This window comes from Aeromonas salmonicida subsp. salmonicida, assembly GCF_001643305.1.
In the GTDB taxonomy this organism is placed as follows: domain Bacteria; phylum Pseudomonadota; class Gammaproteobacteria; order Enterobacterales; family Aeromonadaceae; genus Aeromonas; species Aeromonas salmonicida.
Window position 1 is genome coordinate 1 of the sequence record NZ_LSGW01000110.1, and the last position, 57671, is coordinate 57671.

General features: G+C 58.2%; 48 protein-coding genes and 3 pseudogenes (1 of these 51 running past the window's edge). 38 read left to right on the forward strand and 13 right to left on the reverse strand.

Annotated features, from left to right (window positions below):
• The 9 genes and pseudogenes from AXW79_RS22570 to lafU all read left to right on the forward strand — a co-directional run.
• The coding region (locus AXW79_RS22570) for a flagellin (protein ID WP_269199278.1) at positions 1–152 on the forward strand (152 nt) is incomplete at its 5' end.
• Positions 153–272: 120 nt separating this feature from the next.
• Positions 273–1556: a lateral flagellar capping protein LafB gene (gene lafB / locus AXW79_RS20095; RefSeq protein WP_005314227.1), complete on the forward strand. Its 1284-nt coding sequence runs from the start codon at positions 273–275 to the stop codon at positions 1554–1556.
• A gap of 54 nt (positions 1557–1610) precedes the next feature.
• Entirely contained in the window at positions 1611–2003 is a 393-nt protein-coding gene (gene lafC / locus AXW79_RS20100; RefSeq protein ID WP_005314225.1) for a lateral flagellar export chaperone LafC, read from the forward strand.
• A 122-nt stretch (positions 2004–2125) separates the two neighbouring features.
• Complete coding sequence (locus AXW79_RS20105; protein WP_005314224.1) at positions 2126–2464, forward strand: hypothetical protein; 339 nt, start codon at positions 2126–2128, stop codon at positions 2462–2464.
• Entirely contained in the window at positions 2455–3543 is a 1089-nt protein-coding gene (lafE, locus tag AXW79_RS20110) for a lateral flagellar hook-length control protein LafE (protein WP_005314222.1), read from the forward strand. Before AXW79_RS20105 ends, lafE begins: the two co-directional genes overlap by 10 nt.
• Before the next feature lie 37 nt (positions 3544–3580).
• Positions 3581–4039: a lateral flagellar basal body-associated protein LafF gene (lafF, locus tag AXW79_RS20115; RefSeq protein ID WP_005314220.1), complete on the forward strand. Its 459-nt coding sequence runs from the start codon at positions 3581–3583 to the stop codon at positions 4037–4039.
• Between the two features lie 7 nt (positions 4040–4046).
• A pseudogene (lafS, locus tag AXW79_RS20120) lies at positions 4047–4761 on the forward strand (lateral flagellar system RNA polymerase sigma factor LafS).
• A gap of 47 nt (positions 4762–4808) precedes the next feature.
• Positions 4809–5666 carry a lateral flagellar motor stator protein LafT gene (gene lafT / locus AXW79_RS20125; RefSeq protein ID WP_005314215.1) on the forward strand — a complete coding sequence of 286 codons (858 nt, stop codon included), beginning with the start codon at positions 4809–4811 and terminating at the stop codon, positions 5664–5666.
• Positions 5666–6613, forward strand: a complete 948-nt coding sequence (lafU, locus tag AXW79_RS20130; RefSeq protein ID WP_005314213.1) for a lateral flagellar motor protein LafU — start codon at positions 5666–5668, stop codon at positions 6611–6613. The genes lafT and lafU overlap by 1 nt, the downstream gene beginning before the upstream one ends.
• A 380-nt stretch (positions 6614–6993) precedes the next feature.
• Here lafU and AXW79_RS20140 read toward each other — a convergent pair whose 3' ends face one another.
• Positions 6994–7848, reverse strand: a complete 855-nt coding sequence (locus tag AXW79_RS20140; protein ID WP_043144643.1) for a lytic transglycosylase domain-containing protein — start codon at positions 7846–7848, stop codon at positions 6994–6996.
• Between the two features lie 257 nt (positions 7849–8105).
• Between AXW79_RS20140 and AXW79_RS20145 the strand changes: the two genes are divergently transcribed.
• The 20 genes from AXW79_RS20145 to mutT all read left to right on the forward strand — a co-directional run bounded on the left by AXW79_RS20145 (position 8106) and on the right by mutT (position 30925).
• Entirely contained in the window at positions 8106–8402 is a 297-nt protein-coding gene (locus tag AXW79_RS20145) for a hypothetical protein (protein ID WP_011898289.1), read from the forward strand.
• Positions 8403–8641: 239 nt separating this feature from the next.
• Complete coding sequence (mraZ, locus tag AXW79_RS20150) at positions 8642–9100, forward strand: division/cell wall cluster transcriptional repressor MraZ (RefSeq protein ID WP_005314207.1); 459 nt, start codon at positions 8642–8644, stop codon at positions 9098–9100.
• Positions 9101–10039, forward strand: a complete 939-nt coding sequence (rsmH, locus tag AXW79_RS20155) for a 16S rRNA (cytosine(1402)-N(4))-methyltransferase RsmH (protein WP_005314206.1) — start codon at positions 9101–9103, stop codon at positions 10037–10039.
• Between the two features lie 3 nt (positions 10040–10042).
• Entirely contained in the window at positions 10043–10357 is a 315-nt protein-coding gene (gene ftsL, locus AXW79_RS20160; protein ID WP_005314205.1) for a cell division protein FtsL, read from the forward strand.
• Positions 10354–12108, forward strand: coding sequence for a peptidoglycan glycosyltransferase FtsI (locus tag AXW79_RS20165; RefSeq protein WP_005314203.1), 1755 nt, complete (start codon positions 10354–10356; stop codon positions 12106–12108). Before ftsL ends, AXW79_RS20165 begins: the two co-directional genes overlap by 4 nt.
• 98 nt (positions 12109–12206) lie before the next feature.
• Entirely contained in the window at positions 12207–13691 is a 1485-nt protein-coding gene (murE, locus tag AXW79_RS20170) for a UDP-N-acetylmuramoyl-L-alanyl-D-glutamate--2,6-diaminopimelate ligase (RefSeq protein ID WP_005314200.1), read from the forward strand.
• Positions 13688–15043: a UDP-N-acetylmuramoyl-tripeptide--D-alanyl-D-alanine ligase gene (murF, locus tag AXW79_RS20175; RefSeq protein WP_005314198.1), complete on the forward strand. Its 1356-nt coding sequence runs from the start codon at positions 13688–13690 to the stop codon at positions 15041–15043. Before murE ends, murF begins: the two co-directional genes overlap by 4 nt.
• Positions 15037–16119 carry a phospho-N-acetylmuramoyl-pentapeptide-transferase gene (gene mraY, locus AXW79_RS20180; RefSeq protein ID WP_005314196.1) on the forward strand — a complete coding sequence of 361 codons (1083 nt, stop codon included), beginning with the start codon at positions 15037–15039 and terminating at the stop codon, positions 16117–16119. The genes murF and mraY overlap by 7 nt, the downstream gene beginning before the upstream one ends.
• A gap of 3 nt (positions 16120–16122) precedes the next feature.
• Positions 16123–17406, forward strand: coding sequence for a UDP-N-acetylmuramoyl-L-alanine--D-glutamate ligase (murD, locus tag AXW79_RS20185; protein WP_005314194.1), 1284 nt, complete (start codon positions 16123–16125; stop codon positions 17404–17406).
• Complete coding sequence (gene ftsW / locus AXW79_RS20190) at positions 17403–18587, forward strand: cell division protein FtsW (RefSeq protein WP_005314192.1); 1185 nt, start codon at positions 17403–17405, stop codon at positions 18585–18587. The genes murD and ftsW overlap by 4 nt, the downstream gene beginning before the upstream one ends.
• On the forward strand, positions 18584–19669 hold the full coding sequence (gene murG / locus AXW79_RS20195; protein WP_005314188.1) for an undecaprenyldiphospho-muramoylpentapeptide beta-N-acetylglucosaminyltransferase: 1086 nt from the start codon (positions 18584–18586) through the stop codon (positions 19667–19669). Before ftsW ends, murG begins: the two co-directional genes overlap by 4 nt.
• The gene (gene murC / locus AXW79_RS20200) at positions 19666–21120 is read left to right on the forward strand and encodes a UDP-N-acetylmuramate--L-alanine ligase (RefSeq protein ID WP_005314186.1); all 1455 of its coding nucleotides are present in this window, start codon (positions 19666–19668) and stop codon (positions 21118–21120) included. The genes murG and murC overlap by 4 nt, the downstream gene beginning before the upstream one ends.
• Before the next feature lie 97 nt (positions 21121–21217).
• Positions 21218–21970: a cell division protein FtsQ/DivIB gene (locus AXW79_RS20205; protein ID WP_005314185.1), complete on the forward strand. Its 753-nt coding sequence runs from the start codon at positions 21218–21220 to the stop codon at positions 21968–21970.
• The gene (gene ftsA / locus AXW79_RS20210) at positions 21951–23210 is read left to right on the forward strand and encodes a cell division protein FtsA (RefSeq protein WP_005314183.1); all 1260 of its coding nucleotides are present in this window, start codon (positions 21951–21953) and stop codon (positions 23208–23210) included. The genes AXW79_RS20205 and ftsA overlap by 20 nt, the downstream gene beginning before the upstream one ends.
• A 40-nt stretch (positions 23211–23250) precedes the next feature.
• Positions 23251–24402: a cell division protein FtsZ gene (ftsZ, locus tag AXW79_RS20215; RefSeq protein ID WP_005305686.1), complete on the forward strand. Its 1152-nt coding sequence runs from the start codon at positions 23251–23253 to the stop codon at positions 24400–24402.
• Between the two features lie 101 nt (positions 24403–24503).
• Positions 24504–25427: a UDP-3-O-acyl-N-acetylglucosamine deacetylase gene (gene lpxC, locus AXW79_RS20220; RefSeq protein WP_005314180.1), complete on the forward strand. Its 924-nt coding sequence runs from the start codon at positions 24504–24506 to the stop codon at positions 25425–25427.
• A 149-nt stretch (positions 25428–25576) separates the two neighbouring features.
• Positions 25577–26482 carry a M23 family metallopeptidase gene (locus tag AXW79_RS20225; protein WP_005314172.1) on the forward strand — a complete coding sequence of 302 codons (906 nt, stop codon included), beginning with the start codon at positions 25577–25579 and terminating at the stop codon, positions 26480–26482.
• A 59-nt stretch (positions 26483–26541) separates the two neighbouring features.
• Positions 26542–29262 (forward strand): preprotein translocase subunit SecA, encoded by a 2721-nt coding sequence (gene secA, locus AXW79_RS20230; RefSeq protein ID WP_005314170.1) that lies wholly within the window; start codon positions 26542–26544, stop codon positions 29260–29262.
• 74 nt (positions 29263–29336) lie between these two features.
• The gene (locus AXW79_RS20235) at positions 29337–30509 is read left to right on the forward strand and encodes a tetratricopeptide repeat protein (RefSeq protein ID WP_005314169.1); all 1173 of its coding nucleotides are present in this window, start codon (positions 29337–29339) and stop codon (positions 30507–30509) included.
• An 8-nt stretch (positions 30510–30517) separates the two neighbouring features.
• Entirely contained in the window at positions 30518–30925 is a 408-nt protein-coding gene (gene mutT / locus AXW79_RS20240) for an 8-oxo-dGTP diphosphatase MutT (protein WP_005314168.1), read from the forward strand.
• A gap of 76 nt (positions 30926–31001) precedes the next feature.
• On the opposite strand, the gene yacG is transcribed toward mutT, so the two are convergent.
• The 9 genes and pseudogenes from yacG to AXW79_RS20280 all read right to left on the reverse strand — a co-directional run bounded on the left by yacG (position 31002) and on the right by AXW79_RS20280 (position 38713).
• On the reverse strand, positions 31002–31196 hold the full coding sequence (gene yacG / locus AXW79_RS20245) for a DNA gyrase inhibitor YacG (RefSeq protein WP_005314167.1): 195 nt from the start codon (positions 31194–31196) through the stop codon (positions 31002–31004).
• 9 nt (positions 31197–31205) lie between these two features.
• Positions 31206–31928, reverse strand: a complete 723-nt coding sequence (gene zapD, locus AXW79_RS20250; protein ID WP_005314166.1) for a cell division protein ZapD — start codon at positions 31926–31928, stop codon at positions 31206–31208.
• 37 nt (positions 31929–31965) lie between these two features.
• Complete coding sequence (gene coaE / locus AXW79_RS20255) at positions 31966–32580, reverse strand: dephospho-CoA kinase (protein WP_005314164.1); 615 nt, start codon at positions 32578–32580, stop codon at positions 31966–31968.
• A 19-nt stretch (positions 32581–32599) separates the two neighbouring features.
• On the reverse strand, positions 32600–33475 hold the full coding sequence (locus tag AXW79_RS20260) for a prepilin peptidase (protein WP_005314162.1): 876 nt from the start codon (positions 33473–33475) through the stop codon (positions 32600–32602).
• Between the two features lie 63 nt (positions 33476–33538).
• A pseudogene (locus AXW79_RS20265) lies at positions 33539–34779 on the reverse strand (type II secretion system F family protein).
• 128 nt (positions 34780–34907) lie between these two features.
• Positions 34908–36614, reverse strand: a complete 1707-nt coding sequence (tapB, locus tag AXW79_RS20270) for a PilB family type IVa pilus assembly ATPase TapB (RefSeq protein ID WP_005314160.1) — start codon at positions 36612–36614, stop codon at positions 34908–34910.
• Positions 36615–36617: 3 nt separating this feature from the next.
• The gene (tapA, locus tag AXW79_RS22580) at positions 36618–37046 is read right to left on the reverse strand and encodes a type IVa pilus major pilin TapA (RefSeq protein ID WP_005314158.1); all 429 of its coding nucleotides are present in this window, start codon (positions 37044–37046) and stop codon (positions 36618–36620) included.
• A gap of 334 nt (positions 37047–37380) precedes the next feature.
• Positions 37381–38238, reverse strand: coding sequence for a carboxylating nicotinate-nucleotide diphosphorylase (nadC, locus tag AXW79_RS20275; RefSeq protein WP_005314155.1), 858 nt, complete (start codon positions 38236–38238; stop codon positions 37381–37383).
• 4 nt (positions 38239–38242) lie between these two features.
• The gene (locus AXW79_RS20280; RefSeq protein WP_011898292.1) at positions 38243–38713 is read right to left on the reverse strand and encodes a retropepsin-like aspartic protease family protein; all 471 of its coding nucleotides are present in this window, start codon (positions 38711–38713) and stop codon (positions 38243–38245) included.
• 149 nt (positions 38714–38862) lie between these two features.
• On the opposite strand from AXW79_RS20280, the gene ampD reads away from it, so the two are divergent.
• The 6 genes from ampD to AXW79_RS20310 all read left to right on the forward strand — a co-directional run bounded on the left by ampD (position 38863) and on the right by AXW79_RS20310 (position 47868).
• Positions 38863–39435 (forward strand): 1,6-anhydro-N-acetylmuramyl-L-alanine amidase AmpD, encoded by a 573-nt coding sequence (gene ampD / locus AXW79_RS20285; protein WP_005314151.1) that lies wholly within the window; start codon positions 38863–38865, stop codon positions 39433–39435.
• A gap of 276 nt (positions 39436–39711) precedes the next feature.
• Positions 39712–40476 (forward strand): pyruvate dehydrogenase complex transcriptional repressor PdhR, encoded by a 765-nt coding sequence (pdhR, locus tag AXW79_RS20290; RefSeq protein WP_005314150.1) that lies wholly within the window; start codon positions 39712–39714, stop codon positions 40474–40476.
• Between the two features lie 79 nt (positions 40477–40555).
• On the forward strand, positions 40556–43216 hold the full coding sequence (aceE, locus tag AXW79_RS20295; RefSeq protein WP_005314149.1) for a pyruvate dehydrogenase (acetyl-transferring), homodimeric type: 2661 nt from the start codon (positions 40556–40558) through the stop codon (positions 43214–43216).
• Positions 43217–43301: 85 nt separating this feature from the next.
• On the forward strand, positions 43302–45194 hold the full coding sequence (gene aceF / locus AXW79_RS20300; protein ID WP_005314148.1) for a pyruvate dehydrogenase complex dihydrolipoyllysine-residue acetyltransferase: 1893 nt from the start codon (positions 43302–43304) through the stop codon (positions 45192–45194).
• 160 nt (positions 45195–45354) lie between these two features.
• Positions 45355–46782, forward strand: coding sequence for a dihydrolipoyl dehydrogenase (gene lpdA, locus AXW79_RS20305; RefSeq protein ID WP_005314147.1), 1428 nt, complete (start codon positions 45355–45357; stop codon positions 46780–46782).
• A gap of 129 nt (positions 46783–46911) precedes the next feature.
• Positions 46912–47868, forward strand: a complete 957-nt coding sequence (locus tag AXW79_RS20310) for a GGDEF domain-containing protein (RefSeq protein WP_005314146.1) — start codon at positions 46912–46914, stop codon at positions 47866–47868.
• Here AXW79_RS20310 and AXW79_RS20315 read toward each other — a convergent pair.
• From AXW79_RS20315 to AXW79_RS20325, 3 genes and pseudogenes are all read right to left on the reverse strand, one after another.
• Positions 47865–48047, reverse strand: coding sequence for a hypothetical protein (locus tag AXW79_RS20315; protein WP_005314145.1), 183 nt, complete (start codon positions 48045–48047; stop codon positions 47865–47867). The two genes, AXW79_RS20310 and AXW79_RS20315, sit on opposite strands and share 4 nt — an antisense overlap.
• A 135-nt stretch (positions 48048–48182) precedes the next feature.
• Positions 48183–49283: an MCP four helix bundle domain-containing protein gene (locus AXW79_RS20320; RefSeq protein WP_005314143.1), complete on the reverse strand. Its 1101-nt coding sequence runs from the start codon at positions 49281–49283 to the stop codon at positions 48183–48185.
• Between the two features lie 163 nt (positions 49284–49446).
• Positions 49447–51344 (reverse strand): annotated as a pseudogene (locus tag AXW79_RS20325) (methyl-accepting chemotaxis protein).
• A gap of 258 nt (positions 51345–51602) precedes the next feature.
• Here AXW79_RS20325 and AXW79_RS20330 point away from each other — a divergent pair.
• The 3 genes from AXW79_RS20330 to AXW79_RS20340 form a co-directional block, all read left to right on the forward strand.
• Positions 51603–53861: a patatin-like phospholipase family protein gene (locus AXW79_RS20330; protein WP_005314141.1), complete on the forward strand. Its 2259-nt coding sequence runs from the start codon at positions 51603–51605 to the stop codon at positions 53859–53861.
• A 228-nt stretch (positions 53862–54089) separates the two neighbouring features.
• Positions 54090–56687: a bifunctional aconitate hydratase 2/2-methylisocitrate dehydratase gene (gene acnB / locus AXW79_RS20335; RefSeq protein WP_005314139.1), complete on the forward strand. Its 2598-nt coding sequence runs from the start codon at positions 54090–54092 to the stop codon at positions 56685–56687.
• A gap of 332 nt (positions 56688–57019) precedes the next feature.
• A protein-coding gene (locus AXW79_RS20340; protein WP_043151506.1) for an EAL domain-containing protein crosses the window boundary here: on the forward strand, positions 57020–57671 show its 5' portion. Its footprint extends 938 nt past the window's final position; 652 of the gene's 1590 nt are visible here — the first part of the coding sequence; the start codon lies at positions 57020–57022; its stop codon lies off the right edge, out of view.

Below are 57671 nucleotides of genomic sequence, written 5' to 3' on the forward strand. Positions count from 1 at the left end.
GAACTGGGGGCGATTCAGGTCGCATCATGGATGCCGATTTCGCTCAGGAAAGCACCAATATGACCAAGAACCAGATGTTGATGCAGGCTGGCATGTCCGTTCTGTCCAACTCCAACCAGATGACCGGTATGGTAACTGGTCTGCTGCGTTAATGGATTGCATGGCCGCTCCCGTGGGGCGGCCTTTGTCTGATAAGGGTTTGTCGGTTGGAAAGAGTCGAAACGGTTTTTCCCAACAAGCATGCCAGTTGAGTGAAATGAAGAGGGATTAAGATGCAAATAGATCCGGCCAGCACAGCAATGCAACTGGTAGCTATCGAACGCAAGAACATGGATGCACTGCTGAAGAAGCAGATGGATGGCATCAAAGGTCAGCAGAGTGCGCTCAGCACGCTCAATACCAAGCTGTCGACTTTCCAGACCATGCTCAAAGATCTCAATAAGGCATCCAATTTACAGGCGCAGAAGGCGACCATGTCCCAGGACGGGGTCATGACGGTGACGAGTAACGGCAAGGCCAGCTCGGGGCAGTACAATTTCTTTGTGGAGCAGCTTGCCCAGTCCCATCAGATCGGTCTCAGCCTGGATAGTGAAACGGCCCCCCTACCTGCAGATGGTGTCTTCTCGCTCACCGTCAAGGGGAAGACCATCGACATCGATCTGGCCACATTGCCGGCAGGCTCAACCGTCAAGGATCTGGTCTCCCACATCAACGATGCCAAGGACAATCCCGGCGTCAAGGCGACCCTGGTCCGAACCGACGGCAAAGTCAACATGGTGCTTACCAGCAAGGATAGCGGGTTGGAGAATGCCATCGTGGTCAATTACCGCGGGGATGCGAGCAATTCACTGGGAGCAGCGATAAGCGGCAAGACAGACATCACCAAAGCTCAAGATGCCAAGTTGCGGATGGGGGGGGACAATCCGTTGACCATCACCTCTGCCAGCAACAAGATTGAAAATGTGGTTGATGGTCTGACGCTGCAGCTGACCAAGGCTCAGAAGAACGGTGATGCTCCCTTGCTGGTAAACATAGAGCAGGACAAGGAGGCCGTGACCGGCTCGCTCAAGAAGTTTGTCGACAGCTACAACGAACTGATCGATGAGCTGGCCAAGATGACCTCCAGCGATCCCAAGGCTCCTGGTGCGCTTTCTTCCGACAGCGGGGTACGCAGCCTCAAGAGCGTACTTTCTAACAGTGTGCGTGACCTGCCCAATGGCCTGAGTCTCAGCAGTCTCGGGATCAAGACCGACAAGGCAGGCAAGCTCTCTTTCAGTGAAACGGATTTCAACAAGGCGTTGGAGAAGGACCCCGAGTTACTTGGCAAGGCGCTGATGGGGGATGATGGTCTGCTCAAACGGATGAGTGACTCACTGGATCCTTATACCAAACGCGATGGTGCTTTGAAGGGGCGCAAGAGCGGATTGGAGGCCAGTGAAAAGCGTGTAAATGAGCGAATGGAAGCACTGGATCGTCGTATGGATTCCGCGTATAAGCGCTATCTCAACCAGTTCACCACCATGAACCAGATGCTGCAGACAATGGGCTCACTCTAAGCCAGAGTCAGCCCCACCATCCGCTGCGTCTTATCCCGAACAAGCGAGTTGTACATGTTTGAACACCAAGATGGTTACGATGCCTATCAGTTTGCTGCTACTCAGGCCAAGGCAGCCAGTGCCGATCCACATCAGCTGGTGCTGATGCTGATTGATGGTCTGCTTGATGAGATGGCCAGGGCGGAAGGCCATATTCTTGCCAAGCAATTTGAGCGTAAAGGGCAGACTATCAACAAATGCCTGCAAATCCTGGGGGGACTTGATAGCGCTCTGGACATGGAGAAGGGCGGGGAGCTTGCAGCCAACCTGCATCGCCTTTACGACTACTGTGGTCAGCGTTTGTTTGAGATCAGTGTATCCAACGATGTCGCCGGGTTTGCCGAGGTTCGTTGTATTCTGCTGGAATTGAAGGAAGGTTGGGAAGCGATGGCGCAGCATCCTCGCTAATGCGGAAGTTATCCTTCCCCTGTTTCAACTCGATACCACAGCCATTATCTGAAATTCCTCAATTCCATATCTGGCCTGCTCCTTGCTAGTCGGTAAGGTCATCTTAATTAGGGGCCATTATCATGTCGATGACCGGGTCTAAGCCGCTCAGCACAGAACTAGAGACTCGCCAGCGTCAGCTGTTGGGGCTGGGTCGCCTGATATTGCAACAGGCGCGTGCTGGTCAATGGGACGCTGTGCGTCTGACCGATAGCCGGCTGGCTCAATTCATTCAACACATGCTCAAGCAACCGGACTTGTGGTCATCATTAGAACCAGCCCGGGCACAGGTACGCAACTGGCAACAGGAGGCCCTGTTGTTATGTCAGCAAGAAACGGCACTGCGTGAGCAGGAATGGCACGATCTGTCTCGGAAACGCGAGGGCTTACAGGCTTATGGTGAGGTACAAGAATGGGCATGATCCAGTTTGCCGGTGTCGACAGCGTAGCTAACCTCGAATCGACCGGGTTCAACCGCCTTGCCCGTCAGCCTGATGAGCAGGGCGAAATGTACCAACCCCTGGATCTCCTGTTTACAGAAGAACTCACTACGCTGCCAGCAGAGGTTGCTGACGACGCTGATGTTGGCACTGATGTGGTTGATACGGTACCAGAAGATGCGACTGAACAATTGGAATCCTTCACCAACATGCCACCCATGTTCATCCTGAATGATGAAGCCGCGAGTCTATCATCTGCACGACTTGCTCAGCCTGATGTGGAGATGAATAGCGGGAAGGAGGGAGGAGCCGTTCAAGATCGTGCCCCCTCCATATCGGTGGCATTGCGTTCGTTGTCGGTCTATGGGCGGTCGGAGACGGAACGGCCACATATTGTTGAACAGACCACGTTGGGCAAGGATAAACCTGCGTTCTCCGTGACCGATTTTTCACGAATGATGGTGGGGCAGCAAGCAGCCCAGACTGGCGACTTGCCATTACGCGACAAGCTGATAGCAAGTTTGCAACCCTTGCTGGGTGGCAAGGTTCCATTCGAGCTTGATTCTGGTGTGCCTGAGCTCAAGGGGGGGATGGGAAACCTCTTGTCATCGCCTCTTTCCAGGCCGTCAGAGTATCAATGGGCCCCCGCCAAGTTGGCCGATAATCCTGCGCATTGGGGCCAGCAACTGGTCGACGTATTGAAGGACAAGGTTGAGCTCCAGGTCAATCAACAGATCAAGCAAGCACATATCCGTCTTGACCCGCCTGAGCTGGGGCGGCTTGAACTGACAGTTCGGGTCGATGGGGACCGTCTCAACGTTCAACTCAATGTAACCAATCCCGCTGTGCGAGATGCGTTGATCCAGTCAATGGAGCGACTGCGAATGAGTTTGGCCCCCCATCATGTTGGTGGTGTCGAGGTCAATGTTGGTCAGGGAGGTGAGCAGGGGCAGCAGGAAAAATGGCAGCAACAGCAAATTATGGCCGGCAGGCGGCAGTGGCAAGAGGATATCGAGCCAACTGACAGCACTATGCGGGATTGGTTGAATACCCTGGTCTGATTTTTATTATCCGGCAATAGCAAGAGTGATTTCATATATGCGGCGTGTCATGAAGTGGTTGATGGTGGTCGTGATGGCCCTGTGTCTATTAGCCGTGCTGGCCTATGGCATTTATCTGAAGCGTGATTTGGTCGCCGTGTGGCTGGGGCTGGCCGAACCCAAGCCAGAGTTGAGTGCGACTCCATTGTTCAAACCGATGGAGCGCTTTGTCATCAGTTTGGAAGGGGGCGCAGAGTCCCATTATCTCGTGCTGGAATTGGCTCTGGTTACTCATAATCCGGCACAACTTAATACCCTCAATGAGCTGACTCCGCTCATCCGCAATGCGATGGTGCAGTATTTCAGTCATCGCACACACGATGATGTGAAAAAAGAGTTGCAGAACATCACGGCATTGCAAAGCTCTCTGCTCGGCAAACTGGTTACGACACTACAGGGCTATGGGTACAAAACCTATCTGGATGAAGTGTTGATCACCAAGGTATTGGTGCAATAACAACGACATGATGGATGCCGATTGGGATACACCGCCTGAGTTTACCCATTCGCCCCCTCGCACGGGTGAGCAGGGCAATATTGACTCGTTATTTGCCGTTAGTGAAACGGGCTGCCAGCCACCTGCGCAGCCAGGTTTCTGCCTGCTTCGATCAGGAGGATATGGAGCAGGTTGGCATGATGGGGTTGCTGGAGGCCTGGCGTCGTTATGATAGTGAACCGGACCCCCAATTTGAAAGCTACGCCTTCAAGCGTATCCGTGGAGCCATGCTTGATGAGCTTCGGCGTCTGGATTGGCGGCCCCGTCAACTACGCCAGCAGGTGCACAGCCACAATCAAGCCCAGCGAGAACTGTATAACCGTTTGGGACGAGCTCCGACTGAGCAGGAACTGGCTGTATCTCTGAATTGTACCGTGGAGGAAGTGCGACAACTGGCATATGCCAGTCAAGCCGAAGCGTTACAGAGTCTGGAAGAGTGGCTGGAGAATGGAGGCAAGGCGCCGGCCACTGAGTCTGATGATGTCGATATGGCCATGACCATCAGCAAGGTTCTCACCTCATTGGACAAGCGGGAGCAACTGCTGCTCTCACTCTATTACCAGCAAGAGTTGAATATGAAAGAGATCGCGCTGGTGTTGGGCCTGACTGAATCACGTGTCTGCCAATTGCACAAACAGTGCGTCCTTCAGCTCAAGCAGCGTTTGGTCGACTCCATATATTAATGCTTCACCACTTGTGGTGGAGCTCCTTGAATTCTGCGGGAGCGTTCATGCAAAAACAGATAGGTCTTGGCGTCATTTTCATTTGTGTACTGGGTGGTTTCATGATGGCAGGCGGCAAACCGATCGCCTTGTGGCAGCCAGCCGAGCTGATCATCATCATAGGTGCTGCGGTCGGCTCCATGTTTCTTGGTAACTCGAAAGAGGTGATGCATGAGATGTGGCGCCAGATGAAGCAGTGCTTCAAATCCAACAAGGATGAAAAAGAGATCTACCGCGAGCTGCTGACCCTGATGCACCAATTGCTGGAGGAGACTCGCAATAAGGGCATGAAGGCACTCGATGAGCACATCGAAAACCCGCAACAAAGCTCAGTATTTTTGATGTACCCCCAGATATCGGAAGATCCTCAACTGCTCGGTTTCATCATTGATAACTTGCGTTTACTGGGAATGGGCAAGATTACGCCCCATGAGCTGGATACCATGCTGGAACAGGAGATCATGGCCATCGAAGAGGACATGCTCAAACCGGCACATGCCCTGCACAAGACCGGTGAGGCTTGCCCGGGTTTCGGTATTCTGGCTGCGGTGATGGGGATCATCATTACCATGCAGCAGTTGGATGGCCCCTTGAGCAATATCGGTGTGCATGTAGCTGCCGCGTTAGTGGGAACCTTCATTGGCATCTTCCTTTGTTACTGCTTGCTGGAGCCCATCAGCAATGCCATGGAAGAGATGGTCAAGCGTCGGATCGGACTGCTGATGTGTATCAAATCTATTTTGATTGCCCAGCTTCGTGGCAAAACCCCGCTTATCTCGGTCGACTCGGGTCGCAAGATGCTGGAGCCTGACGTTAAACCCAGCTTCCTTGAATTGGAAGAATGGGTGACGAACAGGGCCATGTAATGCGTAACCACGAACAGATCATCATCAAACGCCAGCAACGGCGCAGCAGTGCCCCTAAAGGTGGTGGAGCCTGGAAAGTGGCTTTTGCCGACTTCACTTTGGCGATGATGGCATTTTTTATGGTGTTATGGATCCTGGCGGTTTCCAGCCAGGAGGAGCGTGAAGCGGTGGCCAGTCGTTTACGTGACTACAGCATCATGGACAGTGAAGCGAACCCGTTCGATATCAGCAATAGTCCCTACCCGGTGGATCTGGGAGGAAACCCATCCGTACTAGAAGAGCTCAGTCCCAAGTTTGTAGAAGAAGGGCAGCGGATGCCGAAGCATATGGAGCGAAATCGCAGCATCTTTTCTGACGGAGTCAGCGGAGGTTACGAGAACCTGCTGGTGGGGAAAATTGAAGGTGAGGCGCAGATGAAGCAACTGGCCGGGTTCATTGGCTCGTTGGCGGATCAGATGCAAGCCAAAAACAACCTTGAGCTGCAATTGGTACCACAAGGTTTGAGGATTCTCATTCGTGATGATGATGAGCGCGAGATGTACAGTCGTGGGAGCGCACGGATCAGCCCCTTTTTCCGGCATATGCTGATGGCGTTGGCGCCCATATTTCAGCGAGTTGAGAACCGCGTCATGATCTCGGGCCACACCGATAGTACCCCTTTTGCGGGTGACAACTATAGCAACTGGGAGCTTTCGTCCGATCGCGCCATGATGGCAAGGCGGGTCTTGCTTGCCGGAGGCATGCCCCCCGAGCGGGTGGGGCAGGTTGTGGCCATGTCAGATACCATGCTTGAAAATACAGCTGATCCACGAGGCAGCGAAAACCGCCGCATCGAACTGTTGGTAATGACAAGTCAGGCGGAAAAAAATCTGGAACAGTTATTCAGCGCGCAAACTCAAGCCGCGGTGAAACAAGCCAAGGACGACACTTCTCATGGAAAACCTTGAAATGGATCTGTCTGGATCAGATGCGCTGAGCGATCCTCGGCGTAAGGTCCCCCGCTGGTATTTACATGATGGCAGTACTCCGCTGGAGTCACAAAGCTGCGGTATTGCTGCACGTCTTATGGTGTCTGGTCTTCTGTTCGATAAGAGCATCGGTAGGGCCGTGATCAAGGATATAGGGCCAGGGGGCGTTGGTTTTCTGGCTCCTGCGCGTTTTATCTTGCCCGAAATTGTCAGTCTGTCGCTCTCCCCGCGTATTGTACTTGATTGCCAGATAACTCATCGGCGCTCAATTGGCCAATATCTGAGCTTTTATGGTGCCCGTTGGTCAGATCCAGAATCAGTAGACTTGTCGCCAGTGCTTAGCCATTGGCGACATTGCTTCATGGTGTCAGGAGGGGTCGCTTCGTCTCCAGTCCCAGTGGATCCGGCAGCGACTCCAGTCTAATCGCCCCACGGCTCATATCCAGCCCCCTTGCTGCCTTCAGCAGCAAGGGATCATGCAAGCTTTCCAACGAAATAGCTTTTTGAAGGAGAGTTGACCCATTATTTGTGGGTGGGAGAGTAACCTTTCCACGGCTATAGACTATGGGACAGTTGGTTACTCCGGGGGGGCTGGGTAGCTGCCAGGCTGGATTCCAGCGGCTTACCTCATTCATGGCCACGCCTTTTGCCATTGCCCAATCGAGTAATGAACACCCATTCGGGTGGCGTATTACCTGCAAATTGTCCCCTTCCTGCCAAGATGGTAAAAAGAATTGGTATTGTTCTGCACGATCCAGCAGTTGAGATAGCGCGATGAACCGAGCTACATATAGCCGTGTTTCTGTTGGAAGCGATAGCTCCCACACATTGCGAGTTCCAGCATCGAGTATAGCTTTCAGTACTCGTCCCTCGCCCGCGTTATAAGCCGCCAGAGCCAGCAGCCAATCTTGACCAAAAAATTGATAGAGCCAACTGAGATAGGTTAGTGCCGCATCTGTTGCGAGTGGTAGCGAGTAGCGTCCATCGAAACCTGCAATCATGGGAATGGAGAAGCGAGCAGCGGTAGCAGGCATCAACTGCCAAGGCCCAGCAGCTCCTGCAGCAGATACCACATCCAGTCGATAACTGCTCTCAATTAAAGGAAGGAAAGCGAGCATGGTAGGTAGCTTGCGCTCACGAACCTGTTGCTCGACCCATCGGATCATAGGTTGTGACTGAGTAATCCGTTTTTGCAGATGGTCGCGTTGCCGCAGTAAAAACTGAGTCTGTTGAGTAACTAGTTCGACCCCTCTTCCTTGTATAGGGGTAGGAAAACCAGCCTGCCAATGATAGTTATGATAGGAATAACAATAGGGTGAAGTCAGTAACAGTGTGCCGACTAGCCAATAGAGTGCCCGAGTCATGATTTCAGGGTGATGCAAGGAGAGCTGAACAATAAAAACATGATATATCTCAACTGTTTTTAACAGTTTCTGTCGACTGTTCATGTGGTATCCAGGACGTGATAAGCATGATAACACGAGTAAAAAAGACCCCAAAATCGGGCAAGGCGATCCAGAAGTTTTTACTTTATTTGATTCTCGCCAATTTTGTGTTGATGGGACTCTATGTCATGCATGCTGGGGAGCTGACCTTTGGTGCGAATCTCCTGCTGACATTTTTGCTGATCATCTACAATCTGCTGCTTTGCCAGCTGGTTTGCTTGCGTGCGCGGCGAGCAGGCGATGACTACATTATTTACCCTGTGGTAGGCGTCAGCATCATTTTGTGCGCTGTGGTACTGTATCGCTTCATCATTTCTCCCTGATTATGGTGGTTTATACACCATGCCATAATTAATCGATTTTATTTCTGAACAAATAACCTGTGGAAAATCAACTCATTTAATCCTTAGTGACCAAACGCTGCGTCAATATGTTCCCCATGCCCGATATCCTCGCTTGAAAAGCCCTCAGCACGTCCTTAAACTTCGAGGTGGGGAAAAGTGGATCAAAGTGGTTTTTATCGGGCGATTTGCCCCCTTAACTCATTTTCAGGGACTGCAATTTGTTGCGTGGTGCACATGCCATCAGCCTGGACAGTAAAGGGCGACTGGCGATTCCGACCAAGTACCGTGATTGGCTGCGCGACGAAAGCGACGGCCAGCTGGTCTGCACCATAGATATTGCCCATCCTTGTCTGCTGCTTTACCCCCTGAACGAATGGGAAGAGATCGAGCGCAAGCTCAAGATGCTCTCCAGCATGAATCCCGTAGAACGCCGCTTGCAGCCGTTGTTGCTCGGCCATGCGACCGAATGCGAGCTGGACGGCAATGGCCGTCTGCTGCTGAGCCAGCCACTGCGCAGCCACGCAGGGCTGGACAAGAAGATCATGTTGGTGGGCCAGCTCAACAAGTTTGAGCTGTGGGATGAAGCCCGCTGGCATCAACAGGTCAATGATGACATTCAGGGTCTGCCTGAGGATGACTGGGCAAGCTCGCCACGACTACAGGATTTTTCTTTATAAATGACCCAAGCCGCTGAACATATCACAGTGCTGTTGCACGAAGCCGTTGAAGGGCTGGCCATCAAGCCGGACGGCATCTACGTGGATGGTACTTTTGGCCGGGGTGGTCACTCTCGTCTCATTCTCCAGCACCTTGGCCCCAATGGCCGGCTGATCGCCATCGATCGGGATCCCCAGGCCATTGCCGAGGCGGCCAAGATCCAGGATCCCCGTTTTGAAATCGTGCATGGTCCCTTCTCCGGTATCGTCTCCTATCTGGATGAGCGCGGTTTGCTGGGCAAAGTGGATGGCTTCCTGCTGGATCTCGGTGTCTCTTCACCCCAGCTGGATGATGCCGAACGTGGTTTCAGTTTCATGAAAGACGGCCCGCTCGACATGCGCATGGATCCCACCTCCGGCCAGAGTGCCGCGCAGTGGCTGGCCCGTGCCGATGTGGATGATATCGCCTGGGTCTTGAAGACCTTCGGTGAGGAGCGCTTTGCCAAGAAGATAGCCCGCGCCATCGTCCACGATCGGGTCACCGAGCCCTACGTACGGACCCGCCAGCTGGCTGAGATGATTGCCCGGGTCAATCCGAGCAAGGAGAAGGGCAAACACGCCGCCACACGCAGCTTCCAGGCGATCCGTATCTATATCAACAGCGAACTGGACGAGATAGAGACAGCGCTGAACGGTGCACTACAGGCATTGGCACCAGAAGGGCGCCTCTCCGTCATCAGCTTCCACTCGCTGGAAGACCGGCTGGTGAAACACTTCATCCGCAAGCACGAGAAAGGCCCCGAAGTGCCGCGTGGTATCCCCTTGACCGAAGCTCAACTGGCCGGTGGTCGCAAATTGAAGTCGGTCGGCAAGGCGCTCAAGCCTTCCGAGCATGAAGTCACCGAAAACAGCCGATCCCGCAGCTCTGTGCTGCGGGTCGCCCAGCGTCTGGCGGAGTAAGCCATGAGCGAGGTGCGTGTTCATCTGGCCAAAGAGATCCTCGCTGATCTCTGGCGGCACAAGTTGCCGGTTGTACTGGCCTTTGCCGTGCTGATCACCGCCTTTGGCGTGATCCTGGTGACCAACATGACTCGCGGTCTGACAGCCAAGCAGAACGATCTGATGGCCGAGGAGGATCGACTCAACATCGAATGGCGCCACCTGCTGCTGGAACAGGGCACCCTGGCTGAGCATTCCCGAGTGGCGAGTCTGGCCATGGACAAGTTGCAGATGGCTCGCCCGCTGGTGACCACCGAGAAGGTAATTACACAACCATGAAACGCAAGGCATCTGCCAAGACTCCACCCAAAGCCAAAGCGCCGTCACTCTATCCGTGGCGCTTTCGCACGCTGGTGTTCTTTATCGGCATTGCGTTTGCCGGCCTGATCCTGCGGCTGGCCTGGATCCAGGTAATTGACCCGGATCGACTGCGCCAGGAAGGGGATATGCGTTCCCTGCGAACCACCTCCACCCAGGCTGTGCGTGGCATGATCACGGATCGCAACGGCGAACAGTTGGCGGTGTCAGTACCGGTAGAAGCGGTCTGGGCCGACCCCAAAACCGTGCACGAATCTGGCGCCATCCATAATGAGCGCGCCTGGCTCGCGCTCTCTGCCGTGCTCAAGCTCGACATCAATACCCTCAAACACCGCATCTCCAACCCGAGCAAGCGCTTCGTCTATCTGCAGCGGCAGGTGACACCGGCGGTGGCGGAATACATCAAGGGCCTCAAGCTGGGCGGCATTTATCTGCGTCCCGAGGCGCGTCGCTTCTATCCGACCGGCGAGATCAGCGCCCATCTGGTGGGGGTAACCAACATAGATGGCAGTGGCATCGAGGGGATTGAGCGCAGCTACAACGAGTGGTTGACGGCGACGCCGGGCGAGATGCGGGTGCGCAAAGACCGCCAGGGCAGGGTCATAGAGCGACTCGGGCTGGTCAAAGAGGGCAAGAACGCCAACGATCTGCAGCTGAGCATCGATCAGCGGGTACAGGCGCTCGCCTATCGTGCCCTCAAGCATGCCACCGACGAGAACAAGGCGACGTCTGGCTCCATGGTGATGCTGGATATCAAGACCGGCGAGGTGCTCGCCATGGTCAACACCCCCTCCTACAACCCGAACAACCGCGGTCAGTACCAGAGTTTCCGGGTGCGCAATCGGGTAGTGACAGATACCTATGAGCCGGGTTCGACCATCAAGCCCCTGATTCTGTTGAGCGCCCTGCAGGCGGGGGTCACCAGCTGGAAGGACATTATCCCGGGTGGGCCCCTGTTTATCGGGGCCAAGCAGATCCGCGACGTGAGTATCCACAAAGCGACCAACTTGTATGACATATTGCGCTACTCCTCCAACATCGGCATGTCGCGCATCGCGCTGCGGATGCCAGCACAGGAGATGATCAATACCCTCAGCATGGTCGGCTTCGGCATGGATACCGGCAGCGGTCTGATGGGCGAAAGCAGCGGCATGCTGCCCCAGCGCCGCCGCTGGTCCGATATCGAGCGGGCAACCCTCTCGTTTGGCTATGGCCTGCGGGTCACCCCGCTGCAACTGGCTTCTGCCTATGCCACCTTGGCCAACAAGGGCAAGCGGGTGCCGCTTTCCATCGTCAAGGTAACCACGCCGCCCAAGGGTGAGCAGGTCATCGACCACAACAATGCCACCGCCATGCTGCAGGCGCTGGAGTATGTGGTCAGCAATGCCATCCCGAAAGCACAGATCCCAGGCTATCGGGTTGGTGGCAAGAGTGGTACCGCCAAAGTCGCTGTCGCCGGCGGTTACGGCAAGGACTACATGGCCTGGTTTGCCGGTTTCGCCCCGGCCAGCAATCCCCGTTTCGTCATGGTGGTGGTGATCAACGAGCCAAAGGGCAGCGCTTACTATGGCGGTGCCGTGGCGACGCCACCGTTTGCCGAGGCCATGGGTGGGGTGCTGCAACTTTTCAATATTCGTCCCGATGCGATACCGCCTTCGGTACCGCCCAAGCTTGCCCGTACGGAGGCCACCCATGCTGCGCCACGTACTTGATCTGCTGCATTCCTTGTTTGTTCCTGTTGTTCTCGGGGCTTTTTCCATGTCGCTTTACCGTTTGAGCACCCGCCTTCTCGTCTGTACGGAGGCTTCCCATGTTGCACCGCGCACTTGATTCACTGCTGCGCCCCTTCGGCATCAATGCTCCGGCACTCAGCCTCACCGATATCCAGCTGGACAGTCGGCGGGTCGGGCCAGGCTGTCTCTTTATCGCTATCCGCGGGCATCAGATGGATGGCAGACGGTTTATCGAACAGGCGGTGGCTCAGGGAGCGACCGCCATTGTGTTTGAGGAGGACGGGGAATTTGTCGCGCCACCTCTGACCATTCCCTGCATCGGGATCCGTGATCTGCCTGCCAGGCTCTCCGAGCTGGCTGGCTATTTTTACGAGCAACCAGCCAACAAGCTGGATCTGGTAGGCATCACTGGTACCAACGGCAAGAGCACCACTGCGTTGCTGGTTGCCAACTGGCGTACCCTGCTGGGTGGCAAGGCCGGGGTGATGGGCACTATAGGTAATGGCCTGTTCGGTGAGCTGGTTGAAGCAGAAAACACCACCGGCAGTGCCGTGCAGGTGCAGGCCAATCTTGCGAGCCTGCAACAGCAGGGCGCGGCTCTGGTAGCGATGGAGGTGTCCAGCCATGGTCTGGTACAGCATCGCGTTGCGGCGCTGCCGTTTGCTGCCGCCGTTTTCACCAACCTGAGCCGGGATCATCTGGACTACCACGGCACAATGGAAGCCTATGGCGCCGCCAAGGAAGAGCTGCTCAAACTGGTCGATGAACCCTGCGCCGTCATTAATGCCGATGACCAGTTGGGGCGCCAGTGGCTGGCGGCCTATCCTGGCGCGGTGGCATTCAGCGTAAACGGCCCGATTGCAGACCATCCGGGTCGACAGCTGACGGCGCAGGATCCCCACTTCCACCAACAAGGTTTTCGCACACAGATTAACTCCAGTTGGGGGAATGGTGTATTATCCGCCCCCTTGCTCGGGCGCTTCAACGTCAGCAATGTGCTGGCCGCCATGGGCGCCATGCTGGTGCTCGGTTATGACTTCAACGTGCTGCTGGCAACTGCGCCTCAATTGCAGCCGGTGACCGGTCGCATGGAGTGCTTCGGTGGCGGCAATGCACCGCTCGCCGTGGTCGATTATGCCCATACCCCGGACGCGTTGGAGAAGGCGTTGCAGGCCCTGCGTGTACACTGCGAAGGTCAGCTCTGGTGTCTGGTAGGGTGCGGTGGCGACCGGGATCGCGGCAAGCGCCCCATGATGGCCGCCATGGCAGAGCAGCATGCGGATCGCGTGATTCTCACCGACGACAACCCCCGTACCGAGGAGCCGGCCCAGATCATGGCGGACATGGTGGCGGGCCTTCGCGATCCTGCTGCCGTGCAGGTCGAGCACGACAGGGTCAAGGCGATTGCACTGGCCCTCGGTCAGGCGAGCAAACAGGACATCATCCTGGTGGCCGGTAAGGGCCACGAGGATTATCAGATCATTGGAACCGACAAGCGGCACTACAGCGACCGGGAAACCGTCGTCGCCGCCTTGCACACATTATTGGAGTCATTCACATGATGACCCTCAGGCTTGCCGACCTGGCGCAGGTGCTCGATGCCCGTCTGATTGGTGAAGACGGCGAGATCACGACTGTCAGTACCGATACCCGCACCTTGGGGAAGGGCGCCTTGTTTGTTGCGCTGCGCGGTGAGCGTTTCGATGCCCACGATTTTTGCGATCAGGCCGTTGCCGCAGGGGCGTCTGCCCTGCTGGTGGAGCGCGAGCTGTCATTGGCCATTCCACAGCTTGTCGTGACCGACAGTCTCAAGGGGCTGGGGCATATCGGCAAGTTGGTGCGCGAGCGCATCAATCCGAAAGTGCTGGCCATTACCGGTAGCTGTGGCAAGACAACGGTGAAAGAGATGACGACCGCCATCTTGCGGCACGAAGGCGAAGTGCTGGCCACCGCCGGCAACTTCAACAATGAAGTGGGCGTGCCGCTGACCCTGTTGCGGCTCGAACCGCAGCACCAGTTTGCGGTGATGGAGCTGGGTGCCAACCACCCGGGCGAGATCGCCTGGACCACGTCGCTGGCCAGACCCGATGCCGCCCTCATCAATAACGTGGCTGCTGCCCATCTGGAGGGCTTCGGCTCCCTTGAGGGTGTCTTCCACGCGAAAAGCGAGATTTTTGAAGGTCTGAGCGAGCAGGGAACCGCCATCGTCAACGCCGATAGCGCCTTCTGGCCCAAGTGGCAGGCAGCCGGGATCCACTGTGCCTTCTCCATCGAGGATCAGAACCAGCCTTTCCATGCCCGTGGCATAGCGCTCAACGGGCAGGGCTGCGCCGAATTTGTGATGGTGACGCCGAACGGGGAATTGAGCCTGACTCTGGCCATTCCAGGTCGCCACAACGTGGCCAATGCCCTGGCTGCTGCCGCAGGCTGTCTGGCGCTCGGAGCTTCGCTTGCCTCCGTCAAGGCGGGGCTGGAGCAGATGGCGCCGGTCAAGGGACGCTTTTGCGTACAGCGCTGGGGTGGTCTCACTCTGGTGGATGACACCTATAACGCCAGTGTGGAATCCGTGCTGGCGGGCATCGATGCCCTGACTGCCATGGGCGGCTACAAGGTGCTGGTATTCGGTGACATGAAGGAGTTGGGTGAGGAGTCTGCCGAGCAACACGCCAGGGTCGGACGCCATGCCAGTGAGTGCGGTCTGGACGCCGTGCTGACAGTAGGGGAACAGAGTCGCCACACCGCAGATGCCGCGGCTGGCCGACATTTCGATAACAAGGCGTCGTTGTTTGAAGTGCTTGCGCAAATGATAAATACACATCAAGAAATTTCGATTCTGGTCAAAGGTGCCCGCGGCTCCCGCATGGAAGATATCGTCAAGATGGTTGTTGACCGTCAGGAGTCAGCCACATGCTAGTCTGGCTGGCGGAACTGCTCACCCCGCACTTCACCTTCTTCAACGTCTTCTCCTACCTGACGTTTCGCGCCATTTTGTCGATCATCACGGGTCTGGTGGTGGCGCTCTGGATGGGGCCTCACCTCATCCGTCGTCTGCAGATCCTGAAATTCGGCCAGGTGATCCGCAACGACGGCCCCGAATCTCATCTGAGCAAACGGGGCACCCCGACCATGGGGGGGCTGATGATCATCGCAGCCATCTTCATCTCTGTGCTGCTCTGGAGCCGTCTCGACAACCCCTATGTCTGGCTGGTGCTGTTCGTGCTCGGTGCCTACGGTGCCATCGGCTTTGCCGATGACTACCTCAAGGTGGTGCGCAAGAATACCGACGGCCTGATCGCCCGCTGGAAGTACTTCTGGCAATCCGCCGTTGCGCTGCTGGTGGCTGTGTTCCTCTATACCACGGCCACCCACGACGGCCAGACCCAGCTGGTGGTGCCATTCCTCAAGGATGTGATGCCGCAGCTGGGGTTGATGTTCATAGTACTGACCTACTTCGTCATCGTCGGCACCTCCAATGCGGTTAACCTGACCGACGGTCTGGATGGTCTGGCCATCATGCCGACCGTGATGGTGGCAGGGGGCTTTGCCTTGATCGCCTGGGCGACCGGCAACGTCAACTTCGCCAACTACCTGCATATTCCCTACGTGCCCTATACCTCCGAGCTGGTGATCGTCTGCACCGCCATCGTCGGTGCGGGCCTGGGCTTTCTCTGGTTCAATACCTATCCGGCCCAGGTCTTCATGGGGGACGTCGGTTCCCTGGCCCTCGGCGGCGCGCTTGGCACCATAGCCGTGCTGGTGCGCCAGGAGTTTCTGCTGGTGATCATGGGGGGGGTCTTCGTGATGGAGACCGTCTCTGTGATCCTGCAGGTGGGATCCTACAAGCTGCGCGGCGTGCGCATCTTCCGCATGGCGCCAATCCATCACCATTATGAGAAGAAAGGCTGGCCGGAGCCGCGCGTTATCGTGCGTTTCTGGATCATCACTCTCATGCTGGTGCTGCTTGGCCTCGCCACCCTGAAGGTGAGGTAAGCCATGGTCATCATCATCGGACTCGGTAAAACCGGACTCTCCTGTGTCGATTACTTCCTCGGCCGTGGCGTCATGCCTCTGGTGATGGATACCCGCGCCAATCCACCTGGCAAGGATCAACTGCCCGCCGAGGTAGAACTGATCCATGGGCTGGATGGCGATCTGCTCAAGCAGGCGCACATGATAGTGGCGAGCCCGGGCATTGCCCTGGCCACTCCTGAACTGAAAGCTGCGGCCGAGTTCGGGGTGAGTATCGTTGGCGATATCGAGCTGTTCGTGCGCGAAACCCAGGTGCCGGTGATCGCCATCACGGGTTCCAACGGCAAGAGCACCGTCACCACCCTGGTCGGCGAGATGATTGCCGAGGCCGGCCTCAAGGTTGGCGTCGGTGGCAACATAGGCACGCCAGCGCTGGAACTGCTCAAGCAGCCGATGGACCTCTGCGTGCTGGAGCTTTCCAGCTTCCAGCTGGAGACCACCCACAGCCTGCGTGCGGCCGCCTCCGTGGTGCTGAACCTGTCTGAAGACCATATGGATCGTTATCAGGGAATGGCCGATTACCGCGCCGCCAAGATGGAGATCCACCAGCATTCCAAACACATTCTGGTCAACCGGGACGATGCGCAGACCCAGCCCGACGTGGGTCAGGTATGGCAGAGCTTCGGTCTCGACTGCAACGGCTATGGCCGCTGCCTGCTGGATGGCCGCCACTGGTTGACCCTGCACGGTGAGCCGCTGCTCCCCGTGGACGAAATGAAGATCGTCGGTGCCCACAATCAGGCGAATGCTCTGGCCGCCATGGCCCTGTGCGATGCGGTGGGCATTCCCCGCGAGCCGCAACTCGCCGTGCTGCGCCGTTTTGAGGGCCTGCCCCACCGTGCCCGCTTCGTGCGGGAGGTGAACGGAGTGCGCTGGATCAACGATTCCAAGGCCACCAATGTGGGTGCCACTCTGGCTGCCGTGGCGGGTGTGCGGGAAGCGGTCAAGGGACGCCTGTTGCTGCTGGCCGGTGGTCAGGGCAAGGGACAGGATTTTGGTCCGGTACAGGCACTGCTTGGCCACCAGATCGATCACATGTATTGCTTCGGTCAGGATGCCGACATACTGCTCGCCCTCGGTGAGCAGACCGAGCGGGTATCCGACCTCGACGCCGCCGTGGCCAAGGCCGCGGCCGATGCCAGACCGGGTGACTGGGTGTTGCTGGCGCCGGCCTGCGCCAGTCTGGATCAATTCAAGTCGTTCGAAGCCCGTGGCGATCACTTCACCAAAATGGTGCTGGCACTATGAGCGCCCTTCGCTCCGTCGCAGGATTGCTGCAACGCTGGTTGTTACCGGCGCGCCCTGCAGGTCTCTACGATCGGCAGCTGGTGGTGCTGGCGCTGGCGTTGATGGCGGTGGGGCTGGTGATAGTGGCCTCTGCCTCGATCCCGGAGGGGATCGCCATCAACAACGATCCCTTCATGTTCGTGAAGCGTCACGGCCTGTTTCTGGTGATGGCTCTTGGCATCTCCTGGTTTGTGCTGCAGGTGCCCATGGCACGCTGGCAGCATTACAACGGCCCCATGCTGGTACTCGCCATCCTGATGCTGGTGCTGGTGTTGCTGGTGGGGCGCAGCGTCAACGGTTCTATCCGCTGGCTGCCCCTTGGCCCCTTCAACCTGCAACCGGCGGAGTTTGGCAAGCTGGCGCTGTTTGTCTATCTGGCGGGCTACCTGGTGCGCCGGCAGAGCGAGGTGCGCGAGCGCTTCATCGGTTTCATGAAGCCGATGGCCGTGCTGTTCGTGGTGGCTATCCTGCTGCTGGCCCAGCCTGATCTGGGTTCTGTGGTCGTGATGTTTGTCACCTCTCTGGGGATGTTGTTTCTGGCGGGGGCGCGCCTAGGGCAATTCATCGGCCTTATCCTGGTGGGGGTGAGCGCCGTAGTGACTCTGGTTATCGCCGAGCCGTACCGGATGCGGCGGGTGACCTCCTTCCTCGACCCCTGGGCCGATCCGTTCGGCAGCGGTTATCAGCTGACCCAGTCGTTGATGGCGTTTGGTCGTGGCAGCTGGTTTGGTGAGGGGCTTGGCAACTCCATCCAGAAGATGGAGTACCTGCCGGAAGCCCACACCGACTTCGTGTTTGCGATCCTGGGTGAAGAGCTGGGCTATGCCGGCGTGCTGGGCGCGCTGTTTCTCATTTTTGCGCTCTCGTTCAAAGCGCTCAAGCTGGGCCACCAGGCGCTGGTTGCCGAGCGCTTGTATGAAGGCTATCTGGCCATTGGCATCGGCATCTGGTTCAGCTTCCAGACCTTCGTCAACGTCGGCGCCGCCAGCGGCATGATGCCCACCAAGGGGCTGACCCTGCCGCTGGTCAGTTATGGCGGTTCCAGTCTCATCATCATGATGGTGGCGGTGAGCATGCTGGTTCGTATCGATTTCGAGTTGCGTCAGGCCAGTGCCCAGGCGCGCGTGCGGGAGGTTTCGTGAGCAAGACACTGCTGGTGATGGCAGGCGGTACCGGGGGCCATGTGTTCCCTGGCCTGGCCGTGGCCGATCGCCTCAAGGCCCAGGGCTGGACCATCCACTGGCTCGGCACCGCCGACCGTATGGAGGCCGAGCTGGTGCCCGCCCACGGTTATCCCATCTCCTTCATCGACATTCAGGGAGTGCGTGGCAACGGCATCAAGCGTCTGCTGGCTGCACCCTATCGCATCGTCAAGTCGGTGCTGCAGGCTCGCCGCGTGCTCAAGACCATACGGCCCGACGTTGTGCTCGGCATGGGCGGCTTTGCCTCAGGCCCTGGCGGCGTGGCGGCCTGGCTGTCCGGTATTCCTCTGCTGCTGCACGAACAGAATGCGGCGGCCGGCCTGACCAACAAACTGCTGGCGCGCCTCGCCAAACGGGTGCTGATGGCATTCCCGGGGGCATTTGCGCCGAGTCGTCGCACCGCTGTGGTGGGCAACCCGGTTCGACCCGAAGTGGTCGCCTTGCCGGATCCGCAGCGAAGCAGCAGCACAGAGCCGCTGCATCTGCTGATCGTCGGTGGCAGCCTGGGAGCCCGGGTGCTCAACGAACAGGTGCCAGCAGCGGTTGCGGCTGCCGGCGTGCCGATTGAAGTGCGTCACCAGTGTGGCAAGGGCAATCGTGAATCTGTCGCACAGGCGTATGCCAAACAGGGCGTTGAGGCCGAGGTGAGCGAGTTTATCAAGGACATGGCCGATGCCTATGCCTGGGCCGATCTGGTGGTGTGTCGCGCGGGGGCCCTGACCGTCTCCGAAGTGGCCGCTGCCGGCGTCGCCGCCATTTTTGTGCCACTGCCCCATGCGGTGGATGATCACCAGACGCGCAACGCCCTGACCCTGGTCGATGGTGGCGCTGCTGAATTCCTGCCCCAATCCGAGCTGACCACTGCCTCTCTGGCTGCGCGTCTCTCCTGGCTCGCCGGGCGTAGGGAAACCCTATTGAACATGGCACAGGCCGCCCGTCATGTTGCCATTACCGATGCCGCCGAGCGGGTTGCCGATGAATGCAAGCGACTTGCAGCCGGGCAGAATGAGAGAGAACTATGACCAAGGTTGAACTGGCAAAACTGCGTACCATGATCCCTGAAATGCGTCGGGTGCGTCGCATCCACTTTATCGGCATAGGTGGCGCCGGTATGGGCGGGATCGCCGAGGTGCTTGCCAACGAAGGGTATCAGGTGACCGGTTCTGATCTGGCCCGAAATGCGGTGACTGAGCGACTGGCGTCGCTGGGTGCCCATATCTTCGTTGGGCACAGTGCCGAACACGTGAGCGAGGCGAGCGTGGTGGTGGTTTCTACCGCCATCAAGCAGGATAACCCCGAGTTGCTGGCTGCCCGCGAGTTGCGCATACCCGTGGTGCGCCGCGCCGAGATGCTGGCCGAGCTGATGCGTTTTCGTCATGGTATCGCCATAGCGGGGACTCATGGCAAGACCACCACCACCAGTCTGGTGGCGAGCATCTATGCCGAAGCGGACAGGGATCCGACCTTCGTCATCGGCGGTCTGCTCAACAGCGCCGGTACCAATGCGCGTCTGGGCAGCAGCCGTTACCTGATTGCAGAAGCGGACGAGAGCGATGCCTCCTTCCTGCATCTGCAGCCCATGGTTTCCATCGTGACCAACATCGAAGCGGATCACATGGAAACCTACGGTGGCGACTTTTCCAAGCTGAAGGCCACCTTCATCGACTTTTTGCACAACCTGCCGTTTTACGGTCTGGCCGTGGTGTGTGTGGATGACCCCGTGATCCGTGGCATGTTGCCCGAGATCGCTCGCCCGACCATCACCTACGGTCTGAGCGACGACGCCGATGTGCAGGTACTGGACTTCGTGCAGACCAGCAATCGCAGCTGTTTCCGGGTGCGTCGCAAGGATGCAGGCGAGCTGGCAGTGACCCTGAACCTGCCTGGCATCCACAATGCGCTCAATGCTGCCGCAGCGATTGCTGTCGCTACCGAAGACGGGATCGGCGATGATGCCATCATATGTGCGCTGGCCAAGTTTGAAGGGGTAGGACGCCGCTTCCAGCAATATGGTGAATTCGAGACAGGTCGTGGCAAGGCCATGCTGGTGGATGACTACGGTCACCATCCGAGCGAAGTCAAGGTGACCATCAATGCCGCACGCACCGGTTGGCCGGACAAGCGCCTGGTCATGGTGTTCCAGCCACACCGCTACACCCGTACCCGCGATCTCTATGAAGACTTCTCGGACGTGCTCTCCAAGGTGGATGTGCTGGTGATGCTGGAAGTCTATGCCGCCGGCGAAGAGCCAATCCCTGGGGCAGATGGTCGAGCCTTGTGCCGCTCCATCCGTTCCCGTGGCAGCCTGGAACCCATCTTTGCCGCTACTCCGGACGATGTCCCTGCGATCCTGGCGGACCTGATTGGCGAGGGGGATCTGGTGCTGACCCAAGGGGCCGGGAACGTAGGTGCCTTGTCCCGTCGTCTTGGTGAGATGAAATTGAGCATCGACAGCATGAAATCCGGCGCCTGAGGGCCCAATGAGTATTTTGACCGCCAAGCCGGCGCCTATATAATGGCGAGCCGGTCTGCAAAGGGCCAAAGTGGCGCGTTAAACGGGGAAAGATCGGGTGGAGGCAAGTGCACAAGGGCGCACCAAGGGTGGCTTCATTGCAGGGGTGGCATTTTTCATCCTGGTCATGTGGGGTCTCTACCAGACTGCGCTGGATGTTAAAGGTTGGCTGACGGATGCCAACCGGTTGCCCATGAGCGAGCTCTTGCTGCAGGGGCAACACCAGTATTTGCAAACCGACGAGTTGCGTAGCGCCGTGCTGGATGGTGTCGAGCTGCGTAACTTCTTCGAGTTGGACGTTAACGAATTACAGGCGCGGTTGAACGCCTTGCCTTGGGTGGCCCAGGTCTCTGTACGCAAGAAGTGGCCAAACAAGATCAAGGTCTATCTCACCGAACAGGCGGTAGCGGCACGCTGGAATGGCAACCGCTTCGTCAACACCAAGGGTGAGGTGTTCAGTGCGCCGGACAGGGTGAAGACCCCCCTGATGCAGCTATCCGGGCCTGAAGACCAGGCCGCCAAGGTGCTGGAAGCCAGCCGTCAGTACGAGGCGCAGCTGGCGGCCAGAGGATACAAGTTGCTGGGGGTGAATCTGACTCCCCGCCATGCCTGGGAATTGACCCTGGATGGCAACATTCAGCTGTTTTTGGGGCGCGCGGATATTGCGCTCCGACTGCAGCGGTTTATCGATGCTTTTCCGGTCATCGAACCCCGTGAGCGGGTTGCTTATGTGGATCTTCGATATGACACAGGAATGGCAGTTGGCTGGAAGAAGAACGAAGAGAAAGTGAATGACCAAAACCGCAGATAGAAATCTGATTGTCGGACTGGATATCGGCACAACCAAGGTGGCGGTTCTGGTCGGCGAAGTGCTGCCAGACGGTGAGCTCAATGTCATCGGCATGGGCAGTCACGCCTCGCGTGGCATGGATAAGGGCGGGGTCAACGATCTCGATTCCGTGGTCAAGTCCCTGCGTCGTGCGGTGGAAGAGGCAGAGATGATGGCCGACTGCCAGATCAGCTCTGTGTATCTGGGGCTGTCCGGCAAGCATATCGATTGCCGCAACGAAACCGGCATGGTGCCCATCTCCGATGAGGAGGTGACCCAGGAGGACGTGGACAACGTCATCCACACCGCCAAGTCGGTACGGTTGTCCGATGAGCTGCGGGTGCTGCATGTGCTGCCCCAGGAGTTTGCCATCGACTACCAGGAAGGGATCAAGAACCCGGTTGGTCTGTCCGGTGTGCGGATGGCGGCCAAGGTGCACCTGATCACCTGCCACAACGACATGGCCCGCAACATTGAAAAATGTGTGGAGAAGGTCGGTTTGCGAGTGGATCAGCTGATCTTCTCCGCGCTGGCTTCCAGCTATGCCGTGCTGACCGAAGACGAGAAAGAGCTGGGTGTCTGCGTGGTGGACATAGGTGGCGGTACCATGGACATGTCGCTGTTTACCGGCGGTGCCCTGCGCCACACCAAGGTGATCCCGTACGCCGGCAGCACAGTGACCAGCGATATCGCCTACGCCTTCGGCACACCGCCGCTTGACGCAGAGGCGATCAAGGTGCGCTATGGCTGTGCCCTCGGCCGTCTGGTCAGCAAGGAAGACAATATTGAAGTACCCAGTGTCGGCGGTCGTCCGGCGCGTAGCCTGCAACGGCAGACACTGGCTGAAGTGATTGAACCCCGTTACACCGAGTTGCTCTCCATGGTGAATGATGAGCTGGTGCGGGTACAAAGCGAGTTGAAAGCGCAGGGGGTCAAGCATCAGCTGGCAGCCGGAGTGGTCTTGACCGGCGGCGCTGCCCAGATCGAAGGCATTGTGGAGTGCGCAGAGCAGATCTTCCAAAGCCAGGTCCGGGTGGGAGAGCCCATGAATATACGGGGATTGAGTGATTATGTGCAGGCACCTGTGTACTCGACCGCGGTCGGGTTGCTGCAGTACGGCCGCACCCATCAATCTTCAGGCAGTAGCAAGGAATATGCCGCCAAGGCAAGCGTAGGTGGGCTGGTCAAACGGGTCAGCAACTGGTTGCGTGGCGAGTTCTAAAAGATTTTGCTGAGTCAGGCAAATAAAGCGGAGAGACAACATGTTTGAATTTATGGATAGCCACACTGACGAAGCCGTCATTAAAGTGATTGGTGTGGGTGGCGGCGGCGGTAACGCAGTCGAGCACATGGTTCGTCAAAACATCGAAGGTGTCGAATTCATTACCGTCAACACCGACGCCCAGGCTCTGCGTAACTCCAGCGCCAACACAACTCTGCAGATCGGTGGTGGCATCACCAAGGGTCTGGGTGCCGGAGCCAATCCGGAAGTGGGTCGTGATGCGGCCATGGAAGACAGGGAAGCGCTGCGTGAGCTGCTGACCGGTTCCGACATGGTGTTCATCGCCGCCGGCATGGGTGGTGGTACCGGTACCGGTGCTGCACCGATCGTGGCCGAAGTGGCCCGCGAGATGGGTATACTGACAGTTGCTGTCGTAACCAAGCCGTTCTCCTTCGAAGGGAAAAAACGGATGGGCTTCGCCGCCCACGGCATCGAAGAGCTATCCAAGAACGTCGACTCCCTGATCACCATCCCCAACGACAAGTTGCTGAAGGTACTGGGTCGTGGCATCTCCCTGCTGGACGCCTTCAAGGCAGCCAACGATGTGCTGCTGGGTGCGGTACAGGGGATCGCCGAGCTGATCACCCGTCCGGGCCTGATTAACGTCGACTTCGCGGACGTGCGTACCGTGATGCGTGAAATGGGTACCGCCATGATGGGTACCGGTTCCGCCTCCGGTGATGATCGTGCCGAAGAAGCGGCCGAGAAAGCCATCTCCAGCCCGCTGCTGGAAGACGTGGATCTGGCCGGTGCCCGTGGCATCCTGGTCAACATCACCGCCGGCATGGACATGACCATTGAAGAGTTCGAAACCGTGGGTAACGCGGTCAAGGCCTTCGCTTCCGAGAACGCCACTGTTGTGGTGGGTACCGTAATCGACCCGGAAATGCACGACGAACTGCGTGTGACCGTGGTGGCTACCGGTATCGGTGCCGAGCGCAAGCCCGACATCACGCTCGTAAAAAATAATATGGTACAAGAGCGTCCGGCCCGTCAGCCCCTGATCAGCGAAGCCCTGCAGTCTCGCGTGATGGAAGAGGCCCCGGCCAAGGTGGTCAACGCCGAGCCGCAAGCTCGTCGTGAACCGGATTATCTCGATATTCCTGCGTTCCTGCGCAAGCAAGCTGACTAAGCCTCTAATGGCACTAGTTTGTTTGTTGCTTAAGGAATGTGCTAAGATGGCCTGCCAACGACCATCTGGTCCGGAATATGAGCTGTTAAGCGGATACGCCCATGATTAGACAAAGAACCTTGAAAACGAGTGTCCAGGCCACTGGTGTTGGCCTGCATTCGGGCCGGAAAGTCACAATGACGTTCCGTCCGGCGCCTGTTAACACAGGGATCGTTTACTTGCGTACCGATCTTGATCCTGTGGTAGCGCTGCCAGCCAATGCCGATCAGGTGCGCGATACCGTGCTTTGTACCGCTTTGGTCAATGAAGCCGGTGTCCGTGTCTCTACCATTGAGCACCTCTCTGCCGCGCTGGCCGGGATGGGGATCGACAACCTCTATGTGGAGGTTGACGCACCCGAGATCCCGGTGATGGACGGCAGTGCGCACCCCTTTATATACCTGCTGCAAGAAGTCGGTATCCGTGAGCAAAATGCTGCCAAGCAGTTTGTGCGGATCAAGCAGAGCATCCGGGTTGAAGACGGCGACAAGTGGGCGGAATTCCACCCCTATCGCAACGGCTTCAAAATGGATCTCGAGATCGATTTCCAGCATCCGGTATTTGAAGGACGCAATCAGCGTTGCGTGCTGGACTTCTCCGGTGCTTCTTTCGTGAAAGAGATCAGTCGTGCCCGTACTTTTGGCTTCATGCGTGACATCGAGTACCTGCGTTCCCAGAACCTGGCATTGGGCGGAAGCCTGGAAAATGCCGTTGTGCTGGATGACTACCGGGTACTGAACGAAGATGGCTTGCGTTGTGAAGATGAATTCGTCAAACACAAAATGTTGGATGCTATCGGTGACCTTTATATGTGTAACCGCAGCATCATCGGCGAATTCCGTGCCTACAAGACCGGCCATGCTCTGAACAACAAGCTGCTGCGTGCCTTGCTGGCCAAGCAGGAGGCCTGGGAACTGGTCACCTTCGAGGGTGAGGGTGCCAAAGCGCCTATCGCTTACTACGATAACGGTCTGGTTCTGGCCTGATAGCTGTGCAACAGGACGTCGGTCATCTCTCCGCACCGACGTCCTGTCATTCATTTTTCCATCCTGATACCGATACCGATACCGATTATCTCCCGGTTTTATTTCCCGTGCAGGCTCCTGGCCTCACCTGACCGAGCAGACAGATTTCTATGAGCATTACCCTGATCCTCAACGGCAAGCAGCGGCGCAAGTTGCATTTGCCCAAACAACGTCTGGCCTGGGTCGGCGGAATCCTCTTCTCTGTATTGGCCCTGGGTGGCGGCTGGCTCTGGCAGAGCTGGCACCAGAAAATGGATGCGCTCGAAGTGGCGCTGGCCATGGCCGAACAACAGACATCCACTCAAGGGGCAGATGAAGCCCGCGAACAGCTTGCCATGCTGGCCGCCCAGGTGGGCACCATACAGGGGCAGCTGGGTCGTATCAATGCGCTCGGTGAACGCTTGACCGAGCAGGCAGACCTCGATCCCGAGGAGTTCAATTTCAAGGAACTGCCCCCTATGGGCGGTCCTTCCTATGATGTGGATCTGGAAGTCAACCTGAATGAATTGCAGGATTCCATGAAGCATCTCAGCCAGCAGCTCAGCAGTCGTGAAGAGCAGCTGTCGGTACTTGAATCTTTCATCATGAATCACCATATAGCCGATGCCGGTTTTATTTCAGGCTCGCCTGTCAAACAGGAGCGGGTCTGGATCTCGTCAGGCTTTGGTGGTCGGGTCGACCCGTTCAACGGTCGCGCCAAGATGCATAAAGGGGTCGATTTCCGTGGCAAGCCCGGTACCCCTATTTTGGCGACGGGCCCGGGCATCATCAGCTGGGCAGGCCGCCATCCGGAATTTGGCAACATGGTGGAAGTGAACCATGGCAATGGTTTGGTGACCCGCTATGCCCACAACTCCAAGTTGCTGGTTGAAGTGGGCACGCTAGTCGATCAGGGTCAGAAGATTGCCTTGATGGGACGCACCGGTCGCGCGACCGGGGTCCATTTGCATTACGAAGTATTGAAAGACGGTCGTCAGGTCAACCCCGCACGCTTTCTCAACGCCAGACGGGGTTAGGTTTTTTTCTCCAGGTTCCAGTGACGGAACACTTATATAACCAGAAATAGTTGGTACCCATGATTAGCACACTGCTTACCAAGATTATCGGCAGCCGGAACGACAGAACGCTCAAGGCTTTGCGCAAAATTGTAAAACAGATCAATGCGATGGAGCCTCAGTTCGAGGCTTTGTCCGATAGCGAGTTGCAGGCCAAGACAGCTGAATATCGTCAGCGTCTGGAGCAGGGTGAGACGCTGGATCAGTTGCTGCCGGAAGCGTTCGCGACCGTGCGTGAGGCCTCCAAGCGGGTGTTTGGCATGCGTCACTTCGACGTCCAGCTGATCGGCAGCATGGTGCTTGACTCCAACCGCATCGCTGAAATGAAAACCGGTGAGGGCAAGACGCTGACTGCTACCTTGCCGGCCTATCTGAATGCTCTGAGCGGTCGTGGTGTACACGTGGTGACGGTGAACGACTATCTGGCCAAGCGTGATGCCGAGGCTAACCGCCCCCTGTTCACCTTCCTCGGCATGACGGTCGATTGCAACGTGCCCGGCATGGATGCGTCCCAGAAGCGTGACGCTTATGCTGCAGATATTACCTACGGTACCAACAACGAATTCGGTTTTGATTACCTGCGTGACAACATGGCGTTCTCGCCAGAGCAGCGTGTCCAGCGTCCGCTCAACTACGCGCTGGTGGATGAAGTCGACTCCGTGCTCATCGATGAAGCCCGTACCCCGCTGATTATCTCAGGCCCGGCCGAAGACAGCTCCGCCCTCTACATCCAGGTCAACAAGCTGATCCCGCAACTGATCAAGCAGGACAAGGAAGATACCGAAGAGTACACAGGCGAAGGTCACTACACGGTAGACGAGAAGAACCGTCAGGCCCTGCTGACCGAAAATGGTCAGATTTTCGTGGAAGAGCTGCTCAAGCGAGAGGACTTGCTGGCAGAAGAGGACTCTCTGTTCTCCGCGACCAACATCAGCCTGCTGCACCACGTCAACGCCGGTCTGCGTGCCCACACCCTGTTTGAGCGCAACGTCGACTACATAGTGCAAAAAGACGAGATCGTCATCGTTGACGAACACACCGGCCGTACCATGCCGGGTCGTCGCTGGTCTGATGGCCTGCACCAGGCCGTCGAGGCGAAGGAAGGGGTCAAGATCCAGAACGAGAACCAGACTCTGGCCTCTATCACCTTCCAGAACTACTTCCGTCTCTATGACAAGCTGGCGGGCATGACGGGCACGGCGGATACCGAAGCCTTTGAATTCCAGCAGATTTACGGCCTGGATACAGTGGTTATCCCGACCAACAAGCCGATGGTGCGTAAAGACATGGGCGATCTGGTCTATCTGACTGCCCAGGAGAAATACGCCGCCATCGTCGAAGACATTCGCGGTTGTGTCTCCCGTGGTCAGCCGGTGCTGGTGGGTACTGTCTCCATCGAAAACTCCGAGCTGCTCTCCGGCATCCTGACCAAGGAGAATATTCCGCACAAGGTACTGAACGCCAAGTTCCACGCCATGGAAGCGGAAATCGTAGCTCAGGCAGGTCAGCTTGGCGCCGTTACTATCGCCACCAACATGGCCGGTCGTGGTACCGACATAGTGCTGGGTGGCAACTGGCAGGCCGAGATTGCCCAGTTGGATAACCCGACTGACGAGCAAATCGCCGAGCTGAAAGCGGCCTGGCAGGTGCGTCACGATGAAGTGCTGGCCGCAGGTGGTCTGCACATTATCGGTACCGAGCGTCACGAATCCCGTCGTATCGACAACCAGCTGCGCGGCCGTTCCGGTCGTCAGGGTGACCCGGGCTCCTCCCGTTTCTATCTCTCCATGGAAGATACCCTGATGCGGATCTTCGCCTCCGATCGCGTGACTGGCATGATGAAGAAGCTGGGCATGGAAGAGGGCGAGGCCATCGAGCACCCTTGGGTAACCAAGGCCATCGAAAATGCCCAGCGCAAGGTGGAAGGTCGCAACTTCGATATCCGCAAGAGCTTGCTCGAATTCGATGACGTGGCCAACGACCAGCGCAAGGTGGTCTATGAGCAGCGCAACGAGCTGCTGGATACCAACGACATCTCCGAGACCATCCACGTCATCCGTGACGATGTCTATGGCGCCGTGATCGACGAATACATTCCGCCCCAGTCTCTGGAAGAGATGTGGGATGTGCCGGGTCTGGAAGCGCGTCTGAAAGCCGATTTCGGGCTGGATCTGCCGTTGCAGCAGTGGCTGGCGGAAGATGACAAGCTGTATGAAGAGAAGCTGCGCGAGCGCATTCTGGACGAAGCCACCAAACTCTATGCCCACAAGCAGGAACTGGTCGGTGTCGAGGTGCTGCGCAACTTCGAGAAGGCGGTGATGCTGCAAACCCTGGATGGCCTGTGGAAGGAGCATCTGGCGGCCATGGATCACCTGCGTCAGGGCATCCATCTGCGCGGCTACGCCCAGAAGAACCCCAAGCAGGAGTACAAGCGCGAGTCTTTCGATCTGTTCACCCAGATGCTGGAAACCCTCAAGCGCGACGTGGTCAGCATACTGAGCCGTGTTCAGGTGCAGGAGCGTGACGTGGAAGCCCTGGAAGAGCAGCAGCGCCAGCAGTCCGAAGCCGCTCCCCGCACTTACACCCATGCCACCGCAGAGAGCCAGTTGGCCGATGAAGAGGCCGCAGGCGAAGAGGGTCACACCACCTTCGTACGGGATGAGCAGAAGATCGGTCGCAACGATCCCTGCCCCTGTGGCTCCGGCAAAAAATACAAGCATTGCCACGGTCAGTTGACCTGATCGCACAGTGACGCTTCATGCACCGCCTCCGGGCGGTGCATTTGTTTCAGGGCGGCAAAAGGAGAGGGAAGACCATGAGCAAAATGCCGACAGGATGGGATGCCAGTGCCCATGAGCGCTGGCGTGGAGGACAGAGACAGGCTGCGATCCAGCAACTGCTGATAAAGCTGAACAGTACTGCGGCAAAGCCAGTGGCATTGCAGCTGCAATTTGCCTATTACCTCTTCTTGTGTGATGACCCGGCCTCTGCCACACAGGTGCTGGAGATGGCACATCAGGCGGCTCCTGATAACGACGAGGTGCTGCGCAATCTCTGCGTCTGTCTGTCACGTTCGGGTCAGCATGAACGTGCGGTGGAGAGGCTGCAAACCCTGTTGGTACGCACTCCTGAGGATTTCCATGCCCTGGATGGGTTGTGCACCTCGCAAGCCAAACGTGGGCGCTATGTCGAGGCGGCTGCCGCTGGAACCAGGGCGCTGATCCTGAAGGATAGGGCGGTCCGCCAGCAGCCACAGGGCTGGTCGTTACCCGATGGAGAGCCTGATGCCTGGCTGGCAGGACGCGCCGGCAAGCAGAATGTCATCGCCTTCTCTCTGTGGGGCAGCGCGCCCCGCTATTTGCGCGGAGCTGTCGACAATATGCTGGCTGCGTCCTACCTCTATCCGGGGTGGCGCGTTCGTTTCTATGTGGATGAGAGCGTGCCGTCGACGCTGCTTGCCACTCTGGGGGAATTGGGTGCCGAGGTGTGCATGCAAGCGTCTGGTCAATCCCTGCGCCAGCGCCTGTGCTGGCGCTTTCAGGTGGCCAACGACCCGCAAGTAGGCCGCTTTCTGGTGCGGGATGTGGATTCAGTACCGGGCGTGCGAGAGCGGGTTGCCGTTGATGGCTGGCTTGCATCGGGCCGCTGGTTTCATATCATGCGGGACTGGTGGAGCCATACCGACCTGGTCTTGGCGGGTATGTGGGGTGGGGTGGCCGGCGTGTTGCCGCCGCTGGATACCTATCAACCGGAGGCGATGGAAACGCCGAACATAGACCAATGGTTTCTGCGTGACACCCTCTGGAGCTATCTGGCCCAGAGCTGTCTGGTTCATGACCGTTGCTTCACCCCGCCAGGGGCCATCCCCTGGCCCCTTCCCGCACCTGACGGGACTGAACATGTGGGGCAGGATATATTTACGGCGCAAGGGGCGCTGCAAGCTCGTCGGCTGGCCCCCTGGATAGCCACATTGCCGTGTTTACGTTGAGGACAATGATGGAACAGAAAAAACGGATCTGGGTGGCGGTTGGCGTCATCGAGAATGAGCAGGGCGATATCTTCATCGCCAAGCGCTCTTCAGACCGCCATCAGGGCGATCGCTGGGAGTTCCCGGGTGGCAAGGTAGAGGCGGGGGAAGACCTGCTCACCGCGCTGGACAGGGAGTTGTGGGAAGAGATTGGTATCCGGGTGCTGGATTGCGCTCCCTTCATGGAGCTGCATCATGACTACCCCGAGAAGCAGGTATTGCTGGATATCTGGAAGGTAACCCGTTTTAGCGGTGAGCCGTTTGGCAAGGAGGGGCAGGAGTGCCTGTGGGTGCCGCTGGCATCACTGCATGAATACCAGTTCCCGGATGCCAACGGTCCTATCGTGGGGCGGCTGCAAGCCTCTCTGGCGGTCTGATTGACCCTGGCTAAGTCATTGCTACGGATTTGACAGCAATTAAAAAGGGCCTTGTCGGCCCTTTTTTGTGTGCGGCTCACTGCCACTGCTCACCTTCATCCGGGTAAGGCAGCAGGTCCGGATTGATTGGGCCCGGGATTCGTTTTTCTTCATCCGCCCATTCGCCAAGATCGATCAGCTGGCAGCGCTTGCTGCAGAAGGGGCGGAACGGGCTCTGCGGCCCCCATTCCAATTCGGTTTTACACGTCGGGCACTTTACTTTGGTGACCATGGTTACTCCTTAGCAGCAGGCGAGCTGGAAGGGAACGTCGCCAATCTGTTGCTCTGTAGTGGGCAGGAAGCGCAGCGCGAAACGGTTCTTGTGGCCGCTCAGCGTCGGATAGCACTGCTGGGCATCGGGCAGGCGGATGCGGATCAGTTCCGCATTCTCGGCAGTATCCTGGAAGAAACCATTGGTAGCGATCTCGTCGCTGAAGTTGCCGGATTCACGCCATAGCCGCAGCAATAGGGTAATGGCATTCATCAGCAGATTGATGTCGCTGAGCCAAAGTTGCATCTGCTGGTTGCGAACCATCGTCGGCGTACCTAGCCAGTGATGCAGTTGCGGTACATCGAAGGCGCACAGACCGCCCGGAATGGAGAAGCGCTGACGGATGGAGCCGAGCAGTCTATCCTCTTTCAGCCGAGCGCCGGGGCGTGAGGCACTGAGCAGGTTGCGAGAGAGCTGGGTGCTCTCTTGCTGCATCTGTTTGATCTGTTCCAGATCGACATCCGGCAGACTGGCCCAGTGGCTCAGACGCTGGCCGAGACGCTCCAGATCCTTGATGAGATCGGCTCGCAGGTCTCCGCGCTCCAGCAATTCTTGCAGATCGAACAACCCCTTGAAGAAGGCGATGTGTGCCCAGGACTGGTCACTGTCCAGATTGTCGCGGATCTGGGAAAAGAGAGACTCCAGACGAAGATAGGTCCGGCTTTTTTCATTGAGGGGAAAATCGTAAATCATGCCTAATCCTGGCCAGCCATAAACCGGCCTAGTGTACTCACACTTGACTGGCTTGTTGAGAGGCAAATGCCATATATGTCTCGTGCAGCGCTAAAATCCGGCGCTTTATGGTCTCGGCTGCGTCATTTTGGTTGTCCAGCACGTCATCGGCTGCCGCGAGCCGCTCGGCACGGCTTGCCTGTGCAGCCAGAATGGCCTCTGCTTGCGCCCGGCTAACGCCATCCCGGCGACAGGTCCGCTCAATCTGGGTTGCCTCATCCACATCGATCACTAGCACCCGGTTGGCGAGCTGGGTAAGTCTGTTCTCGATCAGCAGCGGCACCACCAGCAGGCAATAGGGCGAGCGTGCGTTGGCGCACTGGCGCAGCATCTCCTGGCGGATCAGCGGATGGAGCAGGCCGTTGAGCCATGCCTTGGCGTCAGGATCGCTGAATACCCGCTCCCGCAGGCGGCGCCGATCGAGCTGCCCCTGCGGATCCAGCATCTCGGGGCCAAACTGGGCTGCGATGGCGGCCAGGGCCGGTGTGCCGGGCTCCACGACTTCGCGAGCGATGACGTCCGCATCCACTATGTCTATGCCAAGCTCGGCAAACTGGTTGGCAATGGTGGTTTTGCCGCTGCCAATACCGCCTGTGATTGCAACGATATACATGGGTCAGTGCACCCTTTTTTCAGAGGATAGTGGAGAGATACCAGCGGGTGATGCTATCGCCCCAGAGCAGTGCGATCCAGCCTGCGATGGCGAGATAGGGGCCAAAGGGGATGGGTTTGCTCTGGTGATGGTTGCGCAGCAAAATGAGGCCAATGCCGAAGATGGCGCCGACCAGAGAAGAGAGCAGCAGTACTATGGGCAGCGCCTGCCAGCCAAGCCAGGCTCCCAGCGCTGCCAGCAGTTTGAAGTCCCCATAGCCCATGCCCTCCTTGCCGGTAAGCAGCTTGAAGGCCCAGTAGAGGCTCCACAGCACCAGATAGCCTGCCATGGCGCCGATGACAGCATCGCCGAGAGGCACGTATCCGCCCAGCAGGTTGAACAGCAGCCCGCCCCACAGTAGCGGCAAGGTGAGCTGGTCCGGCAGCAGCATCTTGTCCAGATCGATAAAGGTGAGCGCCACCAGCACCCAGGTCAGCAGGAGGGCAGCCAGCGTACCCCAGCCAGGGGTGAGCGTCATGGCAACCACCACAGAGAGCAGCGCGGTCAGCAGCTCCACCAGCGGATAGCGAGCCGAAATGGCGGCCTGGCAGCCCCGGCAGCGACCTTTGAGCCAGAGCCAGCTCAGCAGGGGAATGTTTTCCAAGGCCGTTATGGGGTGATTGCAGCGAGGGCAGCAGGAGCGCGGCACCATCAGATTGTAGCGCTCGTCATCTTCTGGCTGCGGCGTGTCTGAACTGAAATAGCTGCGATATTCGGCCTGCCACTCCCGTTCCAGCATGATGGGCAGGCGGTGGATCACCACGTTGAGAAAGCTGCCGATCATCAGGGAGAAGAGAAAAACCAGCGAGAAGTAGAGCCATGGCAAGCCGTGTGCCAGCTCGAGAAGAAGTGTCATAACCAACCGTCTGTCATGAAATTGGGAAAAGGGCATGCCGTTGTGAGTGCACACCCTCGCGGATCAGCCTACCACGTCACCCAGCTTGAAGATGGGCAGGTACATGGCGACGACCATGCCGCCGACCAGTACACCCAGCACCACCATGATGAGAGGCTCCAGCAGGCTGGTGAGGCCGTCGACCAAGTCATCGACCTCTTGCTCGAAGATGGTCGCGACCTTGGAGAGCATATCATCGATGGCGCCTGACTCCTCACCGATCATCACCATCTGGATCACCTGTCGGGGAAGAGATCCACGGTGCGCATGGCCACGTTGATCTGCATGCCGGCTACCACCTCGTTGCGAATGGCCATGACGGCGGTACGATAGACATAGTTGCCTGAGGCGCCGGCGGCCGAGATCAGTGCATCCACCAGGGGTATGCCCGCCGAGAAGGTGGTGGAAAGGGTGCGGGCGAAGCGGGCCATAGCCGCCTTGTGCAGTATCATGCCCACCACGGGAATGGTGAGGATGAACTTGTCTGTGTTGTCTTTGACCTTCTGGGACGCGCGCCACGCTCGTACATAAAGGAAAATGCCAAGCCCTATCCCGCCAAAAATCACATACCACCAATTCTGCATGAAGCGGGAGATGCCGATGACAAACTGGGTGAAGATGGGCAGCTCGGCACCAAAGCTCTTGAAGATGTCCTCGAACTGCGGGATGACGAACAGCAGCAGTATGGAGGTGACGACGATGGCGACCAGGATGACCATGGCCGGATAGAACATTGCCTTCTTGATCTTGGACTTGAGCGCTTCCGACTTTTCTCTGTAGGTGGCGATGCGATCGTAGATGGTTTCCAGCGCGCCGGATTGCTCGCCCGCTTCCACCAGATCGCAATAGAGCGCATCAAAGTGGCGAGGGTGGCGGCGCAGGGCATCTGACATCGGGGTGCCTGTCTCCACATCCGCAGCTATCTGGCCCATCAGCTCGCGCATCGCGGCTTTTTCATGGCTGCGGGCTATGATCTGCAGGCTCTGCACCAGAGGTACCCCGGCGGAGAGCATTGTGGTGATCTGACGGGAAACGATGGCGATATCCATCGGTTTGATCCTGGCGCCACCCTTGGAAAAAAGCCCCTGGCTCTTTTTGCTCACTCTGGTGACATTGACCCCCTGCTTGCGCAGTTCGGCCTTGACCGTATTGATGCTGTCGGCCTGTAGCTCGCCGGATACCTTCTGACCCTTGCGATTTACCCCGCTCCAGCGGAAGGCAAAGACTTTCTTGGGGGCATTCTGTTTTTGCGTTAGCGTTGCCATCACTGCATCCTGCAATTGGGCGCTGGCATCCGACTCTCTTGTTGTCTGGATGCCCTGGCCTGATGGGAATCGTCAAGGACGCCGGTTCGGCATCACCTGGATCAGTCAGTCTGATTGGAAATGGTCTGTCAGTTGGTGGTCACCCGGTTGATCTCTGCCAGGCTGGTCACCCCCAGGCGGGCCTTCTCCAAGCCCGAGACACGCAGGGTTCGCATCCCCTCTTTTTGAGCAATCGCTGCAATTTGCAGGGAGTTGGCTCCTTGCATAATCAATTTTGCAATGTTTTCAGACATTAGCATGATTTCGTAGATACCGACCCGACCCTTGTAGCCCCCCGAGCACTCTTTGCAGCCTACTGGCTTGAACAGGCGCAAGCCGGCGGCCAACTGCTGCTGGGTGAAGCCCAGCTCCAGCAATTCAGCTTCGGGCACCACTTCCGGTGCCTTGCAGTGATCGCAGAGCTTGCGAGCGAGGCGCTGGGCCATGATGAGGGTCACCGAAGAGGCGATATTGAAGGCCGGGACCCCCATGTTCATCATCCGGGTCAGGGTTTCGGCTGCCGAGTTGGTGTGCAGGGTGGAGAGCACCAGGTGGCCGGTCTGGGCGGCTTTGATGGCAATCTCGGCGGTTTCCAGATCCCGGATTTCCCCCACCATCACAACGTCGGGATCCTGGCGAAGAAAGGATCGCAGGGCGCTGGCGAAGGTCAACCCCGCCTTGGGATTGACTTGTACCTGGTTGACGCCTGGCAGGTTGATCTCCACCGGATCTTCGGCGGTTGAGATGTTCACCTCTGTGATGTTGAGAATATTGAGGCCGGTATAGAGAGAGACCGTCTTGCCAGAGCCGGTCGGGCCCGTCACCAGTATCATGCCCTGGGGCTTGGAGAGGGCACGCAGATACTGTGCCTTCTGCCGGTCGTCGAAGCCGAGCTGTTCGATATTGAGCCGCGCTGCGGAAGAGTCCAGCAGACGGATAACGATCTTCTCGCCCCACATGGTGGGCAGTGTGTTGACCCGCATATCCATGGATTTGTTGCGCGACAGCTTTAACTTGATGCGACCATCCTGGGGCAGCCGTCGCTCTGCGATATCGAGTCGCGCCATCACCTTGAGGCGGGCCGAAAAGCGGTTGGCCAGATTGACCGGCGGCGTCGCTATTTCGTGCAGTATGCCGTCTATACGAAAGCGGATACGGTACTTGGTCTCATAGGGTTCGAAGTGCAGATCCGAGGCGCCGCGCTTGATGGCATCCATCATGATTTTATTGATGTATTTGACGATGGGGGCATCGTCATCGGCGGTATTGACGCTCTCATCGAGGCGGGAGTTTTCGTCCGAGACTTCCAGCTCGGAGATCTCCGACTCGTCGATCTCCTCCATGCCGAGGGCATCCTGCTCGCTTTCCATCAGCTTGCCGATGGCGGCGGTGAGCTTGTTCTCTTCCACCAGCAGGGCTTCGGTATGGAGCCCGAAGCTGAAGCCAAAATCCTCCAGTGCCGACACGTTGGTCGGGTCTGACATGGCGATATAGAGGGTGTGGCCCTGGGTGTAGATGGGCAGCACATGGTGTTTTTCAATCAGCTTCTGATTGAGGTACTTCTGCGGGATCTCGGCCAGGTCGAAGGCGGCAAGATCCAGCAGAGGTACCCCATATTCCAGCTCGCAAAAATCCGCCAGCGCCTTGCTGTCGAGGATCTCGTTTTCAATCAGAAATGTCACGAAGGGTTTGCGCTGGGCCTTGGCTTGGCTCAGGTAACGCTGTGAGTCGGACTCACTGAGCAGGGATGAGGCGGCCAGGCTTAACGCCAGGCCGCTATTGGGGCTAGAGGTCATGCGTTAGCAGATGCCTGCGCCTACACATGTGCCAACAGTGCCAGAGGGATTTGGGGCCCAATTGATTTTTCCTGAAGTCAGAGTCGGGACCAGTATATATGTGTATGCTGTGCCACCGAATGATGCAGCAACTCCTTCTGCAGTGATCGCATTTGTTGTGGAATCTACTTTTACTGACTGTACGTTACCGTTGGCACCGGAAACTTCAGCAGGAACACCGTTAGTTCCTGCATCACATCCACCAAGGGAGCCAGTGGTTTGAGCGCATATTTCAATTGCTGTTTTGAAAGGTCCTGTAGCGGAAATAACTTCTGTAAATCTAGCCTTCTGCGTATAGGTCTGATATGCAGGAAGTGCAATCGCCGCCAGAATGGCCACGATCGCGACCACGATCATCAGTTCAATAAGGGTAAAGCCTGATTGCTTCTTCATGTCAAATGTCCTTTTGTCCTTGGTTCCTGAGACGTGCTGGTGGAAAACTATCCACACGTCAGTATCTTATCCGAGCTGTTCGACTTGGCAACAGAGCGCATCGCCTTTGTTAACTAGTTTCCTGTCATTTGCGAAGAACTTGATATAAATCATGGATGAAGAGCCTCTACTGACTCTTTTTGACTGGCGGGATGGGGTCCATCATCACACTCCTTTGCTGAGGGATCCTGCATAAAGAAAAGGCGCCCGTGGCGCCTTTTGCAAGTCCTTCATCTTCTTATATGTCAGCCGAGCCATGATGAGATCGCGAGTCTTTCTCAGCTAGCCTTTTCAGCTAAACAAAGCGCATGGAGAGATCCAGTGCCCTCACATGCTTGGTCAGTGCCCCTACCGAGATAAAGTCGACGCCGGTGGCGGCATATTCTGCCAGCGTGTCCAGCGTCACATTGCCGGAGACCTCCAGCTTGGCACGGCCCTGATTGAGGGTCACGGCTTCGCGCATCATGGGTACATCGAAGTTGTCCAGCATCACTATATCCGCGCCGGCAAGCAGTGCCTGTGCCAGCTCGGCCAGGGATTCGACCTCCACCTCGACCGGTTTGCCCGGATTGAGGCGGTGGGCTTCGGTGATGGCTTCGCTTATGCCGCCGCAGGCAAGGATATGGTTCTCTTTGATGAGATAGGCATCATAGAGACCGATTCTGTGGTTCTTGCCACCGCCACAAGTGACTGCGTATTTCTGGGCGGTGCGTAGGCCAGGCAGGGTCTTGCGGGTATCGAGCAGACGACAGCGGGTGCCCGCCAGTTCGGCCACATAGCGGGCGGTGAGGGTGGCAACACCCGAGAGGGTCTGCACGAAGTTCAGTGCGTTGCGCTCGCCGGTCAGCAAGACGCGGGCCGGGCCGTGCAGGCGAAACAGCTCCTGATTAGGGGAGAGCGGTTCGCCATCTTGCACCAGCCACTCCACCTTTACCTCGCCGCCGAGCTGGGCGAACACTTCATCCACCCAGGGTTGGCCACAGAAGACGCCCGCCTCCCGGGTGATGACCCGGGCGCTGGCAATGCGATCCGCCGGGATCAGCTGGGCCGTGATATCGGCGCTGGCATCCGGTTGATCGAGCTTGGTGAGGGCCTGACCTAGGTCTTCGAGTAGCGCGGCGCGCACGGCGCGGCTGATATCCTGTTGAAACATGCCTTTATTCCTGCAAGGGTCTGAGAAGCAACTGCCTGTCTTTTTGGCGCAATTCCAGCCGGCCGAGGGCATTCATGCCCACCAGGATCTCGTCCCCGCCGGCCGCTGGATTGATAAAGATGGGCAAATCGTACAAGGTCAGCGGACCCATCGCCAGGGTTTCGATCTGACCGGTCTGAACCTGGATGGTGCCGGCTGCCGTGTTGACACGGCTATGGCCGCTGGGGGTCAGTCCGATGCGCTCGGCCACATGCAGCGGGACTGTGACCCGGGTTGCGCCCGTGTCCAGCAGCAGTTGCACCGGTTGGCCGTTGATGGCACCCTCCAGACGATAATGGCCGCTGGCATCGGCTTTGAGCAGCAGCTCGCCGCTGGCGGTCACGGTCGGTTGCGAGCTGTGGTGGAAATAGAGGGTCAGCAGCCCCATCAGAGAGAGCCAGGCCAGCAACCAGAAGCGGCGTGCCATAGGGTGCATATCCTTTCCTGCGTTGGGCAACAGAGGGCTCAGCCTATCACAGTTGCCTGACTGGATTCAGGCGATTGCGGCGACCGTGAGAGGCGGATCATCTTGCTGCCCAGTCGCTCCTTGTCAAGTGCGCCATTCCATTGCAGAACGAGTAGATGATGACCCAGCCTAAAGCATTTTTTTCCATTGATTCAGACGGTTGGTGTGAGCAGGCGCGCAAGGTGCCGTCACCGCACCACAACGAGCGGGCCAGTGTGGACGATATCTCCCTGCTGGTGGTACACGGCATCAGCCTGCCGCCAGGGGAGTTCGGCGGTCCCTGGATTGACGATCTCTTTCTGGGCCGGCTCGATCCGACCGCGCATCCCTATTTCGCCAGCATTCATCAGCTGCGGGTCTCGGCCCACTGCCTGATCCGGCGGGACGGTGAGCTGGTGCAATACGTACCGTTTGGCGCCCGCGCCTGGCATTCCGGGATATCGAGCTGGGAGGGGAGAGAGGCCTGCAACGATTTTTCCATCGGCATCGAGCTGGAGGGGACCGACGAGCAGCCCTACAGCGATGCGCAATATGAGGTACTGTCAGGGCTCAGTCGAACCATATCTCGCCATTATCCTGCCATTACTGCGCAACGAATTGTCGGCCATTGTGATATCGCCCCCGGTCGCAAGACGGATCCGGGTGACAGTTTCGAATGGCAGCGCTATCGGCAAATGCTCAACTTTAAGTAAATATTCTAAAGATAAGTTAGTGTTTTTAAAATCAATGGCTTGCCTTTATGGCAGGCCATTTTTTCCTGCTGTTAATCAAATGTTGCCTGTGAGCCAGCTCAAAAATATTGGTCAGACCAATTTCTATGAGCTAAATCATAAATCCCTCTTTTTACCCCTTAAGTGGCAAGGCTGAACCTTGATTCAGATCATCTTTTGGGTGGACTTTTTCCAAGCCCTCTGCTAATTTTCGCCCCATTCATGAAATTGGTAATACCAATTTAACAAAGCAGCCTCATGCCCTATCTCAAGATTACTCAACCCAAGCTGGCCGACGCCATTGTCGCCGAGTTGGAACAGATGATTCTGGAAGGCAGTTTGCAACCGGGCCAGAAGTTGCCGCCCGAGCGGGAACTCGCCATCCAGTTTCAGGTATCGCGCCCCTCCCTGCGCGAAGCCATCCAGCGCCTGGAAGCCAGAGGACTCTTGTATCGCCGTCAGGGCGGTGGCACTTACGTACAAAATGCCTTGAGCAAGGGGATCGCCGATCCCCTGTTCGAGCTGCTCAGCACCCACCCGGAAGCCCAGTATGACCTGCTGGAGTTTCGTCACGCGCTGGAAGGCATCTGTGCCTACTATGCTGCGTTGCGGGGAACCGATGCCGACTTCGAGCGGATACGCAATGCGCAGTCCGCCATCGAGGAAGCCGGCCAGCAAGGTTCGCTGGTCACCGAATCCGCCGCTGTTACCCAGTTTTATCTGGCGGTAGCCGAGGCGTCCCACAACGTGGTGCTGCTGCACCTGTTGCGGGCCATGGGCCCCATGCTTGAGCAGAACATTTTACGCAATAACGAAATTTTGAATCGCCGTCCGGGAGTGGTAGCCAAGATACGTCGCCATCGTGCGCATCTGATCGAGGCTATCCTGTCGGGGGCTCCGGAGCGGGCCAGGGCTGCTTGTCATGAGCACCTGGCCTTTATCGAGGACACCTTGTTGGATATGCAGAGGGAAGACAGCCGGATCCAGCGATCCATGCGTCGGATCCGTCAGCAGGAAAACTAATCCCACAAGGCTTTATTGTCGAATGCTTGCGCCCTTCGCCGTGCAATGCCGTGCAATCACAACAAAATAGGAACCAGCCATGTCTGATATCCTGAAGAACGATGTGGACCCGATAGAAACGCTGGAGTGGCTTGCCTCTCTGGAATCCCTGCTGCGTGAAGAGGGTCCACAACGCGCTCAGTTCATTCTTGAACAACTGGCCGAGAAAGCCCGCGTGAGCGGTGTGGACGTGGCTGCCAAGGCGAATCGCGACTACATCAACACCATCCCGTCCAGTGACGAACCGGCTTACCCGGGCGATCTGGAGATGGAACGTCGCATCCGCGCCATCATCCGCTGGAACGCCATGATGATAGTGCTGCGCGCCTCCAAGAAAGACCTGGACCTCGGTGGTCACATGTCTTCCTTCGCTTCCTCTGCGACCATCTACGAAGTTTGCTACAACCACTTCTTCCGCGCTCGCAGCGAGAAGGACGGTGGCGATCTGGTTTACTTCCAGGGTCACATCTCCCCGGGCATCTACGCCCGTGCGTTCGCTGAAGGTCGTCTTACCGAAGATCAGCTGGACAACTTCCGTCAGGAAGTGGACGGCAAGGGTATCCCTTCCTATCCGCACCCGAAACTGATGCCGGACTTCTGGCAGTTCCCGACCGTTTCCATGGGTCTGGGCCCCATCGCCGCCATCTATCAGGCTCGCTTCCTGAAGTACCTGACCGACCGTGGCATCAAGGATTGCTCCGAGCAGACCGTTTACGCCTTCCTGGGTGACGGCGAGATGGACGAGCCGGAAGCCAAGGGTGCCCTGACCGTTGCCGTGCGTGAAAAGCTCGACAACCTGGTCTTCGTGGTCAACTGCAACCTGCAGCGTCTGGACGGTCCGGTCGTAGGTAACGGCAAGGTCATCAACGAGCTGGAAGGTCTGTTTGCAGGCGCCGGCTGGGATGTCACCAAGGTTATCTGGGGTCGCAAGTGGGATGAGCTGCTGAAGAAAGACACGTCCGGCAAGCTGATCCAGCTGATGAACGAAACCGTGGACGGCGACTATCAGACCATGAAGTCCCGCGATGGCGGCTACGTGCGTGAGCACTTCTTCAACCGTTACCCGGAAACCGCCGCGCTGGTCAAAGACATGACCGACGAGGAGATCTTTGCCCTGAACCGCGGTGGTCACGATCCCCGCAAACTGTTTGCCGCTTTCTCCAAAGCTGCAGCGACCAAGGGCAAGCCGACTGTCATCCTGGCCAAGACCATCAAGGGTTACGGCATGGGCGAAGCGGCCGAAGGCAAGAACATTGCCCACCAGGTCAAGAAGATGGATCTGGGCTCTGTGCGTCACCTGCGCGATCGTTTCAGCCTGCCGGTCACCGACGAGCAGCTGGAAAACCTGCCGTACCTGAAGATCGAAGAGGGTACCGAAGAGCACAAATACCTGCACGCCCGCCGTGCCGCGCTCAAAGGCTATGTACCGACCCGTCTGCGTGAGACTACCACCAAGCTGGACATCCCGGCGCTGGAGACCTTTGGTCCCCTGCTGGGCGAGCAGGCTCGCGAGATCTCCACCACAATGGCGTTCGTGCGTTCCCTGAATGTGCTGCTGAAAGACAAGTCCATCGGCAAGCGCATAGTACCGATCCTGGCTGACGAAGCCCGTACCTTTGGTATGGAAGGTCTGTTCCGCCAGATCGGCATCTACAGCCCGCACGGTCAGCAGTACACCCCGCAAGACCGCGACATCGTCTCCTACTACAAGGAAGACAAGCAGGGTCAGGTTCTGCAAGACGGTATCAACGAGCTGGGCGCAATGTCCTCCTGGCTGGCTGCTGCGACCTCTTACAGCACCAACGACTGCCCGATGATCCCGTTCTACATCTACTACTCCATGTTCGGCTTCCAGCGCGTCGGCGACATGGCGTGGGCAGCCGGTGACCAGCAAGCCCGTGGCTTCCTGCTGGGCGCGACCTCGGGTCGTACCACCCTTAACGGTGAAGGTCTGCAGCACGAAGATGGTCACAGCCATATCCTGGCGAACACCATCCCGAACTGCATCTCCTATGACCCGTCCTACGCCTATGAAGTAGCGGTTATCGTCCAGGACGGCCTGCGTCGCATGTACGGTGAGAAGCCGGAGAACGTCTTCTACTACATCACTACCCTGAACGAAAACTATGCCATGCCGGCCATGCCGGAAGGTGCAGAAGAGGGTATTCGCAAGGGTATCTACAAGCTGGAAACTGTTGCCGGCACCAAGGGCAAGGTACAGCTGCTGGGTTGTGGTTCCATCCTGGGTCATGTGCGCACCGCCGCCCAGATCCTGGCCAGCGAATACGGCGTGGGTTCCGACGTATTCAGCGTCACCTCCTTCAACGAACTGGCCCGTGACGGTCAGGACGTGGATCGCTGGAACATGCTGCACCCGACCGCCGAGGCTCGCGTACCCTACATCGCGACCGTACTGGGTTCCGAAGCCACCATAGCTGCGACCGACTACATGAAGTCCTTCGCTGATCAGGTGCGTGCCTTCGTACCGACCGAGCACTACCGTGTGCTGGGTACCGACGGTTACGGCCGTTCCGACAGCCGTGCCAACCTGCGTCGTCACTTCGAAGTGAACGAATTCTACGTGGTGGTTGCTGCCCTGACCGAACTGGCCAAGCGCGGCGAGATCGACAAGCAGGTTGTGGCTGACGCCATCGCCAAGTACGGCATCGATGCCGACAAGGTCAACCCGCTGTACGCGTAAGAGGATCGAGTGCAGTGCCGGGACACATTGCCCGGCACTGCCTTGCAAAGGTTAACGCGACAGACGCGTAAGAGGATAAAGCACTATGTCCAAACAGATTATGGTTCCGGATATCGGCGCCGATGAAGTTGAAGTCACCGAGATCATGGTGGCCGTGGGTGACAAGGTCGAACTCGACCAGTCCCTGATTGCTGTGGAAGGTGACAAAGCCTCCATGGAAGTACCGGCACCGGCTGCCGGTATCGTCAAAGAGATCCTGATCAAGGTGGGTGACAAGGTTGCCACCGGTTCCCAGATCATGATCTTCGAAGCGGAAGGCGCTGCTGCGCCGGCGCCTGCTCAGGTTGCCGCCCCGGTTGCTGCTGCCGCTCCCGCCGCCCCTGTTGCCGCCGCGCGCAAAGATGTGCACGTACCGGACATTGGTGACGACGAAGTGGACGTGACCGAGATCATGGTTGCCGTGGGCGACATGGTTGAAGCCGACCAGTCCATCATTGCCGTGGAAGGTGACAAGGCCTCCATGGAAGTGCCGGCGCCGTTCGCGGGCCGCGTGGTCGAGATCAAGGTTGCCGCCGGCGCCAAGGTTGCCACCGGTTCCCTGGTGATGGTATTTGAAGTGGCGGGCGCTGCTCCTGCCGCCTTTGCTGCGCCGGTTGAGACTGCTGCTTCCGTGGCTGCTGCCCCTGTTGCCGCCGCTGCCAAAGAGGTCAATGTACCTGACATCGGCGGTGACGAAGTCGAAGTGACCGAGATCATGGTCGCCGTGGGTGACAAGGTCGAAGCCGACCAGTCCCTGATCGCTGTGGAAGGTGACAAGGCCTCCATGGAAGTGCCTGCACCGTTCGCCGGTATCGTCAAAGAGATCAAGGTGAAGGCGGGTGACAAGGTCTCCACCGGTTCCCTGATCATGGTATTCGAAGTGGCTGGTGCTGCTCCAGCCGCTGCCGCTCCGGTTGCTCAGGCCGCCGCCCCGGTCGCTGCTGCCCCTGTTGCCGCTGCTCCGGCTCCGGTTGCCCAGGCTGCTGCTGCTTCCGACTTCGTTGCCAATGACGCCTACGTACATGCCGCCCCGGCTGTACGTCGTCTGGCCCGTGAGTTCGGTATCAACCTGGCCAAGGTGAAAGCCTCCGGTCGCAAGGGTCGCATCGTCAAAGAAGACGTGCAGGCCTATGTGAAGGATGCGGTCAAGCGTGCCGAGTCTGCCCCGGCAGCCGGTACCGGCACTGGCAACGGCATGAGTGTCCTGCCATGGCCCAAGGTTGACTTCAGCAAGTTCGGCCCGGTCGAAGAGCTGGAACTGACCCGGATCCAGAAGATCTCCGGTCCTGCCCTGCATCGCAACTGGGCCATGATCCCGCACGTCACCCAGTTCGACGAAGCCGATACCACGGATCTGGAAGCGTTCCGCAAAGAGCAGAACGCGATGCTCGAGAAGCAGAAGTCGGACGTGAAGATCACCCCGCTGGTGTTCATCCTGAAAGCGGCTGCCAAGGCCCTGGAAGCACACCCACGCTTCTGCAGCGCCCTGTCCGAAGACGGCAGCAAGCTGATCATGAAGAAGTACATCCACATCGGTGTGGCAGTAGACACTCCGGGGGGCCTGGTGGTTCCTGTGGTGCGTGACGTCAACAAGAAGGGCATCTACGAGCTGTCTCGCGATCTGGCCGAGATCTCCAAGAAGGCTCGTGCCGGCAAGCTGACCGCTGCCGACATGCAGGGCGGTTGCTTCACCATCTCCAGCCTGGGTGGCATCGGCGGCACCAGCTTTACCCCGATCGTCAACGCGCCGGAAGTGGCCATCCTCGGTGTTTCCAAGTCCGAGATGAAGCCGAAGTGGAATGGCAAGGAGTTTGTGCCTCGCCTGATGCTGCCGCTGGCCCTGAGCTATGACCACAGGGTCATAGACGGTGCTGACGGAGCCCGCTTCGTCACCACCTTGAGTGGCGTGTTGTCCGACATTCGTCGATTGGTCCTGTAAGTGAGAGGGCGGGCCCAGAGCCTGCCCTTTTTACTTCTCATTTCATTAACAGGATTGTAAACTTGCCCCGTTTTTTCACGGTTGCAGCCGCCTTGTTTGGCATTGAGTTGGCATAAGACTGCGCCGTCCGGGGATATATAAGAACGACAAAGAGGTCATGATGAGTAAAGAAATCAAAACTCAGGTCGTAGTACTGGGTGCTGGCCCTGCCGGTTATTCCGCTGCTTTCCGTGCCGCCGATCTGGGTCTGGATACCATTATCGTCGAGCGTTACTCCACCCTGGGTGGCGTCTGCCTGAACGTGGGTTGTATCCCGTCCAAGGCACTGCTGCACGTCGCCAAAGTCATTGAAGAAGCCAAGGCGCTGTCCGAACACGGCATCATCTTCGGTGCCCCGCAGACCGACATCGACAAGGTTCGCCTGTGGAAAGAGAAGGTCATCAACCAGCTGACCGGCGGTCTGGCTGGCATGGCCAAGATGCGTAAAGTTCAGGTGGTCAACGGTTTCGGCAAGTTTACCGGTCCGAACACCCTCGAAGTGGACGGTGCCGACGGCAAGACGACTGTGACCTTCGACAACGCCATCATAGCGGCCGGTTCCCGTCCGGTGAAACTGCCCTTCATCCCCCATGATGACCCGCGCGTATGGGATTCAACCGATGCGCTGGAACTGACTTCCGTACCAGGCAAGCTGCTGGTGATCGGTGGTGGCATCATAGGTCTGGAGATGGGTACCGTTTACTCTTCCCTGGGTTCCGAGATCGACGTGGTGGAATTTGCCGACCAGCTGGTACCGGCTGCCGACAAAGACATCGTCAAGATCTACACCAAGCGCGTTGCCAAGAAATTCAACATCATGCTGGAGACCAAGGTCACCGCAGTTGAAGCCCGTGCAGATGGCCTGTACGTCTCCTACGAAGGCAAGCACGCTCCCGCTGAGCCGGTACGTTACGACAACGTGCTGGTTGCCGTAGGCCGTGTGCCGAATGGCAAGCTGATGGATGCCGAGAAGGCCGGCGTTGCCGTGACCGAGCGCGGTTTCATCGAGGTGGACAAGCAGCTGCGTACCAACGTCGCTCACATCCACTCCATCGGTGACATCGTCGGTCAACCTATGCTGGCTCACAAAGGTGTTCACGAAGGTCACGTCGCGGCCGAAGTGATCGCCGGCAAGAAGCACTACTTCGACCCGAAAGTGATCCCGTCCATCGCCTATACCGAGCCAGAGATGGCCTGGGTTGGCCTGACCGAGAAGGAAGCCAAGCAACAGGGGCTGAACTTCGAAGTCGCCACCTTCCCGTGGGCTGCGTCCGGTCGCGCCATTGCCTCTGATTGCTCCGACGGCATGACCAAGCTGATCTTCGACAAGGAGAGCGGCCGCGTCATCGGGGGTGCCATCGTGGGTACCAACGGTGGTGAACTGCTGGGTGAAATCGGTCTGGCCATCGAAATGGGTGCCGACGCCGAAGACATCGCCCTGACCATCCATGCTCACCCGACTCTGCACGAGTCAGTGGGTCTGGCTGCAGAAGTGTTCGAAGGTTCCATCACCGACCTGCCGAACGCCAAGGCCAAAAAGAAGAAGTAATTTTCTTCTCGCAGCCCACATGAAAAAAGCCGCTCTCAGGAGCGGTTTTTTTGTTTTTGATGAATAAAGAGATTTGTTCGGGGCCGATTGCTATGCTGAGGGCTGTTACTTCACGCGATGGATCCTGCGATGCAAACACCGGCCACACCTGACAACGAACGCCTGCGCCTCGATGCGCTGCGCCGCATGGCCATTCTGGATACCTCTGCCGAAGAAAGATTCGAACGGATCACCCGCATGGCCCGCAACATGTTCGATGTGCCCATCTCGCTGGTGTCGCTGGTGGATGAGGATCGGCAGTGGTTCAAATCCTGCTGTGGTTTGCCTGTGCCGGAGACGCCGCGGGACATCTCCTTCTGTGGTCATGCCATTCTCGGCGATGACCTCTTCGTGGTGGAGGATGCGACCCGGGATCTGCGCTTCGCCGACAATCCGCTGGTATCCGGGGATCCCCACATACGTTTCTATGCGGGCAGCCCGTTGCAGATTGGGGAGGGGTACAAGTTGGGGACCCTGTGCATCATAGATCGCAAGCCGCGCCTGCTGGATGAGCGTCAGCGGGACTTGCTGACGGACCTGGCCGGCATGGTGGAGCGCGAACTGGCGGCGATCCAGCTGGCCACCATGGATGAGCTGACCGGTATCACCAACCGGCGCGGTTTCATGCTGCTGGCACACAAATGCCTGCAACTCGCCCATCGTCAGGGGAGAGCGGCGACCCTGCTGTTTCTCGACCTCAACCGGTTCAAGGAGATCAACGATCGGCTGGGGCACGACGTCGGTGACGATGCCCTGCGACAGATGGCGAGCCTCATGTGTGGCGTATTTCGTGATGCAGACATCTTTGCCCGACTGGGCGGGGACGAGTTTGCGGTATTGCTGCCGGGTACTGGGCCGGCAGAGGTGCCACGGGTGTTGGCACGGCTCGATGAGGCCCTGGCCGGGTTCAATCGGGAGAGCGGCAAACCCTATCGGCTGAGCTGCTCGGTCGGGGTGGGGCACTATGATGCGCTCTCGCCACCGGCGCTGGACCAGCTGCTGCAACAGGCGGACAAGCAGATGTACGATTGTAAAAAAGGGCGCTAGCAGCGCCCTTTTTTGGCCTGACCTGGGGGGCAGAAGGTTCCATTGCCCCCATTGCTGCCATCACTGACCCGGATCCGGGTATCGTCCACGCTGACATCGGCACCGTGCACCCGCACTGGCCCGCTGCTGCAGGCGCAGAGCAGACTCCCCAGCAACATAGTCACCACCAGTTTGCTCATGATACCTCCTGTTATTTCCCTGATTATGGGGCATTTCCAGGCAGGGGCGGAGGCGAGTTTGCGGGGGTGCGTCATGGCTTGCCGCTGATATGACGAGGAGCGCCGCGGCGCTCCTCGTGTGAGGGGAAGAAGGGGTTACAGCCGGAAATTGCCCACCAGCTTGTCGAGCTCGCCGGAGAGTTGTTGCAGGCTGCGGCTGGCGTCGGTCAATTGGTGGGCTATGTCGGCAGTTTCCATAGTGAGCTGGTTGATGTCCTCCACGTTGCGATTGAGCTCGCCGACCACGCTCGACTGCTCCTCGGTGGCGGTGGCCACCTGCACTGTGCGGTCACGCTGGGCGGTGCAGTTTTGCTGGGTCAGCTGCGCCTTGCTGGCCACTTCGTCGGCGGTGGCGGCGAGCTGGTGGGAGTTTCTGGCGACCTGCTCGATGGCGCTGTGGATCTTGCTGACGAAGTGGTTGAAGCTCTCCGTGATCTCCGCCAGCTCGTCGTTGCCAGTGAGCTTGGCGCGGGAGTCCAGCGCCAGATGCTCGGCGGCATAGCCGATGTACTGTTGCAGGAAGCCGACCCGACGCTTGAGGTTGATCAGGATGAGCACCGAGACCAGCAGCGAGATGAGGATGGCGCCGCTGATGATGGTGATCATCTGCATTCGTCCACTGGCATAGCTCTGCTCACCGCGCTGATGACGCTGCTGTGCTTGCTGGATCAGGCCATCGAGCAGGGTGTTGGCATCCTTGCGCATGGTGCCATAGGTGACCGTATAGCGATCCCGATAGATGCCTCTCGCCGCTTCCATGTCCCCTTTTTCCAGTGCCTGCAGCATGGGGTTCAGCTCGTTGCGCTCCATTCCTTCAAACTGGCTCAGCAATTTTTGCGCATCTGCTCTGGCCGCCGGATCCGTCTGGGCGGTTACCGCCTGCTGCATGGCCTGACGCATCTCGGGAATGTCCTCGTCACGGGCATCCTTGACCCGGCTGAGTACGCCCCGTTCATCCTTGAGGGAGGTATCTTGCAGCAGCATCATGTCGATCCCCACCCGCATGCGGGGGATGCGTGATACCACTTCCGCCATGGCGCGCATGGGGGTGGCCGTGTTCTGGTAGAGCTCGGTGGATTGCTGCTGGATGGAGCCCATGCTTCTCAGGCTGGCGCCACCCACGAGCAAGAGGGCAAGACAGGGCACTGTGACAGCCAGGATCAGCTGCAATTTGAGCGTCAGTTTACCTTCTAGCAAGGGAGTGCTCCTTCATGGCGGGCCATGATGTGGTCGATGAGGGTTGTTGCCAGTATAGATATGAATTGGCCGCCTCCCGGGCAAAGGCACGGGGAATGGGCCGCAAGCCGCATAAAAAAGGAGCGCCATGGCGCTCCTTTTTAGGTGTGACTCCCGACGCCGCTTACAGGCGGAAGTTGCCGACCAGCTTGTCCAGCTCGCCTGAGAGTTGTTGCAGGCTGCGGCTCGACTCGGTCAGTTGGTGGGCTATGTCGGCCGTCTCCATGGTGAGCTGGTTGATGTCTTCCACGTTGCGATTGATCTCGCCCACCACGCTGGATTGCTCCTCGGTAGCGGTGGCGACCTGGATGTTCATGTCACTGATCTGGGTGATGTGGGCCGTGATATGGCCAAGGGCGGCATTGGCTTCGTCAGCCTGGGCCACCACTTCCAGACTCTGGTTGCGACCCTGGGCCATGGCACTGACCGCGCGGGCGCTTTGCTCCTGCAGCCGGTTGATCATGCCCTGGATCTCGGCGGTGGAGGCGGCGGAGCGGCTCGCCAGATTGCGTACCTCGTCGGCTACCACGGCAAAGCCCCGGCCCTGTTCACCGGCCCGTGCCGCCTCGATGGCGGCGTTCAGTGCCAGCAGATTGGTCTGCTCCGAGATGCTGCGGATGGTGTCGAGTATGCTGCCGATGGAGTCGGTCTGGTTGGCCAGGGATTCAATAACACCGGCGACCTGCTCAATTTCGCTGGAGAGACCGACGATGCCGTGGCGGGCCTGGGCGACGACGACAGCACCCGCATCCGCCTGCTCGTTGGCCTGTCTGGCGACGTCTGCCGCCAGGGAGGCGTTGCCGGCGTCGCCCCCATCTCGTGAATGGCTGTCGCCACCTGGACGGTACGGTCGCGCTGGGCGGTACAGTTGTGCTGGGTCAGCTGCGCCTTGCTGGCCACCTCGTTGGCGGTAGCGGCGAGTTGGCGGGAGTTGCTGGCGACCTGCTCGATGGAGCCGTGGATCTTGGCCACGAAGTTGTTGAAGCCGGTGGCAACCTGGGTCAGCTCATCGTGGCCTTCTACTTTAAGGCGCTGGGTGAGATCGCCATCGCCACTGCCCAGTTCACGGAACAGACGGGCCAGCTCGTTGAGCGGGCGGCTGACGGAACCGGCCAGCAGCATGCCGAGCAAGCCCATGCCGGCGGCGATGGCCAGGCTCACCAGCACAATGTGCAGTCGTGCCTTGTCCAGCTCGGCATAGATCTCGGCTTCCGGCACCTGGGCCACCAGATACCAGTCGAGCATGGGGATGTAGCTGGTGGCCAGTATCACGGCCTGGCCATCGACCTCGGCCTGGGTGGCGGCGAACGCTTGCTTGGTCAGAAGGTTGGCTGTGGTGCCGCTGGCCAGTCGGGTCAGGTTGTCCCGATCGATGCGGGCGGCATCCGGGTGCAGCTTCACCTTGCCGCTGCCATCTGTCATGAACACGAAGCCGCTGTCACCGATCCGGAAGTTGGCGAGCATGCTGACCATGCTGTCGAGGGACTTGGCGAGCCCCGCCAGACCGCGGCCGTTGAGCTGCTGGAAGTTGACGAACAGCTTCACCTCGCCATTGGTCTCGCGAAAGATGCTGAGCATCAGGTCTTGCGGGCTCTTGGTATAGCCGTAGAACCAGGCGTCCTGCTCAGGGGTCAGGTTGCGCAGGAAGCCATCCTGGTTGTAGTAGGCCGCGCTCTGCCGATCGGCGAAGGAGGCGGTCACCAAATCATACTGGGCCGTCATGTCCTTGAGCTGATCGATGAGGATGGACTCCTGCTCCTTGGGCATGCCGCGGGCGACCCAGTCCAGCACGAAGCGGTCGTTGGCCAGCTGTCTGGCGGCATTGGCGACCGAAGTCAGATCCTTCTCGATCTCCTTGCCGATACGCTGGGTCAGGTTGGGCAGCTCCTGCTCGAACATGCGGGTTTCGATCAGTTGTTGCGCCGAGCGCTGGCTGAAGTAACCCACCAGCAGGCAGGAGAGCACCACGGCCAGGGTGACGGTGGCCAGAATTTTCTGTTTGAGTGTCAGGCGTGCAAGCATGGGAGTGACTCAGAAGTGTGGAGACGGGATTGAGCACATATTAACGGCAGTGTGGTGATGCCCTTGAGGGGCTAACCGGTTTTATTGATGGATTGCGTTTGCGCTCACAGGGGCGCGCTGGTGCAACTCCGGTTTATCAACAAACAGCGCCGCCATCGCGGCCCTATATTGCTGTCGTGGCTGTTGCGGTTAGATTTTCGCACTTTATAGTAAGCGTCACTGCTTACTTGGCTCGCACTGGATTCAATGGAAAATCATATGCGCATCTTTCGTCGGGGATGGACCCACCTGTTTCTGATTTTGCTGGCAGGCTTGCCACTCATGGCGGCGGCCCAGTCCGAACGGCCCAGGATTGCCCTGGTGCTGAGCGGTGGCGGTGCCAAGGGGTCGGCTCATATCGGCATCCTCAAGGTGCTGGAGGAGAAGCGCATTCCGGTGGATATCATAGTGGGTACCAGCATGGGCTCCTACGTGGCGGGCATGTACGCCATGGGGCTCAGCGCAGAGGAGGTGGAGCGCACCACCCTGGCCATCGACTGGAACAAGGGATATCAGGACAAGGTCGGTCGGGACGAGCTATCCCTGCGCAAGAAGCAGCAGAGCGAGAAGTATCAGCTGCGCACCGATATCGGTGTCAACGGTGACGCTGTCCAGTTTCCGGATGGATTCTTCCAGGGCCAGTCCATGGCCAGCCTGCTGCGCCACGCCACGTCCAACCTGCCGGCCCAGAAGAGCTTCGACGACCTGCCCATCCCCTATCGCGCCGTGGCAACCGACATGGAGACTGTGACGCCCTTCGTACTGGAGGGGGGCAGCCTTGCCAAGGCGATGCAGGCATCCATGTCCATTCCCGGCGCCCTCAAGCCAGTGGAGTGGGAGGGACATATCCTGGCCGACGGCGGTACTGTCAACAACATGCCGGTGGACGTGGCCAAGGGGATGGGAGCCGACGTTGTGATAGCCGTGGATATAGGTGCCAGGTTGCGCACCCGGGAATCCCTCAAGTCCGGCCTCGCCATGATAGATCAGCTCACCACCTACATGACCCAGGTCGGCACCGACAAGCAGAGGGCGCTGCTGGGGCCGCAAGATATTCTGCTGACCCCTGAATTTGGCAACATGGGCATCGCCGACTTTTCCCTGATGCCGGAGGGGATCAAGCAAGGGGAGGCGGTTGCCAACCGCGCCGCTACCCAGCTCGATGCGCTCTCCCTCTCGCCCAGGGAGTACGCCGTCTATCGCAACCAGAAGCTGAGCCGCCGTGCCGAGCGCAGCGGTCAGCCCGCCTACTACATCGACAAGGTGGAGATCCTCAACAAGTCACGCCTTTCCGACGAGACGGTGCGCGCCATGTTGAAGGTGAAACCCGACAAGATACAGACCAACGAAAGCCTGGAGGCGGGCATTCGCCGCCTCTACGCTCTGGAGTCGTTTGACCGCATCACCTATGAGGTGGAAGAGCGCGACGGAGAGAACGTGCTGGTTGTGGATGCCAGCGAGAAAAACTGGGGGCCGGGCTACCTCAACTTCCAGTTTGGCTTCTCCGACGACTTCGAGAGCAGCTCCAACTACAACGTCGGCATGTCCTACACACTCACCAACTTGAATGAGTGGGGCGCCGAGTGGCTGACTGAGGCCTCCCTGGGCACCGCCAAGCACCTCAAGACCGACTTCTATTCGCCGCTGGAGCCTTCCCAGACCTTCTACGGCGAGGCGAGCTTTGCGTATGACAAGACCCTGCGAAGCCTTTTCAACCCGGATCCGGAAGATCAGTCTTTTAACTATCTCGATACTGAGTACTCCTTCTTCAGTACCGATCTGGCTCTGGGCTGGAATCTGCAGCCCTGGAGTCGCCTCTCGCTGGGGGTGGACGGCAAGATGGGCAGTATCGATGTCAGGAACTTGAATGGGGTGAATTCGGATGCCATCTCCTGGGGGCCTTATGTCCGTTTCGAGCACGATACCCTCGACAGCCGCTACTTCCCCTATGAAGGGGTTTTCTGGGACATCAAGGGGGGCTATTCCCATGTCCGGCTGGATTATCACAATGATAATGAAGAAAACGAGCGAAATGAGGGGGTCAATTATCACCTCTCTATGATCAAGCCCTGGTCCTGGGACAGACACAGCCTGAACCTGATACTGGAAGGGGGTGGCTCCACCTCCCAGGAAGAGGTGCCACTGTTGGTGCAGGATCTGGGCGGGCTGTTCCGCCTGTCCGGCTTCCAGCACTACCAGCTCAGCGGTCGCTACAGTCTGTTTGGCGGGCTGCGCTACATCTATCGGGTGGTTGACAACGACTTTGGTGCGCTGCGGGCGCCGCTCTATCTTGGGGGCTCCCTCGAACAAGGAGGGGTGTGGGACAAGGGGGAAGACATCAGTATAGAGAGTTCCTTCACCGGAGGATCCGTCTACGTGGGGATAGAGAGCTTCCTCGGCCCCATCTTCCTCGGTTATGGCATAGCGGAGGGGGGCAACAACATGTTCTATCTGCAATTGGGCACCACATTCGAATAACGGCCAAATGATGCCTTTTTGTTAACTTATTTCTTGCCAGGCTTTTATGTGGCGACAAAATGTGAGCAAGTTTAATTGGTTAGCTTGGATTGTTGAATATCTGTACAGGGTTTGGATTTTAATTACTCGTTAAAACTTATATAGTGAGGGGCACCCTACGGGTGTCCCGCAAGGACGATCGCCGCGAGCCTGGGCGAACCCCAAAAAAAGACCAAAGAGGAATTAGTCGTGCTTGAAACATACCGTAAACACGTCGCAGAACGTGCCGCCGAGGGCGTGGTTGCCAAACCTCTGGATGCAGAGCAGGTCGCCGCCCTGGTTGAACTGATCAAGAACCCGCCCGCTGGCGAAGAAGACTTTCTGAAAGAGCTGTTATCCTCCCGAATTCCACCAGGTGTTGATGAAGCGGCTTATGTCAAAGCCGGATTCCTCACCGCCATCGCCAAGGGCGAAGCCCACTCTCCCATCCTGACCGCCGCACAAGCCGTTGAGCTGCTGGGCACCATGCAGGGTGGTTACAACATTCAGCCGCTGATCGACCTGCTGGACCATGCCACCCTGGCCCCTCTTGCTGCCAAGGGTCTGTCTCACACCCTGTTGATGTTTGACTCCTTCCACGACGTGGAAGAGAAGGCCAAGGCGGGCAATGCTCACGCCAAGCAGGTGATGCAATCCTGGGCCGATGCCGAGTGGTTCCTCTCTCGTCCCGAGCTGGCCGAGAAGATCACTGTGACCGTGTTCAAGGTGACCGGTGAAACCAACACCGATGACTTGTCCCCTGCGCCGGACGCCTGGTCCCGTCCCGATATTCCGCTCCATGCCCTGGCCATGCTGAAAAATGCCCGCCCCGGCATCACTCCGGACAATGACGGCACCGTCGGCCCCATCAAGACCATAGATGCCCTGAAAGAGAAGGGTTTCCCGCTGGCGTATGTTGGCGACGTGGTCGGTACCGGCTCTTCCCGTAAATCTGCCACCAACTCTGTGCTCTGGTTCATGGGTGACGACATTCCGTTCGTGCCGAACAAGCGCGCCGGCGGTGTCTGCCTCGGCGGCAAGATTGCACCCATCTTCTTCAACACCATGGAAGATGCGGGCGCCCTGCCCATCGAAGTGGATGTCTCCAAGCTGGAGATGGGCGATGTCATCGACATCTACCCCTTTGGCGGCAAGATCTGCAAGCACGGCACCGATCAGGTGCTGGCCCAGTTTGAACTGAAAACCGACGTGCTGATCGACGAAGTGCGCGCCGGTGGCCGTATTCCGCTGATCATAGGTCGCGGCCTGACCGACAAGGCTCGCGAGGCGCTGGGTCTGCCGTTCTCCACCGTATTCCGTCGTCCTGTGCCTGTGGCCGATACCGGCAAGGGTTACACCCTGGCCCAGAAAATGGTGGGCAAGGCGTGTGGCGTGCAGGGCATTCGTCCGGGCACCTACTGCGAGCCCAGAATGACCACGGTCGGCTCCCAGGACACCACGGGCCCCATGACCCGCGATGAGCTTAAGGATCTGGCTTGCCTCGGCTTCTCCGCCGATCTGACCATGCAGTCCTTCTGCCACACAGCCGCCTATCCCAAGCCCATCGACGTGCAGACTCACCACACTCTGCCGGACTTCATCATGAATCGCGGTGGTGTGAGCTTGCGTCCGGGTGATGGCGTCATCCACTCCTGGCTGAACCGCATGTTGCTGCCGGATACCGTAGGTACCGGTGGTGACTCCCACACCCGTTTCCCCATCGGCATCTCCTTCCCGGCGGGCTCCGGTCTGGTGGCCTTTGCCGCCGCGACCGGCGTGATGCCGCTGGACATGCCGGAATCCGTGCTGGTGCGCTTCAAGGGCGAGTTGCAACCGGGCATCACCTTGCGTGACCTGGTTCATGCCATCCCTTATGCCGCCATCCAGAAAGGGCTGCTGACCGTCGAGAAAGCGGGCAAGAAGAACATCTTCTCCGGCCGTATCCTCGAGATCGAAGGTTTGCCGACCCTGAAGGTGGAGCAGGCGTTCGAGCTGGCTGACGCCAGTGCCGAGCGTTCCGCGGCCGGTTGCACCATCAAGCTGGATCAGGCGCCGATCACCGAGTACCTCAAGTCCAACATCGTCATGCTGAAATGGATGTTGTCCGAAGGCTACGGCGACCCGCGCACCATCACCCGCCGTATCCGGGGGATGGAGGAGTGGCTGGCCAAGCCTGTCCTGCTGGAAGCGGACAAGGATGCCGAGTATGCCGAAATCATCGAGATCGATCTGGCCACCATCAAGGAGCCCATCCTGTGTGCGCCGAACGATCCGGACGATGCCCGTTTGCTGAGCGACGTGGCTGGCAGCAAGATCGACGAAGTCTTCATCGGTTCCTGCATGACCAACATCGGCCACTTCCGTGCCGCCGGTAAATTGCTCGAGAAGTATCAGGGCGAACTGCCGACCCGCATGTGGATTGCACCGCCCACCAAGATGGACAAGGATCAGCTGACCGAAGAGGGCTACTACGGCATTTTCGGTCGCGTCGGTGCTCGCATCGAGATCCCGGGTTGTTCCCTGTGCATGGGCAACCAGGCGCGCGTGGCGGAAGGGGCTTCTGTGGTCTCTACCTCCACCCGCAACTTCCCGAACCGTCTGGGCAAGGGTGCCAACGTCTACCTGGCCTCTGCCGAGCTGGCTGCCGTTGCCGCCATCCTTGGCAAGATCCCGACCGTTGCCGAGTATCTGCAGTACGCCAAGACCCTGGATGCCACTGCGGCCGATACCTATCGCTACCTCAACTTCAACGAGATCGCCTCCTACACCAAGAAGGCCGATGCGGTGATCCTGCAACAAGCGGTATAAGATTCCGGCATTCGCCGTCATCTGATGCAAAAGAGCCCCGGCAGTGTCGGGGCTCTTTTTATTGGGTAACAGGGCTGCATACGATGCATACAGACACAAATATTTATTCAGGATAAGTGGTTCGGATGGCAAGCTGAGGTAAGCTGCATCCCTCCTTTTGTCCTGCATTGCCAGAGAGCAGAGAGGGAGATCCCCGCGGCAGTCACTGCGGGAAAACAGGGGGAAAGCCCGGTCAGCGCAAACTGGTGGGGCTTGTCGTCATAACCACATTGCCGTTTGCCTGATGCTCACCTGATCCGGGCTGGCGGGCCGTTTCTTTGGATGAATCGGTTATGCATTTTTTTTATATCGATCTCTCCCGCCGCTGGCTTCGGCTCTGCTGCGCCCTCATGGTGTTCATCCTGCCGCTGCTGGTGGGAGGATGGGCAACGCACAAAAGCTATATGGAGGAGCTGGAGTCCGGTTCCGCGGCCGCCGCCCACAAGGCGATGACGCTCATGGAAAACATGCTTGATCACGCCGAGCGAGCCAATCGTCAGGTGCTGCCGCTGGTGGGTGCGCCTTGTGACGAGATCAATTTCCAGCTGCGTGAGCAGGTCGCACTGGTGCCTTTTGTTCGCTCGGTCAACCTGGTCAAGGAGGGGATGCTGTACTGCACCTCCCTGTTTGGCTCTGTGCGTGAGGTCGATGATGCCAGCCCCTATATAGCGCGCAAGTTGCTGCTGATGCGTGGCAATCAGGTGCGGGCCAATCATCCCTTGCTGATAGTGCGCAGTGAGCAGGGAAGAAATGCAGCCTTGAGCGCTATCGATGGGGAATACCTGAGCGTCATGCTGACCCTGAGCCATCACGCCGGCAATCTCTTTATGCGGGTGGGCAGCACCTGGTTTGATGAAGCAGGCCACTATCTGGACAAGGCCCCCGACCTGCATGCTCTGGCCAGAACCGAGCTGACTTCACCACATTACCCCTTCTCCATTCATG

Coding starts and splice junctions, on each gene's coding strand:
- lafB (WP_005314227.1), top strand. CDS start 273: ATGCAAATAGATCCGGCCAGCACAGCAATGCAACTGGTAGCTATCGAA.
- lafC (WP_005314225.1), top strand. CDS start 1,611: ATGTTTGAACACCAAGATGGTTACGATGCCTATCAGTTTGCTGCTACT.
- AXW79_RS20105 (WP_005314224.1), top strand. CDS start 2,126: ATGTCGATGACCGGGTCTAAGCCGCTCAGCACAGAACTAGAGACTCGC.
- lafE (WP_005314222.1), top strand. CDS start 2,455: ATGGGCATGATCCAGTTTGCCGGTGTCGACAGCGTAGCTAACCTCGAA.
- lafF (WP_005314220.1), top strand. CDS start 3,581: ATGCGGCGTGTCATGAAGTGGTTGATGGTGGTCGTGATGGCCCTGTGT.
- lafT (WP_005314215.1), top strand. CDS start 4,809: ATGCAAAAACAGATAGGTCTTGGCGTCATTTTCATTTGTGTACTGGGT.
- lafU (WP_005314213.1), top strand. CDS start 5,666: ATGCGTAACCACGAACAGATCATCATCAAACGCCAGCAACGGCGCAGC.
- AXW79_RS20145 (WP_011898289.1), top strand. CDS start 8,106: ATGATAACACGAGTAAAAAAGACCCCAAAATCGGGCAAGGCGATCCAG.
- rsmH (WP_005314206.1), top strand. CDS start 9,101: ATGACCCAAGCCGCTGAACATATCACAGTGCTGTTGCACGAAGCCGTT.
- ftsL (WP_005314205.1), top strand. CDS start 10,043: ATGAGCGAGGTGCGTGTTCATCTGGCCAAAGAGATCCTCGCTGATCTC.
- AXW79_RS20165 (WP_005314203.1), top strand. CDS start 10,354: ATGAAACGCAAGGCATCTGCCAAGACTCCACCCAAAGCCAAAGCGCCG.
- murE (WP_005314200.1), top strand. CDS start 12,207: ATGTTGCACCGCGCACTTGATTCACTGCTGCGCCCCTTCGGCATCAAT.
- murF (WP_005314198.1), top strand. CDS start 13,688: ATGATGACCCTCAGGCTTGCCGACCTGGCGCAGGTGCTCGATGCCCGT.
- mraY (WP_005314196.1), top strand. CDS start 15,037: ATGCTAGTCTGGCTGGCGGAACTGCTCACCCCGCACTTCACCTTCTTC.
- murD (WP_005314194.1), top strand. CDS start 16,123: ATGGTCATCATCATCGGACTCGGTAAAACCGGACTCTCCTGTGTCGAT.
- ftsW (WP_005314192.1), top strand. CDS start 17,403: ATGAGCGCCCTTCGCTCCGTCGCAGGATTGCTGCAACGCTGGTTGTTA.
- murC (WP_005314186.1), top strand. CDS start 19,666: ATGACCAAGGTTGAACTGGCAAAACTGCGTACCATGATCCCTGAAATG.
- ftsA (WP_005314183.1), top strand. CDS start 21,951: ATGACCAAAACCGCAGATAGAAATCTGATTGTCGGACTGGATATCGGC.
- ftsZ (WP_005305686.1), top strand. CDS start 23,251: ATGTTTGAATTTATGGATAGCCACACTGACGAAGCCGTCATTAAAGTG.
- lpxC (WP_005314180.1), top strand. CDS start 24,504: ATGATTAGACAAAGAACCTTGAAAACGAGTGTCCAGGCCACTGGTGTT.
- AXW79_RS20225 (WP_005314172.1), top strand. CDS start 25,577: ATGAGCATTACCCTGATCCTCAACGGCAAGCAGCGGCGCAAGTTGCAT.
- secA (WP_005314170.1), top strand. CDS start 26,542: ATGATTAGCACACTGCTTACCAAGATTATCGGCAGCCGGAACGACAGA.
- AXW79_RS20235 (WP_005314169.1), top strand. CDS start 29,337: ATGAGCAAAATGCCGACAGGATGGGATGCCAGTGCCCATGAGCGCTGG.
- mutT (WP_005314168.1), top strand. CDS start 30,518: ATGGAACAGAAAAAACGGATCTGGGTGGCGGTTGGCGTCATCGAGAAT.
- yacG (WP_005314167.1), bottom strand. CDS start 31,196: ATGGTCACCAAAGTAAAGTGCCCGACGTGTAAAACCGAATTGGAATGG.
- zapD (WP_005314166.1), bottom strand. CDS start 31,928: ATGATTTACGATTTTCCCCTCAATGAAAAAAGCCGGACCTATCTTCGT.
- coaE (WP_005314164.1), bottom strand. CDS start 32,580: ATGTATATCGTTGCAATCACAGGCGGTATTGGCAGCGGCAAAACCACC.
- AXW79_RS20260 (WP_005314162.1), bottom strand. CDS start 33,475: ATGACACTTCTTCTCGAGCTGGCACACGGCTTGCCATGGCTCTACTTC.
- tapB (WP_005314160.1), bottom strand. CDS start 36,614: ATGACCTCTAGCCCCAATAGCGGCCTGGCGTTAAGCCTGGCCGCCTCA.
- tapA (WP_005314158.1), bottom strand. CDS start 37,046: ATGAAGAAGCAATCAGGCTTTACCCTTATTGAACTGATGATCGTGGTC.
- nadC (WP_005314155.1), bottom strand. CDS start 38,238: ATGTTTCAACAGGATATCAGCCGCGCCGTGCGCGCCGCGCTACTCGAA.
- AXW79_RS20280 (WP_011898292.1), bottom strand. CDS start 38,713: ATGCACCCTATGGCACGCCGCTTCTGGTTGCTGGCCTGGCTCTCTCTG.
- ampD (WP_005314151.1), top strand. CDS start 38,863: ATGACCCAGCCTAAAGCATTTTTTTCCATTGATTCAGACGGTTGGTGT.
- pdhR (WP_005314150.1), top strand. CDS start 39,712: ATGCCCTATCTCAAGATTACTCAACCCAAGCTGGCCGACGCCATTGTC.
- aceE (WP_005314149.1), top strand. CDS start 40,556: ATGTCTGATATCCTGAAGAACGATGTGGACCCGATAGAAACGCTGGAG.
- aceF (WP_005314148.1), top strand. CDS start 43,302: ATGTCCAAACAGATTATGGTTCCGGATATCGGCGCCGATGAAGTTGAA.
- lpdA (WP_005314147.1), top strand. CDS start 45,355: ATGAGTAAAGAAATCAAAACTCAGGTCGTAGTACTGGGTGCTGGCCCT.
- AXW79_RS20310 (WP_005314146.1), top strand. CDS start 46,912: ATGCAAACACCGGCCACACCTGACAACGAACGCCTGCGCCTCGATGCG.
- AXW79_RS20315 (WP_005314145.1), bottom strand. CDS start 48,047: ATGAGCAAACTGGTGGTGACTATGTTGCTGGGGAGTCTGCTCTGCGCC.
- AXW79_RS20330 (WP_005314141.1), top strand. CDS start 51,603: ATGCGCATCTTTCGTCGGGGATGGACCCACCTGTTTCTGATTTTGCTG.